Origin of the sequence: Streptomyces sp. NPDC050145 (assembly GCF_044460245.1) — a bacterium.
In the GTDB taxonomy this organism is placed as follows: domain Bacteria; phylum Actinomycetota; class Actinomycetes; order Streptomycetales; family Streptomycetaceae; genus Streptomyces.
The window spans coordinates 608,382-663,570 of sequence record NZ_JBITJS010000002.1; the positions used below are offsets into that span (position 1 = coordinate 608,382).

The window sequence follows — 55,189 nt, forward strand, 5'->3', positions numbered from 1 at the left end:
GACGGGCAGGCGGCCGCGAAGCCCAGCGCCAGCGCGCTCTCGCTCGGCGGCATCGTCAAGCACGTCGCCGAGGTCGAGCAGGGCTGGGTGGCCCTGGCGAGCCGGACCGCGCCCGACACCAAGCGCGACCCGGAGTCGTACGGCATCGGCTTCCAGATGGTCGAGGGCACCGACACCGTGCGGTCGCTGCTCGACTACTACGAGGACGTCGCCCGGCGCACCGAGAAGTTCTTCCAGGACGCGCCCAGCCTCGACGACACCTTCCCGCTGCCCGACGAGCCCTGGTTCCCCGACGGCCAGGAGGTCTCGCTGCGCTGGCTCGGCCTGCACCTGATCCGTGAGACGGCCCGGCACGCCGGCCACGCCGACATCATCCGCGAGTCCCTGGACGGCAAGACCGCGTTCGAACTGGTGGCGCTCGCGCAGCAGCAGGGCTGAGGGCACATCCCCGAGGGCCTCGCACGGGCGCGGGTCCTACGCTGAGCGCATGTCAGCGATCCGCCTCCTGGTCCTCGGGGCCGTACGGCAGCACGGCCGCGCGCACGGCTACCAGGTGCGCAGCGACCTGGAGTACTGGGGCGCCCACGAGTGGTCGAACGCGAAGCCGGGATCGATCTACCACGCGCTCAAGCAGATGGCGAAGCAGGGACTGCTCCGCGCGCACGAGGTGGCGCCGTCGACGGCCGGCGGTCCGCCCCGCACCGAGTACGAGGTCACCGAGCGCGGTACGCGCGAGTACCTGACCCTGCTGCGCGAGTCCCTCACCGCCTACGACCAGAAACCGGACGCCCTCTCGGCCGCGCTCGGCTTCATGGTCGACCTGCTGCGCGCGGAGGTCGTCGCCCTGCTCCGGGAGCGGGTACGCCGGATCGAGGAGTGGCGCGCGTCCGTCACGGAGCACTACACGCCCGAGGGCGGCCCGGAGCGGCTGGGCCACATCGGCGAGATCATGAACCACTGGGTGTTCACCGCCGACACCGGCGCCGAGTGGACCCGCGCGCTCGTCGCCCGGATCGAGGGCGGCGCGTACACCTTCGCGGGCGAGGGCGAGCCGTTCGTCGGGGTCCTCGCGGACGGGCGGGAGAACCCGTACACCGCTCGCTGACCGGGGTCGGTGAGCGTCAGTGGTGGAAGGACGTCGCCGCGTCCTTGTCGCGGACCTGCGGGTGCGACTGGCTGCGCAGGTCGGGCAGGATCCGGGTCAGATCGTCGACGAGCAGCTGCGCCAGGTCCGCGGAGAAGCCGTTGCGGCACACGACGCGGAGCACGGCGAGGTCCTCGCGGTGCGCGGGGAACGTGTAGGCGGGCACCAGCCAGCCGTGCTCGCGCAGCCGCCGCGACACGTCGAAGACGTCGTACGCCGTCACGTCCGGAGCCGTCGTCACCGCGAACACCGGCAGCTCGTCGCCCCGCGTGAGCAGGCGGAAGTCGCCGAGCGCCTCGAAACGCTCGGCGAGCCCGCGCGCCACGTCCCGCGAGGCCTGCTGCACCGCCCGGTAGCCCTCCCGGCCGAGCCGCAGGAACGAGTAGTACTGCGCGACGACCTGCGCGCCGGGCCGCGAGAAGTTCAGGGCGAAGGTCGGCATGTCGCCGCCCAGGTAGTTGACGCGGAAGACGAGGTCGTCCGGCAGCGCGTCCGCGTCCCGCCACAGGGCCCAGCCGACACCCGGGTAGACCAGGCCGTACTTGTGGCCCGAGGTGTTGATCGAGGCGACCCGGGGCAGCCGGAAGTCCCACACCAGGTCCGGGTCGAGGAACGGCGCCACCATGGCGCCGGACGCGCCGTCGACGTGCACCGGGATGTCGAGCCCGGTCCGCTCCTGGAGCTGGTCGAGCGCCGCGCACAGATCGGCGACCGGCTCGTACGAGCCGTCGAAGGTGGAGCCGAGGATGCCGACGACGCCGATCGTGTTCTCGTCGCAGAGCTCGGCGGCGGCCGCCGGATCGAGGTGGAAGCGGTCGCCCTCCATCGGGACCTGGCGCGCCTCGACCTCCCAGTAGTCGCAGAACTTCTCCCAGCAGACCTGCACGTTGATGCCCATCACCAGGTTCGGGCGGGCGTCGCGCGAGGGGTAGCGGTCCGCGTTCCGCTTCGCCCAGCGGCGCTTGAGCGCCATGCCGGCCAGCATGCACGCCTCGCTGGACCCGGTCGTCGAGCAGCCCACCGCGGTCGTCGGGTCGGGCGCGTGCCACAGATCCGCGAGCATCGCGACGCAGCGGCGCTCCAGCTCGGCGGTGCGCGGGTACTCGTCCTTGTCGATCATGTTCTTGTCCCGGCACTCGGCCAGGAGGACGTCCGCCTGCGGCTCCATCCACGTCGTCACGAAGGTGGCGAGGTTGAGACGCGCGTTCCCGTCGAGCATCAGCTCGTCGTGCACCAGCTGGTACGCGGTCGACGGCAGGAGCGGGCCGTCCGGCAGCCGGTGCTTGGGCGGTGCGTCGGTCATCCCGGCCGCGGGGTCGGCCACGCCGTAGAACGGGTTGACGGCCATCGGGCGCTCGTCGCGCCCCCCGGACCGGCCCGCGGGACCGTGGTGCAGCGGAGGCATCGGCGACTCCTTCGTGAGCGGCGTCCCCCGCGCCAGCCTAGGCAGACATCGCGGAACGGGCATATCGGGCGTCCATGCGGCGCGCTTGCACCTCACGCGGCGTGAGGACCCAAGCTGAGTCACGTACGGAGAACCGCTGCGGGAAAGGAGCGGCCATGACCTCCTCGGTCCACTCGGTCGGCCAGGTGGCCGGATTCGCCGGGGTCACGGTGCGCACGCTGCACCACTACGACGAGATCGGACTGCTCGTCCCGAGCGAGCGCAACCACGCGGGACACCGCCGCTACACCGCGTCCGACCTGGACCGGCTCCAGCAGATCCTCTTCTACCGGGAGCTCGGCTTCCCGCTGGACGAGGTGCAGGCCCTGATCGACGACCCGGCGACCGACCCGCGCGAGCACCTGCGGCGCCAGCACGAGGTGCTGACCGCCCGCATCGAGAAGCTGCAGAAGATGGCCGAGGCCGTCGAACACGCCATGGAGGCACAGAAGATGGGAATCCAGCTCACCCCGGAGGAGCGCTTCGAGGTCTTCGGGGACAAGGACCCCGAGCAGTACCAGGAGGAGGCGCAGGAGCGCTGGGGGAACACCGAGGCCTGGGCCGAGTCCCAGCGCCGCGCCGCCACCTACACCAAGGAGGACTGGCAGCGCATCCAGGCGGAGGTCGAGGACTGGGGCCGGCGCTACGCGGCCCTCGTCGCCTCCGGCGAGCAGCCGTCCGGCGCGGCGGCCCTGGAGCTCGCCGAGGAGCACCGGCGGCACATCAGCCAGAACTACTTCGAGGTCTCCTACGAGATGCACGCCTGCTTCGGCGACATGTACGTGGCCGACGAGCGCTTCAAGGCGTTCTACGACGCCATGGGCGAGGGCGTCGCCGAGCACCTGCGCGACGCGATCCACGCGAACGCGGAGCGGCACGCGGGGGAGTGAGCGCGCCCGGCCCGGCTCAGGGCGCGGTGGTCTCCTGGGCGATGACGGCGGCGGTCCCGTAGGCGCAGACCTCGGCCGCCCCGTCCATCGCCTCCGTCACGTCGAAGCGGAACATGAGCACGGCGTTGGCGCCTCGCGCGCGTGCCTGCTCCACGAGCCGCTCCATGGCCTGGTTCCGCGTCTCGACCAGCGTCTTGGTGAGGCCCTTCAGCTCGCCGCCGATCATGGACTTGAGCCCGGCGCCGATCTGGCTGCCCAGGTGCCGCGAGCGCACGGTGAGGCCGAAGACCTCGCCGATCACCTGCTGCACCCGGTACCCCGGGACGTCGTTCGTGGTGACGACGAGCACATCCGCCTGCGGATTCTGGCCGCCGCCGAAGTCTTCGATACCCATAACGACAGGTTTCCCACAGTTCGCACGGAGTGCATCCTGAGAGGGCCACTGGAACCTGGTGCCCGCGAGCGGCGTTGATAGCTTTGCATCGCCGATCTGCATGGCACCGCAATGCCTTTGCCCTCACCCCTTCAGGAGCCCGGACCCGTGATGACGCTTGCGCTCGGACCAAGCTGGCTGGACCCGGACCATTTGCTGAACACGTTCGGGATCTGGGGCCTGCTCCTGATCGTGTTCGCGGAGTCCGGTCTGCTGATCGGCTTCTTCCTGCCGGGTGACTCGCTGCTCTTCACCTGCGGTCTGCTGATCACCGCCGGCACCCTCGACTTCCCGCTGTGGGGTGCGGTCGGGCTCATCTGCGTCGCCGCGATCCTCGGTGACCAGGCCGGATACCTCTTCGGCAAGAAGGTCGGCCCGTCGCTCTTCAAGCGGCCGGACTCCAAGCTCTTCAAGCAGGAGAACGTGCAGAAGGCGCACGAGTTCTTCGAGAAGCACGGGCCGAAGTCGCTGGTCCTGGCCCGCTTCGTGCCCATCGTGCGGACGTTCACGCCGATCATCGCGGGCGTCTCCGGGATGCGGTACCGGTCCTTCATCACGTTCAACGTGATCGGCGGCGTCCTGTGGGGCGCCGGTGTGACCCTGCTCGGCTCCTGGCTGGGGAACATCGAGTTCGTCCACAAGAACATCGAGGCGATCCTGATCCTGATCGTCCTCGTCTCCGTGGTGCCGATCGCGATCGAGTTCCTGCGCGCGAGGCGCTCCGCGAAGCGGGAGCAGGGTGCGGCGCCGGACGCGTCCGGTACGCCGTCCCAGCGGGGGCGCCACGCCCGTCGCTAGCCGCTCGGAACGGGGGCGCCTTCTCGTCTGCCGGGTTCCTCTTCGTGGGCGGCTCTCCCGCCGTCGTGGCTGGTCGCGCAGTTCCCCGCGCCCCTGGAGATGCGCACTTCGTGCGCCATCTCCAGGGGCGCGGGCGTATCGGGAAATGCGACCCGAAGGGTCTGCATTTCAGGGGCGCGGGGAACTGCGCGAGAAGCCCCACCGGGCGGCACCCGGCGACGACCCCCTAGAAACCACGCGTGCGCTTGGCCGCTCGGCGGCCCTCCGCGCCGGGGGAGCGGATGAAGAGGCGGGAGATCTCGCCGCCCAGGTTCACTCCGATCGCGATGGCCATCGCCAGCGCCGCCGCCTGCGACAGATACACGAGCCCCGCGTTCACATCGTTGTGCGCGATGGCCAGCAGCCCGAAATACGTCGCCGAACCGGGCAGCAGCGGCCCGATCGCCGCTGTCACGTAGGGCAGCGCGGAAGCGAACCGGTACCGGGAGAAGAGCTGGCCGAACAGGCCGACGAGCCCGGCCGCCGCCGCCGTGGACGCCACCGGCGAGATCCCGCCCGCCACATGCATCGCCCCGTAGACGACCCAGGCCACCCCACCGTTCAGCGTCACCATGAGCACCGTCGACCGCTCCTGCTGCAGCAGCACCGCGAACGCCAGGGACAGTGCCATCGACGCGGCGATCTGCCAGTACGGCCGGTCGATGACCTTGAGCGCGGCCTCCGGGTTCAGCTCCGCGTGCAGCTGCACGCCCACGTAGAGCATGATCAGCACGCCGATGACGATGCCGACGAAGAAATACATGACTTCCAGGAGCCGGGCCGAGGCCGTGATGTAGAAGCCGGTCAGACCGTCCTGCACGCCCGCCACCAGCGCCCGCCCGGGCAGCAGCGCGAACAGTCCACCGGTGATGACCGCCGAGGCCCGCACGTCGACCTCCGCGAGCGTGAGCAGGATGCCGATGCCGGCCGGCGGCATCGCGGCGACCGTGAACTGGTAGAACTCCGGGAACCCGCGCCCCGCGCACAGCCACGCGAGCCGGTCGCCCAGCATCGCGCCGATCGCCGCGGCGAAGAACACGATCAGGTCGCCGCCGACGAGGATCGAGGCCGCCCCGGCGAGCAGTCCGCTCGCCGCCGTGAGCGCCCAGCCCGGATACGGGTGCCGGTTGCGGCGGATCTCCGCGAGGCGCCGATAGGCCTCCTCCAGGGACACCTCGACGTCCTCGTCGCTGATGTCGTCGACGAGGCGGAACACGGCCGCGAGCCGGTTGTAGTCGGTGCCCCGGCGCCGCACCGTGCGCGAGGCCGTCACGGGGTCGTCCACCAGCGAGGGCTGGAACGTGATCGACAGCAGGGTGAACGTCACCGTCGGCTCGCACCGGTCGAGCCCGTAGGACCGGCACACGGCGAACATCGCCGCCTCCACGTCCTCGGCACCCTCGCCCCCGGCGAGCAGCAGCTCCCCGATACGCAGCGTCAGGTCGAGCACGCGGGGAACCGCGGGCCCGGTCTCGTCCTCCTTGTGGACCTTCTCCGGCGCGGGCCGCTCGGCCACCGGCATGCGCAGCATCGTGCGCATCCGGTCCTGCCAGGGGGCTTCCTTGGTGAGCCGCACGACCGGGATGCCCTGCGCCGGGGTGAACGCCGGCGGCGACTGCCGCGAGCTGTACGTCCTCGGCGGCGTGAAGGCCGAGCCCTCCACCTCCGCGATCTCGACCGCGTGCACGCTCAGCCCCTGCGGGACCGAGAACTCCGAGGTGGTCGAGGAATCCTCCTCCGCCACCGGAGCCGGCGGTGCGACACCGCTCGGCTGCGTGAACGCGCTGCGCGCCTCGTCGGACTGCGGCTTGCGGTCCTCCGGCGCCTCCGACTCCCGCTCCGACACCTCTCGCCCTTCGTACGACTACGTACGCGTCTGCCTCCCGTACGCCTCAGTATGCGCACGGATACGGGAACGGGCCGCACGACCCCGGTCAGGGGAGGTGCGGCCCGTTCGACGCGAGGCGTCAGGCGCGGGGGTCAGTGACCGCCCTGGTCCTGGGCGCGCTTGTAGGAACGCTCGATCTCGGCCTCGGCCTCGGTGCGGCCGACCCAGTCGGCGCCCTCGACGGACTTGCCGGGCTCGAGGTCCTTGTAGACCTCGAAGAAGTGCTGGATCTCCAGGCGGTCGAACTCGGAGACGTGGTGGATGTCGCGCAGGTGCTCCATCCGCGGGTCCGTCGCCGGGACGCACAGCAGCTTGTCGTCGCCGCCGGCCTCGTCCGTCATACGGAACATGCCGATGGCGCGGCACTTGATGAGGCAGCCCGGGAACGTCGGCTCGTCCAGGATGACCAGGGCGTCCAGCGGGTCGCCGTCCTCGCCGAGGGTGTTCTCGACGTAGCCGTAGTCCGTCGGGTAGGCCGTCGACGTGAACAGACGACGGTCGAGGCGGATGCGACCGGTCTCGTGGTCGACCTCGTACTTGTTCCGCGATCCCTTAGGGATCTCGATCAGAACGTCGAACTCCACCGGTGGCTCCTCCATGATCAACACAAACGTCTGGTGATGCAGTGATTAAGTGTCCCTCACGCAGGTGTGTGATCGCGAAAGGGGCTGGTCCGAGGTGCCGGAACTGAAGGTTTCGCAGCTCTTGACGAGCGTGGCGAAGACCGCTGCGCTGACCAAGACCAAGCACGTGACGGTGGGTGCGACGGCGGTGGGTATCGCCCTCGCGGCCGTCGTGGCGGTCTCGGCCGGCCCTTGGGACGCTTCCGGTCAGCGTAAGGCCGAGGCGGACCGGGCGGCCTCTCCGGAGGCCCTTGGTGGCGCACATCACGGCCGCAGGGCCCCCGCCGCCCCCGCCGCACCCAGCGCCCCCGCCGTCCTCGCGGCCCCCGGAGCGTCCGTGCCGGGCCCCACGAAGGGCGCCCTCGCCGAGGTCCTCGACCCGCTCCTGAAGGACGCCGCGCTCGGTCCGCACCGCGCCGCCGCCGTCGTCGACGCCGTCACCGGCGAGCGGCTCTACGGCAAGGCCGCGGGCGACGCGCTCACCCCGGCCTCCACGACCAAGCTCGCCACCGCCGTCGCCGCGCTCACCGCCGCGGGCCCCGACCACCGCATCGCGACCCGGACGAAGCTGGAGAAGGACGGCAAGGAGCTCCTCCTGATCGGCGGCGGCGACCCCACCCTCACCGCCCGCAAGAAGAACCCCTACGGCGCCGCCAGCCTGCGCGACCTCGCCGACGACACCGCCGCCGCCCTCAAGAAGGACGGCATGACCGAGGTCACACTCACCTACGACACCTCCCTGTACTCCGGCCCCGACACCCACCCCATCGGCCCCAACGAGAACCTCGCCCGGGTCAGCCCCCTCATGGCCGACGAGGCCCGCCTCGACGACTCCGGCAGCGGGCCCGCGCCGCGCGACGGCGAGCCCGCGGCCGCCGCCGCCCGGAAGTTCGCGGACCTGCTCCACGACCGCGGCGTGCGCACCAAGGGCGACCCCGCCCCCTCCAAGGCCTCCGGACAGGCCGAGGACGTCGCGAAGGTCGAGTCCCCGCCGCTGTCCGCCCTGGTCGAGCGGATGCTGACGCACAGCGACAACGACATCGCCGAGGCCCTCGCCCGGCAGACCGCGATCGCCGCCGACGAGCCCCACGACTTCGACGGCGCCGGGACCGCCGTCAAGAAGCAGCTCGAGAAGCTCGACCTGCCGCTCGCCGGTGCCCGCTTCGCCGACGGCAGCGGCCTCGACCGCGCCGACAAGGTCTCCGCGAACCTGCTCACCGGCCTCCTCGCGAAGGCCGCCGACCCGCACCGCCCCGAGCTGCGCCCCGTGCTCACCGGCCTGCCCGTCGCCGGCTTCACCGGCACCCTCAGGAGCCGCTACGCCGACCCCGCCGACGCCTCCGGCATCGGCCTGGTCCGCGCCAAGACCGGCACCCTCACCGGCGTCAACACCCTCGCCGGGTCGGTCGTCGACGCCGACGGGCGCCTCCTCGTCTTCGCGTTCATGACCGAGGGCGCCCCCGCACCCCAGGCCGCCCAGGCGGGCCTGGACCGGCTCGCGTCCTCCGTCGCCAACTGCGGCTGCCGCTGACCCGCGGGGCCGAGCTCAGGGTTTCGTCAGGGTTCAACCCCCTCCGCGTACGCGAGGGGTCACGTACCGTTGACGCATGACGAGCATCGGCGGCGCTGCCTCATCAGGGATGGTCGACTGGAACCTCGCGGTGGCGACCGCGACCCGACTCGTACGGCCCGGCCCGGAGGTGAGCCGCGACGAGGCGCGCGCCATCGTCGCGGAGCTGCGCCGGCACGCCAAGTCCTCCGAGGAGCACGTGCGCGCCTACACGCGCATGGCCACGGACCGGGAGCACGACACCCCCGTCCTCGTCGTCGACCGCCCCGGCTGGGTGCGGGCCAACGTGGCGGGCTTCCGCGAGATCCTCAAGCCGCTGCTCGACAAGATGCAGGAGCGCCGCGGCCCGGGCGCCGGCCCGGCCGTTCTCGGCGCCGTCGGCGGCAAGGTCACCGGCGTCGAGCTCGGCATGCTGCTGTCGTTCCTGTCCTCGCGCGTCCTCGGCCAGTACGAGACCTTCGCGCCCGCCACCCGCGACCTGCCGGCCGCCCCCGACGGCGGCGGCCGCCTGCTGCTCGTCGCGCCGAACATCGTGCACGTCGAGCGTGAACTCGACGTGGACCCGCACGACTTCAGGCTCTGGGTGTGCCTGCACGAGGAGACGCACCGCACCCAGTTCACCGCCGTGCCCTGGCTGCGGGACCACCTGGAGGGCGAGATCCAGTCGTTCCTCGCCGAGACCGACGTCGACCCGTCGACGTTCCTGGAGCGGGTCCGGGAGGCCGTCCAGTCCATGTCCGGCGGGCGCCCCGACACCGAGGAGGACGACGGCGGCCGCTCGCTCGTCGAGATGGTCCAGTCGCCCGCCCAGCGCGAGATCCTCGCCCGCCTCACCGCCGTCATGTCCCTCCTGGAGGGGCACGCGGACTACGTGATGGACGGCGTCGGACCGGCCGTCGTGCCGAGCGTCGGAGAGATCCGCGAGAAGTTCAAGGAGCGCCGCCAGAAGGGCGCCTCCCGCCTCGACCTGGCCCTGCGCAAGCTCCTCGGCCTCGACGCCAAGCTGCGCCAGTACCGCGACGGCGAGCGCTTCGTACGGGCCGTCGTCGACCAGGTCGGCATGGACGGTTTCAACCGCGTGTGGACCTCGCCGAACACGCTCCCCACCAAGGCGGAGATCGCCAAACCGGCGGACTGGGTCGCGCGGGTGCACAGCAAGACGGACGGCGCGGCGGGCGGCGCGCACGGCGAGGACTGAGCCTGTCGAGGGGGCTCCGCGCGATCGGCCACGCCAGGAATGGCGCAGGATCACCCATCCGAGGGACCGTGGGTCGTGGGCAGGCGTGCAATGCTCGGTGAATGGCTCGCTTCTGTCACCATCGACACACTCTGCGTGACCGAAGTCACCGAGTCACCGTTGAGCGACTGAGCCGTGCCACATCGGTTCATAGTTGGCGCCCCACCCCCTCAGCAACGGAATGAAGGGAACCGGACATGGGTCCCCATCCTGCGGTCGCGGCGATACGCCTGGCGGTCCGCCGCGTCCTCCACGACATCCTCGACACGCACCCCCAACCACCCGCGGGTGACCGGCCGTTGGTCCTGGTCGCCTGCTCCGGCGGCGCCGATTCCATGGCGCTCGCCTCGGCCCTCGCCTTCGAAGCGCCCAAGCTCGGCGTCCGCGCCGGCGGCATCACCGTCGACCACCGCCTCCAGCCCGGCTCCGACGTCCGCGCCGAGGACGTCGTCCTGCGCCTGACCGCGCTCGGCCTGACCCCCGCCGAGTCCGTCGCCGTCGACGTGGGCCGCGCCGGCGGGCCCGAAGCCGCCGCCCGCGACGCCCGCTACGGCGCCCTCGACGCCGCGGCCGAGCGCCACGGCGCCGCCGCCGTCCTGCTCGGACACACCCGCGACGACCAGGCCGAGACCGTCCTGCTCGGCCTCGCCCGCGGCTCTGGCATCCGCTCCCTGTCCGGAATGGCCGCGGTCTCGGGGGCCGCCGGCCGTTACCGGCGCCCCTTCCTCGGGCTCGACCGGCAGACCGCCCGCAAGGCCTGCCTCGTGCAGCACCTGCCCGTCTGGGACGACCCGCACAACACGGATCCGGCCTACACCCGCTCCCGGCTGCGCCACGAGGGGCTGCCCGCCCTGGAGAAGGCGCTCGGCAAGGGCGTCGTCGAGGCCCTCGCCCGGACGGCCCAGTTGTCCCGGGACGACGCGGACGCGCTGGACACGTGGGCGCAGCAGGCCGCCGAATCCGTACGGGACGCGGCCGGGCTCCTCGAATGCGCCAAGCTCTACGCGCTGCCGCCCGCCGTACGCCGCCGCATCCTGCGCAGGGCGGCCATCGAGGCCGGCGCTCCCGCGGGTGCCCTCTTCGCCCGCCACATCGAAGAGGTCGACCGCCTGATCACCGGCTGGCGCGGCCAGGGGGAGATCAATCTCCCGGGCAAAGTCGTCGCCCAGCGTCAGGGTGGCAGACTGGTCATCCGGCAAGGCTGACTCGGCGGCTCACGTCGCGGCGGCCGGTGGGACGACCGAAAGTGATGCGGGTGGACGCGAAAGACATGGGCACCGACCTTCAGTCGGTGCTCATCACCAAGGAAGAGATCGACGCGAAGCTGGCCGAGCTGGCAGCGAAGGTCGACGCGGAGTACGCGGGCAAGGACCTGCTGATCGTCGGGGTCCTCAAGGGCGCCGTGATGGTCATGGCGGACCTGGCTCGCGCCCTGTCCACCCCCGTCACGATGGACTGGATGGCGGTGTCCTCGTACGGCGCGGGCACCCAGTCCTCCGGCGTCGTGCGGATCCTCAAGGACCTCGACACCGACATCAAGGGCAAGCACGTCCTGATCGTCGAGGACATCATCGACTCGGGTCTGACCCTGTCGTGGCTGCTGACCAACCTGGGCTCGCGCGAGCCCGCCTCCCTCGAGGTGTGCACGCTGCTGCGCAAGCCCGAGGCGGCCAAGGTCGACATCGACGTGAAGTGGGTCGGCTTCGACATCCCGAACGAGTTCGTGGTCGGCTACGGCCTCGACTACGCGGAGAAGTACCGGAACCTGCCGTTCGTCGGCACGCTGGCCCCGCACGTCTACGGCGGCTGAGCGCCCGTCAGCGCTCGTCGCGACGGCGGGAACCCTCAGGGGATTCCCGCCGTTGGAGCATGCGAGGGGCAGATTCTCGGTCGTCCCCTGCGGCGTCGGGTGACAATGCTGGGGTACCGTCCGAAGAACAGTTCTTCAAACAGCTTCAAACAGCCTTATCAAACTCACTATGGCAGGAGGGACGGGGCGGCATCGCTCCGTATGGATGGACGTGAAGCGATACTTCCGTGGGCCGGTCATGTGGATCGTGCTGGCCGTCCTTGCCGTGGTCGTGTTGATGCAGGTCGTCGGTTCGTCCGGCGGCTACAAGACGGTGGACACCGGCCAGGTCATTCAGGCCATCGACCAGGACAAGGTGAAGCAGGCCAAGCTCACCACCGGCGATGAGAACAACATCAAGATCGAGCTGAAGGACGGCCAGAAGCTCAAGGGCGAGGACGGCAGCAAGTTCCAGGCGAGCTACATCGGCGACCAGGGCGTCGACGTGGCCAAGGACCTGCAGGCCCGCTTCCAGGACAACAAGATCCCGGACGGGTACACCGTCTCCCCCGAGAAGCAGAACGCCTTCCTCGGCATTCTGATCACGCTGCTCCCCTTCATCCTGCTGCCCCTCATCTTCCTGTTCCTGATGAATCAGATGCAGGGTGGCGGCTCGAAGGTCATGAACTTCGGCAAGTCCAAGGCCAAGCTCATCACCAAGGACACACCGAAGACGACGTTCGCCGACGTCGCGGGTTCGGACGAGGCCGTCGAGGAGCTCCACGAGATCAAGGAGTTCCTGCAGGAGCCGGCCAAGTTCCAGGCCGTCGGCGCCAAGATCCCCAAGGGTGTGCTGCTGTACGGCCCGCCCGGTACCGGCAAGACGCTGCTCGCGCGCGCCGTCGCCGGTGAGGCGGGCGTCCCGTTCTACTCGATCTCCGGTTCCGACTTCGTCGAGATGTTCGTCGGTGTCGGTGCCTCCCGTGTCCGTGACCTCTTCGAGCAGGCCAAGGCGAACGCTCCGGCGATCGTCTTCGTCGACGAGATCGACGCCGTCGGCCGGCACCGCGGTGCGGGTCTGGGCGGCGGTCACGACGAGCGCGAGCAGACGCTCAACCAGCTGCTCGTCGAGATGGACGGCTTCGACGTGAAGGGTGGCGTCATCCTGATCGCCGCCACGAACCGGCCGGACATCCTCGACCCGGCGCTGCTGCGTCCCGGCCGCTTCGACCGCCAGATCGCGGTCGACCGTCCGGACATGCAGGGCCGTCTGGAGATCCTCAAGGTCCACCAGAAGGGCAAGCCGGTCGCTCCGGACGTCGACCTGTCGGCCGTCGCCCGCCGCACCCCCGGCTTCACGGGTGCCGATCTGTCGAACGTGCTGAACGAGGCGGCCCTGCTGACCGCCCGCTCGGACCTGAAGCTGATCGACAACCACATGCTGGACGAGGCGATCGACCGTGTGGTCGCGGGCCCGCAGAAGCGGACCCGGATCATGTCGGACAAGGAGAAGAAGATCACCGCGTACCACGAGGGCGGTCACGCCCTGGTCGCGGCGGCTTCTCCGAACTCCGACCCGGTCCACAAGATCACGATCCTGTCCCGCGGCCGGGCCCTCGGCTACACGATGGTGCTCCCGGACGAGGACAAGTACTCGACCACGCGCAACGAGATGCTCGACCAGCTCGCCTACATGCTGGGCGGGCGCGCGGCCGAGGAGCTCGTCTTCCACGACCCGACCACGGGCGCGGCGAACGACATCGAGAAGGCCACGACCACGGCCCGTGCCATGGTCACGCAGTACGGCATGACCGAGCGGCTCGGCGCGATCAAGTTCGGCGGCGACAACACGGAGCCGTTCCTCGGCCGGGAGATGGCGCACCAGCGCGACTACTCGGAAGAGGTCGCGGCGCTCGTCGACGAAGAGGTCAAGAAGCTCATCGAGACGGCGCACAACGAGGCCTGGGAGATCCTCGTCGAGAACCGCGACGTTCTCGACAACCTGGTTCTCGCGCTCCTCGAGAAGGAGACGCTGAACAAGGAGCAGATCGCCGAGGTCTTCGCTCCGATCGTGAAGCGCCCGGCCCGCCCCGCGTGGACCGGCTCCTCCCGCCGCACTCCCTCGACCCGCCCGCCGGTGCTCTCCCCCAAGGAGCTGTCACTGACGAACGGGGCGAACGGGGCGACCCCCGCCATCGAGTCCACCACCCCGGTGGACACGGTCAAGGAGGACCGCTCCGAGAGCTGACCGGGCCCCGGTGCCCGGGACAGCCCCGGAATGCAGGCCGCGTCCCCCACGCTTTACCGTGTGGGGGACGCGGCCTTTTTTCGTGGACACGGGCCGCGTCGGACATCCGCTTGAGGAAGAGGCACAGATGACCGACCCGGTGACGCTGCACGGTGAGGGCCCGATCGGCGAGTTCGACGAGAAGCGGGCCGAGAACGCCGTACGCGAACTGCTCATCGCGGTCGGCGAGGACCCGGACCGTGAGGGCCTGCGGGAGACGCCGGCGCGGGTCGCCCGGGCGTACAAGGAGATATTCGCGGGTCTGTGGCAGAAGCCCGAGGACGTGCTGACGACGACGTTCGACCTGGGGCACGACGAGATGGTCCTGGTGAAGGACATCGAGATCATCTCGAGCTGTGAGCACCACCTCGTGCCGTTCGTGGGCGTCGCGCACGTGGGGTACATCCCGTCGGCGGACGGCAAGATCACCGGCCTGTCCAAGCTGGCCCGGCTCGCCGACGTCTACGCCCGCCGTCCGCAGGTGCAGGAGCGGCTGACCACGCAGATCGCGGACTCCCTGATGGAGATCCTGGAGCCGCGCGGCGTCATCGTCGTCGTCGAGTGCGAGCACATGTGCATGACGATGCGGGGCGTGCGCAAGCCCGGCGCGAAGACGATCACCTCGGCGGTCCGCGGTCAGCTGCGCGACCCCGCCACGCGCAACGAGGCGATGAGCCTCATCATGGCGCGCTAGCACCGCGCTAGCACCGCGCCAGGGCCGCGTTCAGGCCGTGGTGGCCGTGCCCTTCGTGTCGTCGTCGTCCTCCGGGAGCCGGCAGACGTGCTGCAGGAACAGGGCCGCGGCCATCACGCCGATGCCCGCGACGACGGAGAATCCGGCGTAGACCGCCTGGTCCCGGCGGGGCGCCACGTCCAGGTGCTCCAGCAGGAACGCGAACGTGCCGCCGTACATCCCGGAGACGAGCGCGGCGACCAGTGCGCTGGCCTGTCCGAAGACGAGGGCGCGGGCGGCCATCATCGGGTCGACGCCCCGCGCGTCGGGGCGGCGGGCGCGCTGGGCCTTCAGCCGGGACCGGATGGAGAGCGCCGTCGCCAGCAGGACGAGGGCGATCAGGGCGAGGACGACGGGGGCGGCCGGGGGGACGCGGGGCAGTGTGCCCACCGCGTTCCACAGCCGGGCGCCCGCCCAGGACAGGACGCCCGCCACCGCGAAGAGTCCGGCGAGCGTCCTGATCCGCAGTTGCTTCATCCCCGTGGTCGCCCTTCAGATGTCTACGGTCGTCCACGACCGCCCGGCTGCGGTCGTGCCCGCTAGACCCTAACGATTACTCGGGCAGCCGGAGTTCCAGGTCGGCGCGCGGGGCGATGCCCTCGCGGGTGACCTCGGCGAGCAGGGCGGCGACGGGTCCGCGGCCGGGCAGCTGGGCCTCCGGCTCCACGTCGTGCCAGGGGGCGAGCACGAAGGCGCGCTCGTGGGCCCGCGGGTGAGGGAGCGTGAGCACCGGGTCGTCCGAGACGACGTCCGCGTAGGCAACGATGTCGACGTCGATGGTGCGCGGGCCCCAGCGCTCGTCCCGCACCCGGTGGAAGGCTTCCTCGACCGCGTGGGCGCGCTCGAGCAGGGAGGACGGCGGCAGGGTCGTCTTGAGGATCACCACCGCGTTGAAGTACGAGGGCTGGGAGCCGGGGTCGACGCCCCAGGGCGCCGTCTCGTACACGGGGGAGACGGCTTTGATCCGGACTCCCGGGGTGTCCTCCAGGGCGTCCACGGCGCCCTGGAGGGTCTCCAGGCGGTTGCCCAGGTTCGAGCCGAGGGAGAGCACCGCGCGCTTCGGGTTCGACAGCGTGCTGTCGGCCGCGTCGACCTGCTCGACCACGGAGGCCGGCACCGGCTGGACGGTCGGGTCGAACTGCGTCTTGTTCATACTCGGCTCCGGGTGATGGTGACGGTCACGTCGTCGAAGGGCACGGTGATCGGCGCGTCCGGCTTGTGGACGCACACCTCGACCTCCAGCACCCCCTCGTGCTTCAGGCACGTCTGGGCGATGCGCTCGGCGAGCGTCTCGATGAGGTCGACCGGCTCGCCCTCGACGACGGCCACGACCTCCTCCGCCACGATGCCGTAGTGCACGGTCTTCGCCAGGTCGTCGTCGGCCGCCGCCGCCCGGGTGTCGAGTCCGATCACCAGGTCCACGATGAAGGTCTGGCCCTCCTCGCGCTCCTTGGGGAAGACGCCATGGTGCCCTCGGGCCTTGAGGCCGCGCAGCGCGACACGATCCACGCGAATCACTCCTGCAGTCGTCGGTAGGAGCCGGTCCCATCGATGTGCGGTCGCTGCGCCGGCTCGTTCGAATCTACCTGCGCGCACGGACATCGCTCGCCCGCGGGGGCTATGGACATCCGGCGCTCCGGCTGGTAGCCGCCCCTACCCATGTGGGGGCGCGGCCAACCTTGGGCCGGGGATTCCGGTGCTTTTCGGGCCGGGTACCCACTCAGGCGGGTGAGTCGCCCTCGCCCCGGTCGCCGTCGATGCCCCCGTCCATGCCCCCGTCCATGCCGCCGTCGAGCCGGCGGTCGATCTCCGCGTCGAGGTCGGACTCGTCGTCCGAGTCGGCGAGGACCGGGGAGGCGTGGTGGGACCACAACTTCCAGCCGTCACGGGTGCGCCGGAACACGTTCGTCGCGACGACGCGCTGGCCGACGAGCGGGCCGAGCTCCTCGCCGCCCTTGGGCGCGGGACCGCCGCTGAGGATGTTCTCCGTGCAGGTCACCAGGGCCGTGTCGGCGACCACGCTGATGTGCAGGTCGGTCAGGAAGAACTGGATGTACTCCGTGTTCGCCATGATCAGCGCGTAGCTGCGCAGGACCTCGCCGCGTCCGGTGAGCACCGGCCAGCCCGGATGGACGCAGCTGATCGAGGTGTCCTCGGCGTCGTCGGGGTCGGCGTCCTCGGCGTAGGCGACGTCCTCGGGGGCCAGCCACAGCGAGGTCAGTTCCTCGAAGTCGCCGCGCTCCAGGGCCTCGTAGAACGCGCGGTTGGCGTCGTCGACGGCCTGGATGTCGGTGTGGGTCACAGGGCTCCCTCGACCGCGCGGGCGACCCGGACGGCGTCGGCGGTGGCCCGGACCTCGTGGACGCGGACGGCCCAGGCGCCGGTGTGGGCGGCGATCGCGGAGACGGCGGCGGTGGCGGCGTCGCGCTCGCGGGCGGGCGGCGGGGCGCCCTGCCCGTCGGAGAGGACGTGGCCGAGGAACCGCTTGCGGGAGGCGGCGACCAGGACGGGGTGGCCGAGCGCGTGCAGGCGGTCGAGGTGGGCGAGGAGGGTCAGGTCGTGGCCGGCGTCCTTGGAGAAGCCGAGGCCCGGGTCGACGACGATGCGGTCGGGCGCGACGCCCCCGGCTATGACGGCGTCCACGCGTGCGCGGAGCTCGTCGACGACCTCCGAGACGACGTCCTCGTAGTGCCCGTGCACGGCGTCGCCCGCGAGGAGGCCGCGCCAGTGCATGACGACGAAGGGGGCGCCCGCGGCGGCGACGACCGGGATCATCGCGGGGTCGGAGAGGCCGCCGCTCACGTCGTTGACCAGAGCCGCGCCCGCCGCCAGGGACTGCTCGGCGACCTTGGCGCGCATGGTGTCCACGGACACGGTGACGCCCTCGGCGGCCAGGCCCCGCACGACGGGGATGACGCGCTTGAGCTCCTCGTCCTCGTCCACGCGCGTGGCGCCGGGACGGGTGGACTCGCCGCCGACGTCGACGAGGTCGGCGCCCTGGGCGACCAGGTCGAGGCCGTGCTTGACCGCGCGGGTGGTGTCGAACCAGCGCCCGCCGTCCGAGAAGGAGTCGGGCGTCACATTGACGACTCCCATGACCGCGCAGCGGTCCCATACGGGGAGATTGGCTACGTGGCCCCGGCGGACCTGCGACGTGCTCATGCTTCCAGCGTAGGTCTGTCCGGCGGGTCAGGCTGCACTCGGGTGGCCCGCTCCGCTCTGTGCCGGTGAGCGGGGTCCGGTGCGTCGAGATGCAAGGCGGAGGAGGGCGACAACGCGGAGCGTTGGCAACCGACGGCAACGCCGCAGGTCGGCGTGCCAGGCCCCGCGCCCGCGGCAGGGCCCGCCGGACAGACCTTGGGGCTGTGCGGGGGCTGCCTCGCGTCGCAGGGCTGATTCTTCGGGGAGCGGGGGCCGGGGAGGAGGCGGCGGGGGAGGGTGATGAAGCCCTCGGCCTGCATCGCGGCCCAGCCGATGCGGGGGAGGTCGCGCGGGGAGCCGTAGATGACGAAGCGGGGTTCCCAGCGGGGGCGGAACTTGGCGTTGAACTTGTAGAGCGACTCGATCTGGAACCAGCGGGACAGGAACACGAGCAGGCCGCGCCAGGCCCGCAGGACGGGCCCCGCGCCGATCTTCTCGCCGCGCGCGAGCGCGGCGCGGAACATGGCGAAGTTGAGCGACACGCGCGCGATGCCGTGCTCCGGGGCGGCCTGGAGGGCGGTCACGATCAGCAGCTCGTTCATCCCCGGGTCGGCGGCGCGGTCGCGGCGCATCAGGTCGAGGGAGACGCCGTCGGGCCCCCAGGGCACGAAGTGCAGCACGGCCCGCAGGTCTCCGTGGGGGCCCTGCGGGCCGTCGGCCTCCGGGGCCTTGTGGGCCGTGGCGATCAGGCAGTCGCCGTCGGCCGCGTCACCGATGCGGCCGAGCGCCATGGAGAAGCCGCGCTCGGTGTCCGTGCCGCGCCAGGCGTCGGCGGCGCGGCGGATCCGGTCCAGCTCGGCGGGGGAGAGGTCACGGACGCGCCGGACGCGGGTCTCGTAACCGGCGCGCTCGATCCGCTTCACCATCTGGCGGACATTGCGCATCGGCCGCCCCGCGAGGGAGAAATCCGCGACGTCCACCACCGCCTCGTCGCCCAGCTCCAGCGCGTCGAGCCCCGTCTCGCGGGTCCACACCTCGCCGCCGGTCTCGGAGCAGCCCATGACGGCCGGGGTCCAGGAGTGGGCCCGCGCCTCGTCCATGAAGCGCTCGATGGCGCCGGGCCAGGCCTCCACGTCCCCGACGGGGTCACCGCCGGCGAGCATCACCCCGGACACGACGCGGTAGCAGACGGCCGCCTTGCCGCTCGGGGAGAACACGACGGCCTTGTCGCGGCGCAGCGCGAAGTGGCCGAGCGAGTCACGGGCGCCGTGCCGCTCCAGAAGGGCGCGCAGCCGGGCCTCGTCGTCCTCGGTGAGGCCGGCCGCAGGATGCTCGGGGCGCAGCGCGAAGTAGATCGTGGTGAGTGCGGTGAGCATGCCGAGCGCGCCGAGCGAGAACGCGACCGTGGACGAGGTGCGGCCCGCGTAGTCCAGGGGGCCGTCGACGCCGAACAGCCCGTACAGGACGTGGGACAGACGGTCCGCCAGACTCGGGTCGCCCGTCAGCCTGTCCGGGTGCGCGCTCACGATCGCGAGGCCGAGCAGCAGCGAACCGGCGCCCATCACCACCAGGTTCGCCAGCGCGCGCCAGCGGCTGCGCGGGTCGGGCAGCGCGTCGAACTCGGCGCGGTGCCGGGCGAGGAGCCACAGCAGGGCGAGCGGGATGACGACTCCGGCGAGCGAGTGCCGGTACGCGAACTGGGCGCAGGCGCCGATCGGCAGCAGCACCACGCTGGCCCGCCAGGCCCGCCGCTTGCGCCGCCGCAGCCCGTGCGCGAGCAGGAGCAGCAGGACGCCGCAGCTGAGGGCGAGGGCGGCCGCGTACGGGCCGAGGGTGCCCGGCAGGACCTGGGCGAGGGCGTGCATGCGGCTGTGCCGGAAGCGCGGGAAGACGCCGGCCGCGACGTCGAGCAGCCCGACCAGGAGACCGGCCCGGGCGATCCAGGCCGGCACCGACTCCGGGCGGGGGCCGCGCACCACGCCGCCCACCACGCGCCGCAATCGTCCCGGAACGGCGTCCCGGCTTTGCGCATCTATCCTGACGAACATCGCATTTCCGTAGTTCTGCGAGAAGCGTGAACGGACATCCATATCGGGCATCCGCGACGTGCGCCCTCTAGGACGGACGCACCGGGAAGCGGGTTCACTCCCACCCGGAAAAGAGCCGTAAAGGGTGAGGAAAGCAGGAGAAAAGCCGCTGCCCCGCACGCGGCATGTCCGGGCACGTCCCACCACGTCGACGCGGAGGCGGAGAACAACCCATGGGTCTCACGAGTCACAAGGTGCTCGCCCTCGCGGTGCTGCTCGCCGTGGCCCTCTTCCTCGGCACCGTGCTGCTCTGGCCCCGCCTGGCGCGGCGTTCCTGGCGGTCCGTCAGCGGCCGCGTGGCCCTGCTGCTCGCCACCCAGCTGATGCTGTTCTGCGCGGTGGGCCTCGGGGTGAACCGGTCGTTCGGCTTCTACGCGTCCTGGGACGACCTGCTGGGCCGCGAGCAGGGCGAGGGCGTCGTCACGGACCAGGCAGGAGCGGCCGGCGCCGCCCGGACCGTGCACGCCGTGTCCGCGGGCGGCCTCACCGCACCGCCCGGCGCCCGGCCCGACACCCTGGGCCGCATCGAGAAGATCGAGGTCGTGGGCCGCGACACCCGCATCGCGAGCTCCGCGTACGTGTATCTGCCGCCGGAGTACTTCCAACAGAGGTACGCGGCACGTCACTTCCCGGCAGCGGTCGTCCTCACGGGCTATCCGGGCACCGCGGAGGCGCTCTACAAGGGGCTGCGGTATCCGCAGACCGCCTATCGGCTCGCGGCCGCGCACCGGATGCGGCCGATGATCCTCGTCATGCTCCGGCCGACCGTGGCGCCGCCGCGCGACACGGAGTGCGTGGACGTGCCGGGCGGCCCGCGCACCGAGACCTTCTTCGCGCGGGACCTGCCGGAGGCCGTCGCCGCCCGCTACCGCACCGAGAAGCAGTGGGGGATTGTCGGCGACTCCACCGGCGGCTACTGCGCCCTGAAGCTGGCCATGCACCACCCCGACGTCTACAGGGCGGGCGCCGGGCTCTCCGCGTACTACAGGGCGGCGCTCGACCCGACGACGGGCGACCTCTTCCACGGCGACCAGGAGCTGCGGAACCGGGCGGACCTCCTGTGGTCCCTCGACCGGCTGCCGCCGCCCGACACGTCCCTCCTGGTGACGACCAGCAGGCAGGGCGAGTACAACTACCCGGACACGATGGCGTTCCTGGGCAAGGTGAAGCCGCCCGCGCGCGTGGCGTCGATCGTCCTCGACAGCGGCGGGCACAACTTCAACACCTGGCGGCGGGAGATCCCGGCGACGCTCCGGTGGATGAGCGCCCGCCTCAGCGAATGATCTCCAGGTCCACGTCGGTGCGTGCGACGTCCTGCGCGTCGGCCGCGGTGGAGCGGCGCAGTGCCTCGTGCAGCCGGGCCGGGGTGAGGACACCCAGGAAGCGGCCCTCGGAGCGCTCGTCGATCACGGCGATCCAGCCCGCGTCGTGCTGGAGCATCGTCGCGAACGCCTGCTTCAGGGAGGCGCCCACGGGCAGCCAGGCCTCCATGCGGCGGGCGTGGTCCCGTACGGTCTCGCCCTTCGCCGCCTCGCGCGCGTGGTCGGCGGAGATCCAGCCGTGCAGGTTTTCCTCGCCGTCCAGGACGACGGCCCAGCGGGCGTCGAGCTCGCGGGGCAGCGGGTCGTCGAGGTGGACGACGGGCGGCTGCTCCAGGTCGCTCTCCTCGATGGGCGTCACCGAGAGGCGCTTCAGGCCCCGGTCCGCGCCGACGAAGTCGGCCACGTAGGGGGTGGCGGGGGCGCCGAGGACCGCGGCCGGGGTGTCGAACTGCTCGACGCGGCCCTGCCCGTAGACGGCGATGCGGTCGCCGAGACGGACCGCCTCCTCGATGTCGTGCGTGACGAACAGGACGGTCTTGCCGAGCGTGCGCTGCAGGCGCAGGAACTCGGTCTGCAGACGGTCGCGCACCACCGGGTCGACGGCGCCGAAGGGCTCGTCCATCAGCAGCACCGGCGGGTCCGCCGCGAGCGCGCGGGCCACGCCGACCCGCTGGCGCTGGCCGCCGGAGAGCTGCTCGGGGTAGCGCTCGCCGAAGACCTTCGGGTCCAGGCCCACCAGGTCGAGCAGTTCGGCGGCGCGGGCGCGGGCCTCGGTGCGCCGCACGCCGAGCAGGTGCGGGACCGTCGCCGTGTTGTCGAGGACCGTCCTGTGCGGGAAAAGGCCCACCTGCTGGATGACGTATCCGATACGACGGCGCAGCTTCACCGGATCGATTTCGGATATGTCGTCGCCGTCGAGGAATATCCGGCCCGCGGACGGTTCGACGAGCCGGTTCACCATTTTCATCGTCGTGGTCTTGCCGCAGCCCGACGGGCCGACCAGCGTGACCAGTTCGCCCGCGTTCACCTCGAAGGACAGATCGTCGACGGCAGTTGTGCCGTCCGCGTACCGCTTGCTGACGTGCTCGAACCGGATCATGGGGCCCCATTCTGCCGCCAAGGGTCCGCAGTTGTGTGAAGGCGGTGTTGCGGGGAGGGGGTGGGCATCGGCCGTTGTCAGTGGCGGCCGTTAGGGTCGTCCGCAGTTCGAAAAGTGCCGGCGACGACCGTGCGGGGGTGCGGCCGACGGCATACGTCCGGGGAATCGGGGGAGGCGGGCGGGGTGAGCGAGCGGAACTGCCTGGTGCGCAATGACTGGGTGTGCGGCGAGTATCTGCGCACCCGCAGCCAGGAATTGGTCGACGCGACCGTGCAGCACGTGGGGATCACCCTCGCATCGGTGGTGATCGGGGTCCTGATCTCCTTGCCGCTCGCGCTGCTCGCGCGCCGCGGGCGGGCTTTCGCGGCGCCGGTGCTCGGCCTGACGACCGTGCTCTATTCCATTCCCTCGCTCGCGATGTTCTCCCTGCTGCTGCCCCTGTTCGGACTCTCACCGGCTCTCGTGATCACCGGGCTCGTCCTGTATTCGCTGACGATTCTCGTGCGGAACACATTGGCGGGACTCCAGTCCGTCCCCGAGGAGGCCACCGAGGCGGCCCGCGGGATGGGATACGGGCCGCTGCGCCTGCTGTGGGAGGTCGAACTGCCGCTGGCGCTGCCCGCGTTGCTGGCCGGGGTGCGGATCGCGACGGTGTCCACGGTGGCGCTCACCACGGTCGGCGCGATCGTCGACTACGGGGGCCTCGGCACGCTGATCCTCAACGGCCTCGACAGCGACTTCAAGGCACAGGTGCTGACCGCGTCCGTGCTGTGCGTGGCCCTCGCGGTCCTCGCCGACCTGCTGCTGCTCGGCCTCCAGCGGTGGCTGACGCCCTGGACGCGGGCCGCGGCGGGGCGGGGCCCGCGCCGGGCCCGCAGACGCGATGCGGCGGCGGCGCCGACGGTGGCCTCCGAGCCCGAGAAGGTGGCATGAACGCGATATCGGGTGCCTACGACTGGCTGTCCACCGGCGCCAACTGGCAGGGCGAGAAGGGCGTGTGGCACCGGCTCGCCGAGCACCTGTACTTCAGTGGCGTCGCGCTGGGCATCGCCTGCCTGATCGCGCTGCCGCTCGCCCTGTGGCTCGGGCACATCGGCCGGGGCGGCGCCCTCGCGGTCAATGTGTCGAACGTGGGGCGCGCGGTGCCCACGCTGGCCGTCCTGGTGCTGCTCACGCTGACCCCGCTGGGCCGGCACGGCGATGTGCCGACGCTGATCGCGCTGGTCCTCTTCGCGGTGCCGCCGCTGCTGACGAACGCGTACGTGGGCGTGCGCGAGGTGGACCGTTCGGTGGTGGAGGCCGCGCGGGGCATGGGCATGAGCGGCGGCCAGGTCTTCGCCCGGGTCGAGCTGCCGCTGGCGTACCCGCTGGTGATGACCGGGCTGCGCTCGGCGGCGGTGCAGGTGATCGCGACGGCGACGCTGGCCGCGATGGCCGGCGAGGGCGGGCTCGGACGGATCATCACCGCCGGGTTCAACCTCCAGGACACACCGCAGGTGGTCGCGGGGGCGGTCCTCGTGGCGGCGCTCGCGCTGGCCGTGGAGGGCCTGTTCGTGGCCGTGGGGCGGCTGTGCGACCCGATGCGGGGGCGGGCGTGAGCAGCCGTTCACGCGCTTCTTCCACGCGTTGATTCATCCGGTTTCGGCAAGGTCATCGGCAAGGTCATCGGCAAGGTCTTCGGCACAACGAGGAGAGTCATGAACAGCAGGACACGCAGGGCGGCGCTCGCGGCCGTGGCGGTGGGCGCGCTGACGGTGGGGCTGGCCGCGTGCGGCGGCGACAGCCTGGAGGGCAAGGACGACGCGGGCTCCGGCGGCTCGGGCGGCGGCAAGGGAAAGGTCGTCGTGGGCGCCGCGAGTTTCACCGAGGCGAAGGTTCTCGGTGAGCTGTACCGGCAGATACTCGACGACGCCGGATACGACGCCTCGGTGAAGACCGTCGAGAACCGGGAGATCTACGAACCGCAGCTCGCCAAGGGCGCGATCGACGTGGTGCCCGAATACGCGGCGACGCTCGCCGAATTCCTCAACCTGAAGAAGAACGGCGCGAAGGCGGAGCCGGTCGCCTCCAGCGATGTCGACGCCACGGTGAAGGCGCTGCGCGGGCTCGCCGGGCCGGAGGGACTGAAGGTCCTGGACGCGGGCGGGGCCGTCGACCAGAACGCGTTCGCGGTGAGCGAGAGCTTCGCGAAGAAGCACAAGCTGAAGACGCTTTCGGATCTCGGCGCTTCCGGCCAGAAGGTCAAGATCGCGGCGGGTGACGAATGCGAGCAGCGGCCGTTCTGCGCGCCGGGTCTGGAGAAGACGTACGGGATCGACGTCGCGGGCATCGACCCCAAGGGCGTCGGGACCACCCAGGCCAAGCAGGCGGTGAAGAACGGCACGGATCAACTGGTCCTGACGACCACGACCGACGCGACGCTGGAGAACTTCGGGCTCGTCCTTCTGGAGGACGACAAGAAGCTCCAGAACGCGGACAACATCATTCCGGTTGTGAACGCGAAGGACGCGGGTGACAAGGCGATCGCCGACGTGCTTGGGAAGCTGACGAAGACGCTCACGACCGACGATCTGGTGGAGCTGAACCGGAAGGTCGACGCGGAGCGCCAGAAGGAGGCCGATGTGGCGAAGGAATATCTGGAGTCGAAGGGCCTCATCGGTAAATGATCTTGAGGGTGGGGCGGATGCGCGGGGACGGATGCGCGCGGGCGGATGACGCCAAGTGATCGGTCATGCGCGTAAGTTCGGCCATTTTCCCGAGGGGTCTGCCCGGATTTTGCCGGGCGGGGCTTCGCGATTCGCCTACGCGCGGTAAGTTTCTGGCCATGCCACGTGGACGTCACCGCCATTCCCCACCCCTGCACCGCATGTTGCCCCCTTCGGTGATCGCCGGTGTGCCGCTCGTCTGCGCGGGCGGCGCCTGGCTGTCCGGCGATCCGCTGGTCCTGCGCGGGATCACCGCCGTCGCCGCGGCCGCCGCGGTGGTCGGCGCCGTCGTGATGCGCCGCTGGGACCGCTTCGCCGGCAAGCAGGTCGCCGAGCTGAACCGGGGCGCGGCGAGCGAGCGCTGGCGGCACGAGGAGGCGGTGGCCGAGCTGGAGGGCGACCTCGAGGAGTCGCGCGAGCTGCGCACCCGCCTGGAGGCCAAGCTCCGTTCCAAGCGCGCCGAACTGGCCGCGCTGCGCGGTGAGCACGCCGCGCTGCTGCGCCGGTACGCGAACGCGGAGACCGAGCGGGCCAGCGCCCTCGAGGGCCGGCGCCGGCTCGCGATAGAGAGCGCCGCCCCGGCCAGGGCGCTGCCGCCCGTGGGTGCGACGACGCCGGGCGGCGGCGTGACCCCCTCGCTCTACCTGAAGGCCAACGCGGCGCTCGACCGGATGGCCGCGGCGGGCGAGCCCGAGGTCGCGGAGGAGGCGGATTCCCGGGGGAAGTCCTCGGCGGCGTCCGGCCACTCCCTGGTTCCGGCCGTCGCGACCGTGATGCCCCCGGCCCCCGTGCGCAGGGCGCTGATCGGTGGCTTCGACTTCTTCGGCACGGCGCGCTCCGCGCAGGAGCAGGATCTCGCCGATGTCGTCGGCGAGGAGCTGGCCGCCGACGTCGCCGCGGAGCGGCGGACCGCCGAGGGGGCACGGCAGGAGCGCTCGGAGGCGTCGGCCGCGCCCGATGACGCGACCGGTGCGGAGCACGAGGCCGCGGCCGATGGCGATGTCGAGGCTGACGTCGATGCCGCGACCGGCCAGGAAGTCATCGACCTGACCGCGCACGACGAGACGGAGCAGATCGACGTCGGCGACCTCAGGACCGCCCTGCGCGCCTGATCCGCCGATCCCCTGTCGGGGGCCTGCGGTAGTCCGTCCCGTGCGGGTGGGTGGGGGCTGGTCGCGCAGTTCCCCGCGCCCCTGGAAGGCAGCGGCTTCGCCGCGCCTTCCCCAGATGAATGGCACCCCGCACCTTGATCGTGGAAATGCGACCCGGAGGGTCTGCATTTCAGGGGCGCGGGGAACTGCGCGACCAGCCCCCACCGGGGCCGCACCCGGCGACGACCCGCACCGCGCCCCGCGCCCCCGCGCTCAGCGCCGCGTCATCCAGCGATCCGGGCGCGCGTCGCGGCGGCCCGTGCGGGAGCGGTCGGCCTGGGCGCGGAGGAGCTCCGCGGCCTCCTGGGCGTCGCGGAGCGGGGCGGTCACCGTCTTGTTCGCGCCCGTGTCCAGGTGCAGGCTCGCGACCCGCCAGTACCGCTGCCAGGGGCCCTGAGTGAGGCGCACGCTCTGCACCTTGGCGTGCGGGACCAGGGCCAGGCGGCGCTGGAGCAGTCCGTGCCGGGACGCGAAGACCGTCTCCGTGACGGCGACCCCGTAGGAGCGCCACCACACCGGCACGCACCAGCGGGCGCGGCGCGGGGCCGGGGTGAAGTCGGCGGGCTTGGGCACGGCCGCGCCCGGCAGGATCCGCGCGACGACGTCCTCGGCGTGCTCGCGCGGGGCGACCGGGACCAGGACCGAGTTCGCCGAGCCCGCGACGTGCAGCTCGACCCGGACCCAGCCGCGCCGGCGCCACAGCAGCGGCTCGACGAAGCGCACGGTCTGCACCCGGCCCGGCGGGACCGTCTCGTGCACCCGGTCGAGCAGCCCGTGGTCGATGCGCAGCCCGTCCTGGGACTCGCCGACCGCCCAGTCGTACTCCTTGACGAAGCGCCCCGCGCTGTTGGTGAAGGCGCCGCCGGCCAGCGGCACGGCGACCGCGACGACCGTCCACAGGTTGTGGGTGGCGAACCACAGGAAGGACGGCACGACGACCGCGGCGAGCAGCATCGCCCAGGGCGCGCCCGTCAGGAGCAGCGCCGTGGCGAGCATCCGCGGGGGCGTGTGCAGGATCTGCCGGGAGGGCGCCTCGCCCACCTCGTGCGCCGACTCGGGGGCGAACCCGGCGGCCCGCGCGAGGAGTTCGGCCCGCAGAGCGCGCGCCTCCTTGTCGCCCAGGTAGGCGAGTTCGTCCTTCTTGTCGGCCCCGACGACGTCGAGTTTGAGTTTCGCGACGCCCGCGAACCGCGCGAGCAGCGGCTGCGTGATGTCGACGGCCTGGAGCCGGTCGAGCCGGATGTGGGCGGTGCGGCGGAACAACAGGCCCGTACGGATGCGCAGTTCGGTGTCCGTCACGGAGAAGTGCGTGAACCACCAGGTGAGGAAGCCGTACAGGGCGGCGGCCGGCACGAGCACGCCCAGGCCGACGATCAGCGTCGTAGCGGTCAGCTGGGCGAGCCGGCGCTGCGCCTCGTCCATGTCGTGCACGGCCCAGCCGAGCAGCACCGCGATCGGTGCCCACGCCCTGCGCAGGGGCGTGACGGGGTGCAGGCGCCGTTCTGCGGCGCCCGCGTCGGTCTCGGGGTCCCGGAGGTCGTCCGGGGCGTGCGGGGCCGTCACAGGCCCGCCGATCGGGCCTCGCCGAGCTCGGTGAGGCGGTCGCGCAGCCGCTCGGCCTCGGCCGGCACCAGGCCGGGGATCGTCGCGTCGGTCGCGGCGGCCGCGGTGTGCAGCTGGAGACTGGCCAGCCCGAACCGGCGCTCCAGCGGGCCCGAGGTCACCTCGACCAGCTGCATGCGCCCGTACGGCACGATCGTCTCCTCGCGCCACAGGACCCCGCGCGTGATCAGCAGGTCGTCGGCCCGCTCGGCGTACCGCCACGAGCGCCAGTTGCGCCCCAGCATCGGCCAGCCCCAGGCGAGCAGCGCCAGCGGCACCACGGCGAACGCGGCCCACGGCGGGCCCGCGAACACACCGAGCAGCACCCCGGCCGCCACGGCGGCCGGCACCAGCCACAGCACCAGGAGCAGCCGGCGCAGCTTCAGCAGGCCACGGGGCAGGCCCGTCCACACCGGACCGGGCCCGTCGGGTCCGTCAGGTCCGTCAGGCGCGTCCGAAGTGTCCACGGCGCCGGTGGTGCCCCTCGCCCCTGTATCCATGAGCCCACCCTACGTAGGAGAGACTGTCGGCATGACGCCCACGACTCAGGCCACGGTCGGCATCGGCGGTGCCGCGGAGAGCACCGACATGGTGCTCAACATCGGTCCGCAGCACCCCTCCACCCACGGTGTGCTGCGCCTGCGTCTCGTGCTCGACGGCGAGCGCATCCAGCACGCGGAGCCGGTGATCGGCTACATGCACCGCGGTGCGGAGAAGCTGTTCGAGGCGCGCGACTACCGGCAGATCGTGATGCTCGCCAACCGCCACGACTGGCTGTCCGCGTTCTCGAACGAGCTGGGCGTCGTGCTCGCCGTCGAGCGGATGCTCGGCATGGAGGTCCCCGAGCGCGCGGTCTGGCTGCGGACCCTGCTGGCCGAGCTGAACCGTGTGCTGAACCATCTGATGTTTCTGGGTTCGTACCCGCTCGAACTGGGCGGAATCACTCCGGTCTTCTACGCCTTCCGTGAGCGCGAGGAACTCCAGACCGTGATGGAGGAGGTCTCCGGCGGGCGCATGCACTACATGTTCAACCGCGTCGGGGGCCTCAAGGAGGACCTGCCCCAGGGATGGACCACGCGCGCGCGGGCGGCGGTCGCGGACGTGCGCTCCCGGATGGACGTCTACGACAACCTGGTGATCGGCAACGAGATCTTCCGCGGCCGCACGCGCGGCGTCGGCGTGCTGACCCGGGAGACGGCGCACGCCTACGGGGTGAGCGGCCCGATCGCCCGCGCCTCCGGCGTCGACTTCGACCTCAGGCGCGACGAGCCGTACCTCGCCTACGGGGAGCTCCAGGACACCCTGAAGGTCGTCACGCGGCAGGAGGGCGACTGCCTGGCCCGCTTCGAGTGCCTCCTGGAGCAGACGCACAACGCGCTGGACCTCGCCGACGCCGCCCTGGACCGGCTCGCCGAGCTGCCGCCGGGCCCCGTCAACCAGCGCCTCCCCAAGGTGCTCAAGGCGCCCGAGGGCCACACGTACGCGTGGACGGAGAACCCGCTCGGCATCAACGGCTACTACCTCGTCTCCAAGGGCGAGAAGACGCCGTACCGCCTGAAGCTGCGCTCCGCCTCCTACAACAACATCCAGGCGCTCACCGAGCTGCTGCCCGGCACGCTGGTCGCCGACATGGTGGCGATCCTCGGCTCACTGTTCTTCGTCGTCGGCGACATCGACAAGTAGCGCCCCGAGCGGGTCCTCGCCGGGCAGCCCCACCGGTTCGAGCAGCCAGCCGAAGTCGCCGAGCCCGCCCCGCGCGGTCAGCTCCGCCGCCTCACCGGCCCGCGCGAGCGCCCGTACGTAGGCGGCCGGGTCCTGCGAGGCCAGGGCGAGCGGGGGGCGGCCCGCGCGCACGCCGAGCGCGTGCAGGGCGGTCCGCTGCGGCACGATCCGGGCCCCCGGCGTCACGGCGCAGGCGTCGAGCGCCACGTGCGCGGTGATGTCGCAGGAGCCGTCCGGCACCGGCGCCGTCTCGCGGCCCTGCCGGAAACCCGTGAGCGTCCCGAAGGGCGGCCGTCCCTCGCGCGCGTGGGCGTAGTCCGCCGCGACCGCCGCACCGCGCTCCAGACAGCCCACGGCCGCCGCCCACGCCGTGTCACGCGGCAGCCCGACCTCGGCCCGCAGGCCCGGCTCGGCCGGCAGCGGCCACCAGGCGTCCAGCCAGCGCCGCGACGGCCCGTCCAGCGGCCCGTCCGCCAGGGTCTCGGCGCCGTCCGCGTCGACCAGGACCAGCCGGGGGACGCCGTTCTCGTCGGTCTCGACGACGTCGACCGGCACGTTGTCGAGCCACTCGTTCGCGAAGAGGAGGCCCGTGACGCCCTCCGGGGGCGCCGCGAGCCACTCGATCCGGTGATCGAGATCCGCGGGCCGCTCCGCCTTCTCGACCGCGCAGGCACGCACGCGTGCGGCCACACCGGGGGGCAGAACCTGGAGGACGCGCGTGACGAGCTCACCGCGGCCGGCCGCCATGTCGACGAAGGCCAGCTCCGGCGGCGAGCCCAGCGCGGCGTCCACCCGGCACAGCAGCGTGGCGACGGCGTCCGCGAACAACGCCGACGCGTGCACCGACGTACGGAAGTGCCCGGCGGGCCCCTCCGGCCCCCGGTAGAAGCCCTCCGGCCCGTACAGCGCCTCCTCGGCGGCCTCGCGCCACCCGCGCCTCTCGTCCTGTCGTACGTGATCCACCCGTGCAGGCTATGCGCAGGGGGCGCACGCGCCTCCACCTTGGGGAGTACGCGCGCCGGGCGCGGATCGGTCCTCCGGTTGACCCCCGCACACCCGGCGCTTGCCTACGCTGGGTGACGTGCAGCGCCTCTACGCCTTTCTCCGCAGACACCCGACGTGGGTCGACAGCTTCTGGGCCGTCGTCCTCCTCGGCCTGTCCGTGGTGAGCCTGAGTCCCGTCAACGGGGCGCCCGCGCACGACACCAACGTGGTCGCGGCCGTGGTGCTCTCCGTCGTCCTGTGCGTCGTCGTGGCGCTGCGGCGGCGGATGCCCGAGTTGATGCTCGTGCTCGCCGCGGTGTCGGGCCTGGCCCAGGTGGTCTTCGACGGCCGGGCCGTCGTGGCCGACTTCGCCCTGCTCGTGATCATCTACACGGTGGCGGCGAACGGCGCGAAGTGGGCGTCCCGCTTCGGCCTGATCGGCGGCCTGTGCGCGGCGCCGCTCGCCGAGCTGCGCTGGCCCACCGAGCACTCCAGCGGCCTCGGCCACCTGGCCATCACGATCTTCCAGATGGTGCCGTTCGCCCTCGCCTGGGTCCTCGGCGACTCGCTCAGCACCCGCCGCGCCTACCTCGCGCAGCTGGAGGAGCGGGCCAACCGCCTGGAGAAGGAGCGCGAGGCCCAGGCCAAGGTCGCGGTCGCGGCCGAACGGGCACGCATCGCCCGCGAGCTGCACGACGTCGTCGCGCACAACGTGTCGGTGATGGTCGTCCAGGCCGACGGCGCCGCCTACGTCATGGACGCCGCGCCCGACCAGGCCAAGAAGGCCCTGGAGACCATCTCCGGCACCGGCCGGCAGGCGCTCGCCGAGATGCGCCGGCTGCTCGGCGTGCTGCGCACGGGCGAGCCCGAGGAGGGCGGCGAGTACGTGCCGCAGCCGGACGTGCAGCAGATCGAGGACCTCGTCGAGCAGGTGCGCACGGCGGGCCTGCCCGTCGACTTCAAGGTCGAGGGCACCGCCCGCCCGCTGCCCAGCGGCGTCGAGCTCACCGCCTACCGCATCGTCCAGGAAGCGCTCACCAACACCCGCAAGCACGGCGGCTCCGACGTCGGCGCGAGCGTCCGCCTCGTCTACTTCGACGACGGGCTCGGCCTGCTTGTCGAGGACGATGGCAAGGGCGCCCCGCACGAGCTGTACGAGGACGGCGGCGCCGACGGCCGCGGCCACGGGCTCATCGGGATGCGCGAGCGCGTCGGTATGGTCGGCGGCACGCTGGACGCGGGCCCGCGCCCCGGCGGTGGCTTCCGCATCAGCGCCCTGCTGCCTCTCAAGCCCACGCATTGACACGTACCAGCGCCACCGGACCCGCACCGGCGCACGCACCGCTCCACCCCGCCCACCAGATGTGAGGACCCGCCCGATGTCGATCAAGGTGATGCTCGTCGACGACCAGGTGCTGCTGCGCACCGGTTTCCGGATGGTCCTGGCGGCCCAGCCGGACATGGAGGTCGTCGCCGAGGCGGGAGACGGCGTCGAGGCCCTCGAGGTGCTGCGCTCGACGTCCGTCGACGTGGTCCTCATGGACGTCCGCATGCCGAAGCTCGACGGCGTCGAGACGACCCGGCGTATCTGCTCGGAGCCGAACCCGCCGAAGGTGCTGATCCTGACCACCTTCGACCTGGACGAGTACGCGTTCTCCGGTCTGAAGGCGGGCGCCTCCGGCTTCATGCTCAAGGACGTGCCGCCCGGCGAGCTGCTCACCGCGATCCGGTCCGTGCACAGCGGCGACGCGGTCGTCGCCCCGTCCACCACCCGTCGGCTGCTCGACCGGTTCGCCCCGATGCTGCCCAGCACCACCAAGGAACCTCAGCACAAGCAGCTGGAGCGGCTCACCGAGCGCGAGCGCGAGGTCATGATCCTCGTCGCGCAGGGCCTGTCGAACGGCGAGATCGCGGCGCGGCTCGTGCTGTCCGAGGCCACCGTGAAGACCCACGTCGGCCGCATCCTGACCAAGCTCGACCTGCGCGACCGCGTCCAGGTCGTCGTCCTCGCCTACGAGACCGGACTGGTCCGCGCCGGCGGCGGACAGGGCTGACCGTCAGGGCCCAGGGGGTGTCTTGCCGATCTTCGTGGGCCCGCGACGCCCGGCACGCACTCTCGCCGCACCGGGCGAAGACCCAAGTAGCTCCGCTACGAGGGCCTGCGCCCGGCACGCCGAGAGCACGCACCGAACGCCGCAGGCTGATCCACGAAGATCGGCAGGACACCCCCTAAGCTCTGCGCATGCTGCTCTGGATCAACGGCCCTTTCGGTGGCGGGAAGACACAGACCGCGTACGAGGTGCGGCGACGGCTGCCCGGCAGCGTCGTCTGCGACCCGGAGCACATCGGCTTCGGGCTGCACCGCACGCTGCCGCCCGAACTCCGCGAGGACTTCCGGGACTTGACCGCGTGGCGGGCGGGCGTCCTGGAGACGCTCGACCTCGCGCTCACCCGGCACGACGGGCACGTCGTCGTCCCCATGACGCTCACCGACCCCGCGCACCACGAGGAGATCCTCGGCGGGCTGCGCGAACGGGGTCACGACGTACGGCACTTCACGCTCCTCGCCTCCCGCGAGACCGTCCTGCGGCGCCTGCGTGAGCGCGGACTCGGGCACGTCCTGCGGTTCGTCGTCGGCAAGGAGGGCGTCCTGAAGCGGGAGAGCTGGGCGGTGGGGCAGCTCGACCACTGTCTGGAACGGCTGCGCGAGCCGGAGTTCGCCGAGCATCTGTGGACCGACGACACGACGGTCGCCAAGACGGCCGACCGCATCGCCGTGCTGTCCGGACTGACGCTGACACCGAACCGGGACGGCGCCCTGAAGGGCCGCGCCCGCCGCGCCCTCGTCGGTGTCCGGCACATCCGCCTGGACTGAGCCTCAGCGCAGTACGCCCTCGATGAAGTCGGCGCCGAGCCGGGACACCAGGCCCAGGTCCAGCTGGTGCTGCACGTACCGGCCGTGCCGCCGCGTCGTGACCAGACCGGCCTTCTTCAGGACGGACAGGTGCCGGGAGATCTCCGGCGCCGTCATCCCGTACGCGTCGGCCAGCTCGCCCGTCGTGTACGAACCCCGCGCCAGGTGCCGGCACAGGCGCATCCGGACCGGGTGCGCGAGCGCCGACATGCGCAGGGTCAGCTCCGCCACGGAGGGCGGCGCGGCGGGTCCCGGCGCCGCGCTCGGGTACAGGATCGTCGGCTGCCAGCCGTGCCGGTGCACGACGAACAGATGCGGCCAGCCCAGGCTCGTCGGCACCAGGAGCAGGCCCCCGTCCCCGGTCGAGGACTGTCCCTCGGACAGCTTGTCGACGATCACGGCGCCGCCCGCCTCGTCCATCGAGACCGCCCCGGACACCGAACCGAGGGCCTCGCGCAGCCCCTTGTGCCGCAGCAGCTGCGTCTTGTGCCGGGCGTCTGCCGCCAGCGGGTGCCGCACCCGCGCCCACATGTCGGCGAAGAACGCCTCGTCGCAGTCCTGCAGCAGCTCGCGGAACCAGGCCCGGATCGCCGGGGGATCGTCCAGCAGGCGCTGGGTGAAGCGCACCTGGTGCGCGCCGCGGGCCGCCGCGAGGTCCAGCGCCCGCTCCCGCGCGGCCGGGTCCGCGAGGCGTCCGGGGCCGCGCGTCGCGTAGTCCGTCTGGCAGGTGAACTCCAGGGCGGCGTCCACGAACTCCTCGTCCGACAGCTTGTCGAGCAGGTCGAGCTCCTCGGCCAGCGTGGCCCCGGGCAGCGTGCGCCGGCCCGGCGCCCCGGAGTACGGCGCGAACACGTCCGAGTACGTCGACCGCCACAGGAAGTCCGCCTCGCACAGCCGGTCCGCGAGGCACGGGTCGAGACAGGCGGACACGCTCGTCGTCCACGCCTGCAGCCCCGGGTGGTGCGCGGGCTCCGACAGCGCGTGCAGCGCCATGCCCAGCTCGGCCAGGGGCGAGGGCACGACATGGATCCGCTCCACGGGCAGCCCCGTGACGTCGATGCTCACGCTCATGACCCCATGGTGCACGCCGCCTGTGACAGTCCGGCCGCCGATTGACGGGACCCGTCAATCGGCGTGACCGGCGTGCGGGGCGGGCGCAGTCTCTTGGTCATCGGCCCCGATGCCGGGCGAACAGGCCCGTTCCGGGGCGCAGCGCGACAATCGACATGAGTGAGGTGATTTCGGTGCCCCTCCACGAGCAGTACGCACTCGACGTCTACCGGGCCGCCCAGCACGGCGAGCCCGCGCCGCCGGCCCCGGGCACGCACGACTGGGCCGTGTTCCGCGAACTCCGGGACTACCGCCGCTTCCGCGCCGTCCTGGCCGGCCGCCCGTCCCACGGCCGCCTCCGCGCGGCCCTGAGATCCCGGCTCGGATTCTGACCGGGGGCCGAGGCCGGGGCCGGGGCCGTCTCCGGGGCCGGGGTCGGGGCCGGGATCAGGATCAAGGTCAGGGCAGGCGCCGGACGAACTCCGCGACCGCCGCGTGGATGTCCTCGGCGCTCCAGTCCAGACCCGCCGCGGCGACCGTGACCTCCGTGAACGCCGTGCCCGGCGCCCCGGCCCCCGGGAACCAGCGCCCGAACAGCGACGCCTTCGTCTCCTCCGCCTGCTCCACCGAGGCCTGCGTCAGCACCTCGGCGTCGTAGGGCAGCCACACCTGGAACTGGTGGGTGTGCGGCGCCTCGGGATACACCCGCGACCACGCCACCCCGGCCGCGTCGAGTCCCTCCCGGATCGCCCGCGCCACTACGCGCGCGTGCCGCACGTACTCCGGCAGCCGCGGCAGCTCCCGGTCCAGGCCCGCGAGCGCCGCGATCGCCTGCGGGAACTGCTGGAACACCTGGCCGCCGTACCGGTGCCGCCAGGCCCTGGCCTCCTCGATCAGCGTCTCCGGGCCCGCGAGCACGGCGCCGCTGATCCCGCCGAGCGTCTTGTAGAGCGACACGTAGACGGTGTCCGCGAGCCCCGCGATCTCGTCCAGCGGCCGCCCGAAGTGCTCCGTGCACTCCCACAGCCGGGCCCCGTCGAAGTGCACGACCGCGTCCCGCGCGCGTGCCGCCTCGCAGACCTCCTCCAGCTCCTCCCACGAGGGCAGCAGATAGCCGGCGTCCCGCAGCGGCAGCTCGATCATCAGCGTGCCGAACGGCTCGTCCATGGCCTCGATCTCCGGCGCGGTGAACGGGCGCGGAGCGGTCGTCGGCTGCACCGTGCGCAGCCCGGCCAGCGTGGTCAGCGACTCCCGTTCGTGCTGTTCGGGGTGCGCCAGTGGATGCAGCGCCACCGTGTGGTTGCCGGTACGTCCCGCCCAGCAGCGCAGCGCGACCTGCTGCGCCATCGTGCCGGTCGGGAAGAACGCGGCCGCCTCCTTGCCGAGCAGCCCGGCGACCCGCTCCTCCAGGTCGGCGACGATCCCGTTCCCGTACAGGTCGATGTCCGCTTCCGCCGTGTCGCCCATCGCCGCGGCGATCTGCGCCATCCGCTCGCCCACCGTGGCCTGGCCGTGCCGGTGCGCCAGGGTGCGCTCGGCGCCCCGCCACGCGGCCAGTCTCCGCGCGGCCCGCGCCTTCTCGTCGCTCTCGTAGCTTCCGCTCATGCCGGGATCATGTCGCACCGGTTCTCGTACGGGCGCACGATTTATGTACGGCCTCACGGTCCGTGGGCGACCGAGGCCCGTCCGGGCAGATAGCGTTAACATGACGAGAAATCGTCCGGTACCCCGAGCGGACTGGAACGGAAGGCCTCACCCCGTGATCCCTGCCTCTCCCGAACCCCGATCACCCCGACCCGAACCCACCGATCCCAAGGACCGCCCCGCCCGCCTCACCGTGGGCGTCGTGGGCGCCGGCCGGGTGGGTCCCGCGCTCGCCGCCTCGCTGCAACTGGCCGGGCACCGCCCCGTGGCCGCCTCCGGGGTCTCCGACGCGTCCGTGCGCCGCGCCGCCGCCCTGCTGCCCGACGTGCCCCTCGTGACGCCCGCCGAGGTCCTCGCACGGGCCGAGCTGGTGCTCCTCACCGTCCCGGACGACGCGCTGCCCGACCTCGTCCAGGGCTTCGCCGAGACCGGCGCCGTCCGCCCCGGCCAGCTGATCGTGCACACCTCGGGGCGCTACGGGACCAAGGTGCTCGACCCGCTGCTGCGGGCCGGCGGCCTGCCGCTCGCCCTGCACCCCGCGATGACCTTCACCGGCACCGCCGTCGACGTGCAGCGCCTGGCCGGCTGCTCCTTCGGCGTCACCGCCCCCGAGGAGCTCCGGCTCGCCGCCGAGGCCCTCGTCATCGAGATGGGCGGCGAGCCCGAGTGGATCGCCGAGGAGATGCGCCCGCTCTACCACGCGGCCCTCGCCCTCGGGGCGAACCACCTGGTCACCCTGGTCGCCGAGTCGATGGACCTGCTCCGCGACGCGGGCGTGAGCGCCCCCGACCGGATGCTCGGCCCGCTGCTCGGCGCCGCCCTCGACAACGCCCTGCGCTCCGGCGACGCCGCCCTCACCGGCCCCGTCGCGCGCGGCGACGCGGGCACCGTCGCCGCGCACGTCACCGAGCTGCGCAAGCACGCCCCGGGGACGGTCGCCGGCTATCTCGCGATGGCCCGCGCGACCGCCGACCGCGCCCTCGCGCACGGACTGCTGAAGCCGGAGCTCGCCGAGGACCTGCTGGGTGTCCTCGCGACCGGCGCGGAGGAGACCCGATGAGCACGACCCTGGTCCACGAAGGCGCGGACCTGCGCACCCGGACCCGTACCGGGCAGCGCGTCGTCGTGATGACGATGGGCGCCCTGCACGAGGGCCACGCCACCCTGATCCGCACGGCACGCGAGCGCGCGGGCGAGGACGGCGAGGTCGTCGTCACCGTCTTCGTGAACCCGCTGCAGTTCGGCGCCGGCGAGGACCTCGACCGCTACCCGCGCACCCTGGAAGCCGACCTGAAGATCGCCGAACAGGCGGGCGCGGACCTCGTGTTCGCCCCGTCCGCCGACGAGGTCTACCCGGGCGGCGAACCCCAGGTGCGGATCACCGCCGGCCCCATGGGCGAGCGCCTCGAAGGCGCCGTACGGCCCGGCCACTTCGACGGCATGCTCACCGTCGTCGCCAAGCTGCTCCACCTCACGCGCCCGGACGTCGCCCTGTTCGGCCAGAAGGACGCCCAGCAGCTCGCCCTGATCCGCCGCATGGCCCGCGATCTGAACTTCGACGTCGAGATCGGCGCCGTCCCCACGGTCCGCGAGCCCGACGGCCTGGCCCTCTCCTCCCGCAACCGCTACCTGTCGCCCGACGAGCGCCGCAGCGCACTCGCCCTGTCCCGCGCCCTGTTCGCGGGCCGCGACCGGCACGCCGCGCAGGAGGCGCTGCGCGCGCGGGCCGCCGAGAACCCCAGCACGCGCGCCCGCGCCCGCGCGCTCGACCGCATCGGCGAGTCCCGCGCGGCCGCCGACGCCCACGCCGTCGCCTCGCCGGGCGGCCCGGCCGCCATCCTCGCCGCGGCCCGGCACGTCCTCGACGAGGCCGCCAGGGCGCGGCCCCCGGTCGAGCTCGACTACATCGCCCTCGTCGACCCGTCCGACTTCACGGACGTCGCCGACGGCTTCGAGGGCGAGGCCGTCCTCGCGCTCGCCGCCCGCGTGGGCACCACCCGGCTGATCGACAACCTGCCTCTGACGTTCGGAGCCCGCCCATGAACGCCTTCTCAGGAACCGGCATACGGCTGCACGCACCCGCCCCGGGCTGGTCCGTCGAGGCCGACGTCGTGGTCGTCGGCTCCGGCGTGGCCGGCCTGACCGCCGCCCTGCGCTGCGAGGCGGCGGGCCTGCGCACCGTCGTCGTCACCAAGGCCCGCCTCGACGACGGCTCCACCCGCTGGGCCCAGGGCGGCGTCGCGGCGGCCCTCGGCGACGGCGACACCCCGGAGCAGCACCTCGACGACACCCTCGTCGCGGGCGTGGGCCTGTGCGACGAGCGGGCGGTACGCACCCTGGTCACCGAGGGCCCCGGCGCCGTACGCCGCCTCATCGCGACCGGCGCCCACTTCGACGAGACCGACGGCGAGCTCCAGCTGACCCGCGAGGGCGGCCACCACCGCCGCCGCATCGCCCACGCGGGCGGCGACGCGACGGGCGCCGAGATCTCCCGCGCCCTCGTCGACGCCGTCCGCACGCGCGGCATCCGCACGGTGGAGAACGCGCTGGTCCTGGACCTCCTCACCGACGCCGAGGGCCGCACGGCCGGTGTCACCCTGCACGTGATGGGCGAGGGCCAGCACGACGGCGTCGGCGCCGTCCTCGCCCCGGCCGTCGTCCTCGCGACCGGCGGCATGGGCCAGGTCTTCTCCGCGACGACCAACCCGCACGTGTCCACCGGCGACGGTGTCGCGCTCGCCCTGCGCGCGGGCGCCGAGGTCAGCGACCTGGAGTTCGTCCAGTTCCACCCGACCGTGCTCTTCCTGGGCAAGGGCGCCGAGGGCCAGCAGCCGCTCGTCTCCGAGGCCGTACGCGGCGAGGGCGCGCACCTCGTCGACGCGGACGGCGTGCGCTTCATGGTGGGCCAGCACGAGCTCGCCGAGCTGGCGCCCCGCGACATCGTCGCCAAGGGCATCACGCGCCGCATGCAGGAGCACGGCACCGACCACATGTACCTGGACGCCCGGCACTTCGGCGCGGACATGTGGGAGCAGCGCTTCCCCACGATCCTGGCCGCCTGCCGCGCCCACGGCATCGACCCGGTCACCGAGCCGATCCCGATCGCCCCGGCCGCGCACTACGCCTCCGGCGGCGTCCGCACCGACCTGCACGGCCGCACCACCATCCCCGGCCTGTACGCGTGCGGCGAGGTCGCCTGCACCGGCGTCCACGGGGCGAACCGGCTGGCGTCCAACTCCCTCCTGGAGGGCCTGGTCTACGCCGAGCGGATCGCGGACGACATCCAGGAGCGGGCCGCCGGGGAGGGCCTCCGCGCGCGCGTGCCGGTGCCCGTGCCGCAGCCCGCGACGCCGGAGCACCCGCTGATGCCGCCCGAGGCCCGGTTCACCATCCAGCGCGTGATGACGCAGGGCGCCGGAGTGCTGCGCTCCGCCGACTCGCTCGCCGAGGCCGCCGCCCAGCTCGGCCGGTTGCACGCGGAGGCGGCCAGCGCCCTCGCCGAGAACGGCAAGACGTCGGAGCCCGGCGTCGACACCTGGGAGGCCACCAACCTCCTGTGCGTGGCCCGCGTCCTGGTCGCCGCCGCCCGCCGCCGCGAGGAGACCCGCGGCTGCCACTGGCGCGAGGACCACGCGGACCGGGACGACATCAACTGGCGGCGCCACATCGTCGTACGCCTCAACCCGGACCGCACTCTGGCCACGCACACCACTCAGACCGCAGACTTCCCCGCAACGGCAAACCCTCAGGAGCAGTGACCGACGTGAGCGCCACCCCCGACCTCCCCCTGGCGAACGCCTGTGGCGACAGCTGCGGCTGCGCGCAGGAAGGCGCCGACGACGCGATGGAGTGCGGCCTCGACCCGTCGCTCGCCCAGCTCCTGGCCGACGCGGGCCTCGACCCCGTGGAGGTCGAGGACATCGCCCACATGGCGATCGCCGAGGACCTCGCCGGCGGCGTCGACGTCACCACCGTCGCCACCATCCCCGAAGAGGCCGTCGCCACCGCCGACTTCACCGCCCGCGAGGACGGGGTCGTGGCCGGCCTGCGGATCGCCGAGGCCGTCATCTCCGTGGTCGCCACCGACGAGTTCGAGGTCGAGCGGCACGCCGAGGACGGCGACCGGGTCACCGCCGGACAGAAGCTCCTGTCGGTCACCACCCGCACCCGAGACCTGCTCACCGCCGAGCGCAGCGCGCTCAACATCGCGTGCCGCCTGTCCGGCATCGCCACCGCCACGCGCGCGTGGGCGGACGCCCTGGAGGGCACGAAGGCGAAGGTCCGCGACACCCGCAAGACGACGCCCGGCCTGCGCTCCCTGGAGAAGTACGCGGTCCGCATGGGCGGCGGCGTCAACCACCGCATGTCCCTGTCGGACGCGGCCCTGGTCAAGGACAACCACGTGGTCGCCGCCGGCGGCGTCGCGCAGGCCTTCCAGGCCGTCCGCGAGGCCTTCCCCGGCCTGGCCATCGAGGTCGAGGTCGACACCCTGCACCAGCTGCGCGAGGTCCTGGACGCGGGCGCCGACCTGATCCTCCTGGACAACCTCACGCCCCTGGAGACCGAGGAGGCCGTCGCGCTCACCGCGGGCCGCGCCCTCCTGGAGTCCTCGGGCCGCCTCACGCTGGAGAACGCGGCGGCGTACGCGCGGACCGGCGTCGACTTCCTCGCCGTCGGCGCGCTCACCCACTCCTCGCCGACCTTCGACATCGGCCTCGACCTGCGCGAAGCGAAGTGATCACGCCGCCATGCTGCTGACCATCGACGTGGGCAACACCCACACCGTCCTCGGCCTGTTCGACGGCGAGGAGATCGTCGAGCACTGGCGCATCTCCACGGACGCCCGCCGCACCGCCGACGAACTCGCCGTCCTGCTGCAGGGCCTGATGGGCATGCACCCGCTGCTCGGCGACGAACTCGGCGACGGCATCGACGGCATCGCCATCTGCGCCACCGTCCCCTCGGTCCTGCACGAACTGCGCGAGGTCACCCGCCGCTACTACGGCGACGTGCCTGCCGTCCTGGTCGAACCGGGCGTCAAGACCGGTGTCCCGATCCTCATGGACAACCCCAAGGAGGTCGGCGCCGACCGCATCATCAACGCGGTCGCGGCCGTCGAGCTCTACGGCGGCCCCGCGATCGTCGTCGACTTCGGCACGGCGACGACGTTCGACGCGGTGTCCGCCCGCGGCGAGTACGTGGGCGGCGTCATCGCCCCCGGCATCGAGATCTCCGTCGAGGCCCTCGGCGTACGCGGCGCGCAGCTGCGCAAGATCGAACTGGCCCGGCCGCGCAGCGTCATCGGCAAGAACACCGTCGAGGCCATGCAGTCCGGCATCGTCTACGGCTTCGCGGGCCAGGTCGACGGCGTCGTGAACCGGATGGCGCGCGAGCTGGCCCAGGACCCGGACGACGTCACGGTCATCGCCACCGGCGGCCTCGCGCCCATGGTGCTCGGCGAGGCCTCGGCCATCGACGAGCACGAGCCGTGGCTGACCCTCATCGGCCTGCGCCTCGTCTACGAGCGCAACGTCTCGCGCACCTGAGCGCGGCGCCACGACTCAGCGGCTCAGCGGCACCACAACTCAACCGGGGGACCGAACGCGTGACCGTCATACGTAGCACCGCCACCCGTGCGGCCGCCCTGGCCCTGCTGTTCACGGCGGCCCTGTTCGGTGCCTCGGCTGCCCCGGCGCGGGCCGCCGAGGCGGCCGTCGAACTGCACGTGCCGGAGCACGCGTACCTCACGAAGCGCGGCGTCGGCCCGACCGGCGGCTACCGGATCTGGCTCGACCCGAGCCCCGGCGGCGGCCTCGCCGCCCGGACCGGCGTTCAGCTGAAGGTCGACGCCTCGGACCTGGCGGGCACCGCCCGGCTGCGCACCCGGCGCGAGTGCGGCGACCACACCTGGACGACGCAGCCGTTCACCTGCGACCTGGGCACCCTCACGCGCGGGAAGCGCAACTACCCCGACGCCCTCTACATCGAGGCCGCGCCGGGCGCCCGCGCGGGCGCCCACGGCACGATCCGCTACACGTTCAGCGCACCCGGCAGCGCCGACGCCACCTTCGAGACGGAGGTGTGGATCGGCGGCGCCGACCTGCGCGAGCGTGTGGAGAAGCCGCGCCGGGACCTCACCGCGGGCGGCGACTTCACGTTCACCCCGCGCGTGCGCAACGAGGGCCGCGTCCCGGCGCACGGCTTCGGCGTGGAGTTCAGCAGCCCGCGCCTGAACTTCCGTACGAAGTACAGCAATTGCTGGTACGCGGACACCCGCTTCGCCTACTGCTGGTTCGACCGGACACTGGACCCGGGCCGCTCCTACGCGTTCGCGTCCCCGATCACGGTCGGGGTGCCCGGGGAGACGGTCAACAGCTCGTTCCAGTACAACGCCTACCTGTCGGGCCTGACCGGCAACGGCGAGGACCTCGCGAACGCGTACACCACGGACGCCGTCCCGGGCCTGAAGCGCGGCAAGGGACCGGAACTGACGGTCCGCGCGGTCGCCGGCGGGGCGTCCGGCTACAACGGCGAGTACGACCTGGGCGAGACCAAGGTCAGCACGACGCAGACGGCCGACCTGAAGGCCGGCGCGGGCGAGCTCGCGGGCCGCACCGGCACCACCACCGACGTCACGTTCTCGCTGCGCAACACGGGCCCCGGCCGGGTCTACGGCGCGTACATGGAGATCACCCCGCCCGAGGGCACCTCCGTCGTCGAGCCGACCCCGCCGCCGGACCCGGACAACGAGCTCGAGTGGCAGTGGGAGTGCTCGCGCCAGAGCCGCGGCGCGTACGCGTGCTCGCCGGACCATCCGCTGGAGCCCGGTGAGAACTGGGAGACGACGCTGAAGTTCAAGCTCGACCAGCGGGTGCGCGACGCCGAGGGCCGCCTCGCCCTCAAGCAGGGCAGCACGCGCCCGGCGAAGGACCCGCACCCGGGCGACAACGCGGTGCCGATCGTCACGAAGATCACCGGCGGTCCCCTCGTGGAGCCCCGCGGGAAGCCCGCAGCCGAGACGGCGAAGGCCGCCTCCGACGGGGGCGGCCCCGGCGGGCCCGTGCTCGCGGCGGGCGCCGGCGCGCTGGTGGTCGCCGCCGGGCTCGGCGCCCTGTGGGTACGACGGATCAAGGCGCGGCGCCGCCCGTGACGGCCGTTCGCCGCGTCTCCTCCGCCCCCTCCGCCCCGTCCTGCCCGCCGCGCCAGCGAACGGGAATTCATTAACTTTGTCTGATTAGACCGTATTGTCGCGGCATGCCCACGCCCTACGGAAACCGCGGCGGTATGGCGTTCGGTGCTGAAGAGCTGCGTGTGCTCCGACGCGCCCTCGCCCTCGCCCTCCATCCCACCCCCGCCTCGGACGAGGACGTCCGGGACTGTCTCCGGCTCGCCGAGTCCGTCGACGAGGCCGCGCGCGAGAGCGCCCGCCTGCGGGCCTTCCTGCTCGCGGACCTCGACCGCTACCGGGCCGCCCTCCCCGGGACCGTCACGGGCTATCTGAGCCTCCTGACGGACGCCCTGGAGGTCGGCCACAAGCCCGGCGCCGACGACCTCGCCGCCCTGCGCGCCCTGCGCGGCAACCCGAAGGCCGCGGCCCTGCTCGACCGCTGCCGCGCCGTCGCCGAACAGGGCGTACGGGACCGGCTCGAGGCCCGGCAGCGCCCGCGCGTCCCCGCCTCCCGCGCCCGGCTGCTCGCCCTGCCCGGCGGGCTCTCCGGCGCGGGCCAGGAACCCGCCAAGCCGAAGCCGGCCACCCCGCAGCGCCCGGTGCCGACCCCGGGCGAGGTCTTCCCGCCCAAGCGGCGCCCGGCCCAGCCCCCGGCCCCGTCGCAGCACCTCGTCGCGGGCTAGCTACCCTGGGGGGCATGGACTACGTCTCCGCTCTCGTGCCCCCGGTAGTGATGGCCGTGTTCTTCATCGCGCTCATCACGGTCATCGTGAAGTCGCAGGGCGGCGACAAGAAGGCCAAGGAGGACTCCGCGGTCGACGCGATCCTCGGCCGCGTCGAGGTCACCCTCGGCGGCAAGGAGAGCAAGGGGTCGGGCGACTCCGACTGAGTACCGCCCGAAGGCTCCGCCCGAGAGTTCCACCGGCACACAGCACGGCCCGACAGGGGCGCCCCGACGGGCGCCCCTTTCTCGTGGCACCAGTTCCGCCGACACCCGTCATGTCCCAGGGCGCATTCCGGTCTTCTCCCACTATTGTGCTGTTCGTGCCGCGCCCCCTGGGAGAACTCGAAGACGCAGTGATGACACGGGTGTGGAAGTGGAACCGCCCGGTGACCGTGCGAGAAGTGCTGGAGGATCTCCAGCAGGAACGGTCGATCGCGTACACGACGGTCATGACCGTTCTGGACAATCTCCACCAGAAGGGCTGGGTGCGCCGCGAGGCGGAAGGCCGGGCCTATCGATATGAGGCCGTCTCCACCCGCGCCGCCTACTCGGCCGCCCTCATGAACGAGGCCTGGAGTCAGAGCGACAACCCGGCGGCGGCCCTCGTCGCCTTCTTCGGCATGATGTCGCCGGAGCAGCGGGAAGCGCTCCGGGACGCCATGCGCATCGTTCAGCCCGAAGTCCGCCCGGGACCCGGGGAAGCGGACGGCGAGCCCGGGCGATAGCGTCCGCTCATGGCACCAGAGCTCCCCGAAGTCGAGACCGGCGGCGAATCCGCCCCTAAAGCCATCACGGTACGCAGGGCCCGCACCGCCGATGTCCCGGCGGTGCGCCGACTGCTCGACGCCTACAGCCGCCAGGGGATCCTGCTCGACAAAGCCACCGTCACGCTTTACGAGGACATCCAGGAGTTCTGGGTCGCGGAACGTGACGACAACGCCGAGGTGGTCGGCTGCGGCGCGCTCCACATCATGTGGGAAGACCTCGCGGAAGTGCGCACCCTCGCGGTGAATCCTCAGGTCAAGGGCGCCGGTGTGGGGCACCAGGTACTGGAGAAGCTGCTGCAGACCGCGCGCTGGATCGGTGTTCGCCGCGTTTTCTGCCTCACCTTCGAAGTCGAGTTCTTCGCGAAGCACGGCTTCGTGGAGATCGGTGAGACTCCCGTAGATACCGTCGACACCGATGTCTACAGTGAGCTCCTGCGTTCCTATGACGAGGGCGTCGCGGAGTTCCTCGGTCTCGAACGAGTGAAACCGAACACCCTGGGCAACAGCCGGATGCTTCTGCATCTGTGATCATCGCTGTTCGGTATTCAGTGCAGCCGTACACGGCGCTTCACTATGTCTGAATGTCCGTTACGCGCATGTTCCCGGCTGTGCTGGGCAGCGTATCCCGGCCAGGGGTTTGTGTTTTTCGGGCAAAAGCGGTTTGCTTTCCGACGTACTGCAGTAGTGCTTATAACAAGGGGACGGCGATACAGCGGCCGCGGTCGCAGGGGGGCCGGCCCTTCAGATTTCGATGAAAGGAAATCCGGTGGCACAGAAGGTTCAGGTCCTTCTTGTCGATGACCTCGACGGCGGCGAGGCGGACGAGACCGTGACGTTCGCGCTCGACGGCAAGACCTACGAGATCGACCTCACCACCGCCAACGCGGACAAGCTCCGCGGTCTGCTCGACCCGTACCTCAAGGGCGGCCGCCGCACCGGGGGTCGTGCCGCGAGCGGTCGGGGCAAGGCCCGCGCCGCGTCGGGTGGCAACCAGGACACCGCGGCCATCCGCGCCTGGGCCAAGGAGAACGGCCACGAGGTCAACGACCGCGGCCGCGTTCCGCAGAAGGTCCGTGAGGCCTACGAGAAGGCCAACGGCTGAGCCGTCGGTCCCGACCGTGCACGACGCAGCCGGGCCCGGTGGCAGTGAGTCGCCGCCGTGTCCACGAGTCGTACGAGATCGGGGGCGCCCCCACCGCCCCCCACGACCGACCCGGCCGGACAGGCCGCCAACGTCGTCAGAGCCGGGAGCACCGGTTCCGCCTCGCGCCCGGGCTCGGGGGGCCGCACCCACACCGCGGCCTCCTGCGTGCCGGACCACCCCGGGGGCGTCGGCGCGGCCATGAAGCCGCCCGCCCCGACGGCCACGAGATCCAGGGGCAGCGCCCCCCACTCCAGCCAGTCGAGCAGCCCCGGCAGTTCGTCCGCGGCGCCCGCCGCGACCAGCAGCTGCATCGTCTCCCCGTGCACGGCCACCGGCGAGCGGGGATCGAGCCGGCGCAGCATCGCGAACCCGGCGTCGGCCGGCACCTCCAGGACGTCGAACCGCAGCCCCGTGCGCAGCCGTACGCCTTCGGGCCCGGATACGGCGGCCCAGCCCAGCTCGTCCTCGTACCAGCGCCGCACCAGGTCCTGGCGGACCCGCATCGGGCGGCGCGGGACCGGGACCGTGGTGCGCGGCGACGTGCTTCCCGACGTGCTGTGCGACGTGCTTCGCGGCGAGGGAACCATGCCAGGAGAAACCGTGCGGAGCCGTTTCGGGTTACGCATCGTGCCGATCCGGACGCGGAACGTGGCCGCCGAAGGGCGCGTGAGGCGTGGCGAGTGGCGCAAGGGTGTTCGCCCGTAGCGGAGGGAACCGGCGTGCGCCGCATGGAGTGTCAGTCCCTGCGGGTAAGACATCCCTAGTGGGAGGGGCGACACGCACCGGTCGGGCGGCTCGCGTTCGCCATCGGCGTAGTGATGGTGAGGGTATCTGCCTGGCCTGCGGGAACATCGTCTCGCACCATCGGGTTGGAGCAGATGTCGGCGTTCGGGGCAGGAGGCCATGAACGGGTGTCGGCAGTTGGAATGAGCGGTCCCCGCTTGCGGGACTAAGCTGCGGAAGGACAGGGAGGGGACAGCCCCCTTACTGCCTGACCGCTCTGAGGAGCGATTAACGATGTTCGAGAGGTTCACCGACCGCGCGCGGCGGGTTGTCGTCCTGGCTCAGGAAGAAGCCCGGATGCTCAACCACAACTACATCGGCACCGAGCACATTCTCCTGGGCCTGATCCACGAGGGTGAGGGTGTCGCCGCTAAGGCCCTGGAGAGCCTCGGGATTTCGCTCGAGGCGGTCCGCCAGCAGGTGGAGGAGATCATCGGTCAGGGCCAGCAGGCCCCGTCCGGGCACATTCCCTTCACCCCCCGTGCCAAGAAGGTCCTGGAGCTGTCGCTCCGCGAGGCCCTTCAGCTGGGCCACAACTACATCGGCACGGAGCACATCCTGCTCGGCCTGATCCGTGAGGGCGAGGGCGTCGCCGCCCAGGTCCTGGTCAAGCTGGGCGCAGACCTCAACCGGGTGCGGCAGCAGGTCATCCAGCTGCTCTCCGGCTACCAGGGCAAGGAGACCGCCACCGCGGGCGGCCCTGCCGAGGGCACCCCCTCGACGTCCCTGGTCCTCGACCAGTTCGGCCGCAACCTGACGCAGGCCGCTCGTGAGTCCAAGCTCGACCCGGTCATCGGGCGCGAGAAGGAGATCGAGCGCGTGATGCAGGTCCTGTCGCGCCGCACCAAGAACAACCCGGTCCTGATCGGTGAGCCCGGCGTCGGCAAGACCGCCGTCGTCGAGGGCCTCGCGCAGGCCATCGTCAAGGGCGAGGTGCCCGAGACCCTCAAGGACAAGCACCTCTACACCCTCGACCTGGGCGCGCTGGTCGCCGGCTCCCGCTACCGCGGTGACTTCGAGGAGCGCCTGAAGAAGGTCCTCAAGGAGATCCGCACCCGCGGCGACATCATCCTGTTCATCGACGAGCTCCACACGCTGGTCGGTGCGGGTGCCGCCGAGGGCGCCATCGACGCCGCCTCGATCCTCAAGCCGATGCTGGCCCGCGGTGAGCTCCAGACCATCGGTGCCACCACGCTCGACGAGTACCGCAAGCACCTGGAGAAGGACGCCGCGCTCGAGCGCCGCTTCCAGCCCATCCAGGTCGCCGAGCCGTCGCTGCCGCACACCATCGAGATCCTCAAGGGTCTGCGCGACCGGTACGAGGCCCACCACCGCGTCTCCATCACGGACGAGGCCCTCGTCCAGGCCGCGACGCTGGCCGACCGGTACATCTCGGACCGCTTCCTGCCGGACAAGGCGATCGACCTGATCGACGAGGCCGGCTCCCGGATGCGCATCCGCCGGATGACCGCGCCGCCGGACCTCCGCGAGTTCGACGAGAAGATCGCGGACGTGCGCCGCGACAAGGAGTCCGCGATCGACTCGCAGGACTTCGAGAAGGCCGCCTCGCTGCGCGACAAGGAGAAGCAGCTCCTCGCCGCCAAGGCCAAGCGCGAGAAGGAGTGGAAGGCCGGCGACATGGACGTCGTCGCGGAGGTCGACGGCGATCTGATCGCCGAGGTCCTCGCGACCGCCACCGGCATCCCGGTCTTCAAGCTGACCGAGGAGGAGTCCTCGCGTCTGCTGCGCATGGAGGACGAGCTCCACAAGCGCGTCATCGGCCAGAAGGACGCCGTCAAGGCGCTCTCGAAGGCGATCCGCCGTACCCGCGCCGGTCTGAAGGACCCGAAGCGTCCGGGTGGCTCGTTCATCTTCGCCGGCCCGTCCGGTGTCGGTAAGACCGAGCTGTCCAAGGCGCTCGCCGAGTTCCTCTTCGGCGACGAGGACGCGCTGATCTCCCTCGACATGTCGGAGTTCAGCGAGAAGCACACCGTCTCGCGTCTCTTCGGTTCGCCCCCCGGCTACGTGGGCTACGAGGAGGGCGGCCAGCTCACCGAGAAGGTGCGCCGCAAGCCGTTCTCCGTCGTCCTCTTCGACGAGGTCGAGAAGGCCCACCCGGACATCTTCAACTCGCTGCTCCAGATCCTGGAGGACGGTCGCCTGACCGACTCCCAGGGCCGCGTCGTGGACTTCAAGAACACGGTCATCATCATGACGACCAACCTTGGAACCCGTGACATCTCGAAGGGCTTCAACCTGGGCTTCGCGGCCCAGGGCGACACGAAGACCAACTACGAGCGCATGAAGAACAAGGTCTCGGACGAGCTCAAGCAGCACTTCCGCCCCGAGTTCCTCAACCGCGTCGACGACGTGGTCGTCTTCCCGCAGCTCACTCAGGAGGACATCCTCGCGATCGTCGACCTGATGATCGGCAAGGTGGACGAGCGCCTCAAGGACCGGGACATGGGCATCGAGCTCTCCCAGTCCGCCAAGGAGCTCCTCTCCAAGAAGGGCTACGACCCGGTGCTGGGCGCGCGTCCGCTGCGTCGCACGATCCAGCGCGAGGTCGAGGACACCCTCTCGGAGAAGATCCTCTTCGGCGAGCTGCGCCCCGGCCACATCGTGGTCGTCGACACGGAGGGCGAGGGCGAGAGCAAGACCTTCACCTTCCGCGGTGAGGAGAAGTCGGCGCTGCCCGACGTCCCGCCGATCGAGCAGGCGGCCGGCGGCGGTGCCGGACCGAACCTGAGCAAGGAGGCGTAAGCCTCCGGCCTCAGCAGGCCATGACGTGAGGGGCCGGTGCTCTTGATGAGCACCGGCCCCTCACGCTTTTCTGCGCCGTACGGGTTACGAGAGCTGGCCGTCGTAGTCCGGGAGCTTGTACGTGCGCTCCGCGTGCCCGCCGGTCAGGTCCGTGGTGTTGTTGCCGACGTTCGCGATGATCGTGTAGCCCTTCGCCTCGATCGCGGCGCGCTGGGCCGTCTTGTAGTCGGCGACGTCCTTGAAGAGGTCGACGAAGCCGCGGACGTACAGTCCGTCGACCTCGTAGCCGACGTGCTTGAGGTTGTAGTCCGTGACGCCCTTGATGATCCCGGGGCGGGCCGTCACGAAGAACATCGCGACGCCGTGCTCCCGGGCGTACTCGGCGAGGGCGAGGACCGGCTTGTTCGCGGGCGCCGGGTAGTGGAAGCCGTAGTCCGACTCCAGGGTGGTGTTGTCGATGTCGAACACCATGGCCTGCTTCTCGCCGGGGCGGGAGTGCGCGATGCGGTCCTTCAGGTAGGGCAGGGCCTGGTCGGCGACGGCCTGGCAGTCGCGCTGCCAGGTCGCGTAGTCGACGTCGCCGGTCGTGGTCGCCGTGGCGGCCGCCGTGTCTGTTGTCGTGGCCGTAGCGGCCTGGGCCGGCATCGCCAGGGTGAGCACGGCGGTCGCCGAGATGCCTATGACGGAGGCTCGGCGGGTCCAGGTGCGGTGCGGGGGCGTCATGTGCGGGGGGTTCCTCTCACGTCCGGTCACGCTGAAGTTGTCGCGTGCATGCTTGTCGGCGAGGGTGGCGCGAGAGGAACCGTAGGGTTACCGGTGGGTAGTGTCCAGGGTTTGCGCACCGACAGTAGGGACACCGTGCCTGTCGGGCAGGGGAGTTGAGGGCGCCGGAGAGGCGTGGATCTGTAGCCCCGGTCACAACCGGGGGTCTCTCGATCTTGCGCCCCGGTGACATGCCGCACAGGCGTTTTGTCCGGTACTAGGCGGAATAGTGGACCGGGCGGAGGGGTGGGTCGTCGTTACGCGCCTGATGGGTTCTGGTGATTTGTCCGTTTTGAGGTTTGGGTGAGGGTGGGGGCCCCGAGAGGCCGTGCCGCACGGCCGCGAAGTGGGCGTAAACCCGCGATCGAGGGATAAATCCGGCAGGGGATGAATCGGGCGTGAGGGGCGTCAAGGGGTATACCGGCCGGGGCTCCGGTACGAGCTTTCGTAGTAGATGAGGCTTTTGGGCGGAGCCGGGGAGTCGGGTTACCAAGGGATGGCCGACCCGGTGACACGAGGACGTGTGCCGGGTCCCTTCATGCCCGTCGGGCCCGTCCCGGGCCGGTGGGCGGCAGGACCCGAATGTCCCCGAAGCTCGAAGAGGTCTCCCGCATGTCGCAGCGCATCACGTCCCTCCGTCCCGGCACGTCGGTCTTCCGCAAGCGCGCCGCTGTCGTGGCCGCCGGTCTCGGAATGTCCGCCGTTCTGGGCAGCGGGGCCGCGCTCGCCGCCGGTGCCCCCCAGGCGGGCGGCGCCCCGGCGACCACCACCGCCACCGTCGTGAAGGCGCAGGCCGCCGCTCAGGCCAAGGCCGCCTCCACCACGAAGGCCAAGGCCGCCTCCGTGAAGCAGGCCGCCGCCAAGAAGGCCGCCTCCTGGATCGACCCGGTCAGCAAGTACACGCTCTCCGCCGGCTACGCCCAGGGCGGCAGCATGTGGTCCACCGGCAAGCACTCCGGCCAGGACTTCGCCGTGCCGATCGGCACCAACGTGAAGGCCGTGCACAGCGGCACCGTCGTCAAGACCGGCGGCAACGGCGCCGGTGACGGTCCGGCGTACGGCAACGCCATCGTGATCAAGCACTCCAACGGCACGTACTCCCAGTACGCGCACCTGTCCCGGATCGACGTCCGCGTCGGCCAGACCGTCTCCACGGGCCAGCACATCGCCCTGTCCGGCAACACCGGCAACTCCAGCGGCCCGCACCTGCACTTCGAGATCCGCACCACGCCGAACTACGGCTCGGCCGTGAACCCCGTCGCGTTCCTCAACAAGCAGGGCGTGCGCGTCTGATTCAGCCTCCGTGCTGGTGGGCCTGAACGATCAGGCCCGTGGCGACCTCGAGGACGGCCTTGCGCCGCTCCTCGGGGTCGCTCTCGTCGTCCTGGAGGACGAACATCCCGGCGTGCATCGAGAACAGCGCGCTGATGCAGCGGACCCGGTCGGTCAGCGAGGCGTCCTCGGGCGGCAGGTAGGCGATCAGCTCCTGCATCCGGGACTTGAAGTTCTCGCCGATGCTCAGCTCGCGCAGCGTCGCCTGGTTCTCGTGCATGAAGCGGAAGAGCGGGGCCGCCCCGACCAGCGCGAGGCTGTAACGGGTCAGGATCTCGCGCTTCGTCTCCAGGGTCGGCGGCTGCTCCTTCGCCCACGCGATCAGGTCGTCGATCGGCGTCATCAGGTCCGTGAACAGGCTGACGACGATGTCTTCCTTGGTCTTGAAGTGGTAGTAGAGCGCCGCCTTCGTGACGCCGAGCCGCTCGGAGATCTCCCGCAGGGACGTCTTCTCGTATCCCTGCTCCGCGATGAGCTCCAGGGTCACGTCCTGAATGCGCTGGCGGGTGTTCCCGCGGCGCGGCTTGCTGCTGCCCGTGACCATCGGCCGGCTGCCTCTCTCGTCCCCCTGGCGTCCTCTTGGGAGAAAACTTACTTGACGCCCGGCTAGTAGTCGCTCTACTTTCCCCATTGTAAGCAACTAGCCGGGCGACAAGTAAGTCCCGTCTCACCGCACGACGTTTCTCAGCACGACGTTTCTCAGTACGACGTCTCTCAGCTCGACCCGGGGGAGTGGGGATCATGGCCGAAGCAGCTATACGAGACCAGGAGCAGGTGAAGGAGCAGGCGAAGCAGCCGCGCAGTGTGCGCGTCGTGCTCATGGCGCTGATGATCGCCATGCTGCTCGCCATGCTCGACAACATGATCGTCGGCACCGCGATGCCGACGATCGTCGGCGATCTCGGCGGCCTCGAGCACCTCTCCTGGGTGGTCACCGCCTACACGCTCGCCACCGCCGCCTCCACCCCGATCTGGGGCAAGCTCGGCGACATGTACGGCAGGAAGGGCGCCTTCCTGACCTCCATCGTGATCTTCCTGATCGGCTCCGCGACCAGCGGCATGGCCCAGGACATGAGCCAGCTCATCGCCTTCCGCGCCGTCCAGGGCCTGGGTGCCGGCGGTCTGATGGTCGGCGTCATGGCGATCATCGGCGACCTGATCCCGCCCCGGGAACGCGGCAAGTACCAGGGCATGATGGCCGGCGTCATGGCGCTCGCCATGATCGGCGGACCGCTCGTCGGCGGCACCATCACCGACCACCTCGGCTGGCGCTGGGCCTTCTACATCAACCTGCCGATCGGCGCGGTCGCCCTCGTCATGATCACCGCGGTGCTGCACCTCCCGAAGAAGCGCTCCTCCGGAAAGATCGACTATCTGGGCGCGGCGCTCCTCACCGTCGGCATCACCGCGATCGTCCTCGTCACCACCTGGGGCGGCTCCGAGTACGCCTGGGGCTCCGCCGTGATCATGGAGCTCATCGGCATCGGCGTCGCCTCGCTCGTCGGCTTCGTCTTCTCGCAGACCAAGGCCGCCGAACCGATCATGCCGCTGCACATCTTCCGCAGCCGCAACTTCACGCTGATGTCCGTCATCGGCTTCATCACCGGCTTCGTGATGTTCGGCGCGGTGCTCTTCCTGCCGCTCTACCAGCAGTCTGTGCAGGGCGCGTCCGCGACCAACTCCGGGCTCCTGCTCCTGCCGATGCTGCTCTCGATGATGGTCGTCTCGCTGATCGCGGGCCGGGTCACGACGAACACCGGCAAGTACAAGGTCTTCCCGATCGTCGGCGGCGTGCTCATGATCGCCGGGCTCTTCCTCCTTGCCCAGATGGACACGGAGACCTCCCGGCTCACCTCCGGGCTCTACATGGCGGTGCTCGGCGCCGGCATGGGCTGCCTCATGCAGATCACGATGCTCGTCGCGCAGAACAGCGTCGAGCTGAAGGACATGGGCGTCGCGTCCTCCTCCACCACGCTGTTCCGCACGCTCGGCTCCTCGTTCGGTGTCGCTGTCATGGGCGCGATCTTCAACGACCGCGTCAAGCACGTCATGGCGGAGCGGGCGGGGGAGCTGGGCGGGAAGGCGCTCGGTGCGGGTACGCAGCTCAATGCCGAGGGGATCGCGAAGCTTCCGGCTCCGGTGCGCGATGCGTATCAGTTCGCTGTGTCGTCCGGTACGCATTCGGCGTTCCTGCTGGGGGCCGTGATCGCTGTGGGGGCGTTGGTCGCGGCGTTCTTCGTACGCGAGGTCGCGCTGCGGGGGGCTGCGCCGGCGCCGCGGGACTGAGCTCGGGGCGGCTTTCGGGTTCGTCGCCGGGTGCCGCCTCGGTGGGGCTTCTCGCGCAGTTCCCCGCGCCCCTGAAATGCAGACCCTTCGGGTCGCATTTCCCCGATGAAGGCTGCGCGCAGCGCATGCTTCAGGGGCGCGGGGAACTGCGCGACCGGCCCCCACCGGACCGGCACCCGGCCACGAGACCGGCGGACCCCCTACGGGAGCCGGACCATAGGGAAGCTGCCCGTGTTCGTCGGGGCATGTTCGGGGAGCCAGAGCACGGCCACGGCTCCATCGGCCGGCGTCCCGGGCGGAGCCCCCGGCGCGCGGACGTTGCGGAATGTCAGCCGGGCGCCCAGCACTCGGGCCTGACCGGCGGCGATGGTCAGGCCGAGCCCATGACCGTGCCCCGCGCGATGCGCGGCCCCCGTACGGAAGCGGCTCGGGCCCTCCTCCAGGAGGTCCTCGGGGAAGCCGGGCCCGTGGTCGCGGACCCGGACCACCCGCCCCTCCACACTGACCTCGATCGGCGGCCGCGCGTGCTTCGCCGCGTTGGCCAGCAGGTTGAACAGGATGCGCTCCAGCCGGCGCGGGTCCGTCGTCACCTCCGACTCGTGCACGACATCGACCCGTATGCCGTCGCCGCCCCGCGCCGCGACCCGCCGGCTGACGAACTCGCCGAGCGTGATGTCCTGCAGCTCGGCCCGCTCCGCCGCACTGTCGAGGCGGGCCACCTCGAGCACGTCCTCCACGAGCGTGCGCATCGCCTGAGCCCGGTCCTTGACCAGCTCGCTGGGGCGCCCGGCCGGCAGCAGCTCGGCCGCCGTCAGCAGACCCGTGACCGGCGTGCGCAGCTCGTGCGCGATGTCCGCGGTGACCCGGCGCTCGGCCTCCAGCCGCTGTCTGAGCGCGTCCGCCATCGCGTCCACGGCCTGCGCCAGATCATCGGTCTCGTCCCGGACGACCCCGCCGATCGCGTCCCGCACCCGCACGTCCGCCCGGCCCTGCGCCACGTCCCGGGCGGCGCCCGCCGCCTTGCGCAGCCGGCGCGACATCTGACCGCCGATCAGCACCCCGAGCGCACTGCCCCCGAACACGACACAGATCGCGCCGATGATCAGCGCCTGGTCCAGGTCCTTCATGACGTCGGTGCTGCGATCGGTGAAACGGGAGTGCACG

53 protein-coding genes and 1 pseudogene (2 of these 54 only partly in view) are annotated in these 55,189 nt (G+C 71.6%); 34 read left to right on the top strand and 20 right to left on the bottom strand.

The features are described from left to right. Together ACIBTU_RS06310 and ACIBTU_RS06315 are read left to right on the top strand one after the other, a co-directional pair. A protein-coding gene (locus ACIBTU_RS06310; protein WP_399124737.1) for a DinB family protein crosses the window boundary here: on the top strand, window positions 1-438 show its 3' portion. It extends 108 nt beyond the left edge of the window; the window shows 438 of its 546 coding nt (coding positions 109-546); the start codon falls outside the window, past its left edge; the stop codon is at window positions 436-438. 49 nt (window positions 439-487) lie between these two features. Further along, window positions 488-1,105 carry a PadR family transcriptional regulator gene (locus tag ACIBTU_RS06315; protein ID WP_399124738.1) on the top strand — a complete coding sequence of 206 codons (618 nt, stop codon included), beginning with the start codon at window positions 488-490 and terminating at the stop codon, window positions 1,103-1,105. A 16-nt stretch (window positions 1,106-1,121) separates the two neighbouring features. Here ACIBTU_RS06315 and ACIBTU_RS06320 read toward each other — a convergent pair whose 3' ends face one another. Then, complete coding sequence (locus ACIBTU_RS06320) at window positions 1,122-2,549, bottom strand: glutamate decarboxylase (RefSeq protein ID WP_399124739.1); 1,428 nt, start codon at window positions 2,547-2,549, stop codon at window positions 1,122-1,124. Window positions 2,550-2,704: 155 nt separating this feature from the next. Here ACIBTU_RS06320 and ACIBTU_RS06325 point away from each other — a divergent pair, with 155 nt between their 5' ends. Beyond that, window positions 2,705-3,478, top strand: coding sequence for a MerR family transcriptional regulator (locus ACIBTU_RS06325; RefSeq protein ID WP_399124740.1), 774 nt, complete (start codon window positions 2,705-2,707; stop codon window positions 3,476-3,478). A gap of 16 nt (window positions 3,479-3,494) precedes the next feature. On the opposite strand, the gene ACIBTU_RS06330 is transcribed toward ACIBTU_RS06325, so the two are convergent. Further along, the gene (locus ACIBTU_RS06330) at window positions 3,495-3,872 is read right to left on the bottom strand and encodes a YbjQ family protein (protein WP_399124741.1); all 378 of its coding nucleotides are present in this window, start codon (window positions 3,870-3,872) and stop codon (window positions 3,495-3,497) included. A gap of 147 nt (window positions 3,873-4,019) precedes the next feature. Here ACIBTU_RS06330 and ACIBTU_RS06335 point away from each other — a divergent pair. After that, window positions 4,020-4,670 (top strand): annotated as a pseudogene (locus ACIBTU_RS06335) (DedA family protein); the annotation flags it as partial. 265 nt (window positions 4,671-4,935) lie between these two features. On the opposite strand, the gene ACIBTU_RS06340 reads toward ACIBTU_RS06335, so the two are convergent. Beyond that, entirely contained in the window at window positions 4,936-6,594 is a 1,659-nt protein-coding gene (locus ACIBTU_RS06340; protein ID WP_399124742.1) for a threonine/serine exporter ThrE family protein, read from the bottom strand. A 134-nt stretch (window positions 6,595-6,728) separates the two neighbouring features. Further along, a complete protein-coding gene (locus ACIBTU_RS06345) occupies window positions 6,729-7,220 on the bottom strand; it encodes an inorganic diphosphatase (protein WP_188338262.1) in 492 nt (163 codons plus the stop codon). Window positions 7,221-7,350: 130 nt separating this feature from the next. Here ACIBTU_RS06345 and dacB point away from each other — a divergent pair, with 130 nt between their 5' ends. From dacB to folE, 6 genes are all read left to right on the top strand, one after another. Continuing rightward, window positions 7,351-8,790: a D-alanyl-D-alanine carboxypeptidase/D-alanyl-D-alanine-endopeptidase gene (dacB, locus tag ACIBTU_RS06350; RefSeq protein WP_399124743.1), complete on the top strand. Its 1,440-nt coding sequence runs from the start codon at window positions 7,351-7,353 to the stop codon at window positions 8,788-8,790. 76 nt (window positions 8,791-8,866) lie between these two features. Continuing rightward, window positions 8,867-10,027 (top strand): zinc-dependent metalloprotease, encoded by a 1,161-nt coding sequence (locus ACIBTU_RS06355; protein ID WP_399124744.1) that lies wholly within the window; start codon window positions 8,867-8,869, stop codon window positions 10,025-10,027. A 236-nt stretch (window positions 10,028-10,263) separates the two neighbouring features. Next, on the top strand, window positions 10,264-11,271 hold the full coding sequence (tilS, locus tag ACIBTU_RS06360) for a tRNA lysidine(34) synthetase TilS (protein WP_399124745.1): 1,008 nt from the start codon (window positions 10,264-10,266) through the stop codon (window positions 11,269-11,271). 65 nt (window positions 11,272-11,336) lie between these two features. Continuing rightward, window positions 11,337-11,876 (top strand): hypoxanthine phosphoribosyltransferase, encoded by a 540-nt coding sequence (gene hpt, locus ACIBTU_RS06365; protein WP_399124747.1) that lies wholly within the window; start codon window positions 11,337-11,339, stop codon window positions 11,874-11,876. A gap of 205 nt (window positions 11,877-12,081) precedes the next feature. Then, on the top strand, window positions 12,082-14,103 hold the full coding sequence (ftsH, locus tag ACIBTU_RS06370) for an ATP-dependent zinc metalloprotease FtsH (protein ID WP_399124748.1): 2,022 nt from the start codon (window positions 12,082-12,084) through the stop codon (window positions 14,101-14,103). A gap of 127 nt (window positions 14,104-14,230) precedes the next feature. After that, window positions 14,231-14,836, top strand: a complete 606-nt coding sequence (gene folE, locus ACIBTU_RS06375; protein WP_399124749.1) for a GTP cyclohydrolase I FolE — start codon at window positions 14,231-14,233, stop codon at window positions 14,834-14,836. Window positions 14,837-14,866: 30 nt separating this feature from the next. Here folE and ACIBTU_RS06380 read toward each other — a convergent pair whose 3' ends face one another. From ACIBTU_RS06380 to ACIBTU_RS06405, 6 genes are all read right to left on the bottom strand, one after another. Continuing rightward, window positions 14,867-15,352, bottom strand: a complete 486-nt coding sequence (locus tag ACIBTU_RS06380; protein ID WP_399124750.1) for a DUF3180 domain-containing protein — start codon at window positions 15,350-15,352, stop codon at window positions 14,867-14,869. A gap of 76 nt (window positions 15,353-15,428) precedes the next feature. Beyond that, window positions 15,429-16,028, bottom strand: a complete 600-nt coding sequence (folK, locus tag ACIBTU_RS06385; protein ID WP_399124751.1) for a 2-amino-4-hydroxy-6-hydroxymethyldihydropteridine diphosphokinase — start codon at window positions 16,026-16,028, stop codon at window positions 15,429-15,431. Further along, window positions 16,025-16,384 carry a dihydroneopterin aldolase gene (gene folB, locus ACIBTU_RS06390; RefSeq protein WP_399124752.1) on the bottom strand — a complete coding sequence of 120 codons (360 nt, stop codon included), beginning with the start codon at window positions 16,382-16,384 and terminating at the stop codon, window positions 16,025-16,027. Before folB ends, folK begins: the two co-directional genes overlap by 4 nt. A gap of 211 nt (window positions 16,385-16,595) precedes the next feature. Beyond that, on the bottom strand, window positions 16,596-17,177 hold the full coding sequence (locus ACIBTU_RS06395; RefSeq protein ID WP_399124753.1) for a nuclear transport factor 2 family protein: 582 nt from the start codon (window positions 17,175-17,177) through the stop codon (window positions 16,596-16,598). Beyond that, the gene (folP, locus tag ACIBTU_RS06400; RefSeq protein ID WP_399124754.1) at window positions 17,174-18,037 is read right to left on the bottom strand and encodes a dihydropteroate synthase; all 864 of its coding nucleotides are present in this window, start codon (window positions 18,035-18,037) and stop codon (window positions 17,174-17,176) included. The genes ACIBTU_RS06395 and folP overlap by 4 nt, the downstream gene beginning before the upstream one ends. Continuing rightward, the gene (locus ACIBTU_RS06405) at window positions 18,034-20,064 is read right to left on the bottom strand and encodes a phosphatidylglycerol lysyltransferase domain-containing protein (protein WP_399124755.1); all 2,031 of its coding nucleotides are present in this window, start codon (window positions 20,062-20,064) and stop codon (window positions 18,034-18,036) included. The genes folP and ACIBTU_RS06405 overlap by 4 nt, the downstream gene beginning before the upstream one ends. Window positions 20,065-20,276: 212 nt before the next feature. Between ACIBTU_RS06405 and ACIBTU_RS06410 the strand changes: the two genes are divergently transcribed. Further along, window positions 20,277-21,386, top strand: a complete 1,110-nt coding sequence (locus tag ACIBTU_RS06410) for an alpha/beta hydrolase (protein WP_399124756.1) — start codon at window positions 20,277-20,279, stop codon at window positions 21,384-21,386. On the opposite strand, the gene ACIBTU_RS06415 is transcribed toward ACIBTU_RS06410, so the two are convergent. Further along, a complete protein-coding gene (locus tag ACIBTU_RS06415; protein WP_399124757.1) occupies window positions 21,376-22,524 on the bottom strand; it encodes an ABC transporter ATP-binding protein in 1,149 nt (382 codons plus the stop codon). The two genes, ACIBTU_RS06410 and ACIBTU_RS06415, sit on opposite strands and share 11 nt — an antisense overlap. A 183-nt stretch (window positions 22,525-22,707) precedes the next feature. On the opposite strand from ACIBTU_RS06415, the gene ACIBTU_RS06420 reads away from it, so the two are divergent. The 4 genes from ACIBTU_RS06420 to ACIBTU_RS06435 all read left to right on the top strand — a co-directional run bounded on the left by ACIBTU_RS06420 (window position 22,708) and on the right by ACIBTU_RS06435 (window position 26,341). Beyond that, on the top strand, window positions 22,708-23,457 hold the full coding sequence (locus ACIBTU_RS06420; protein WP_399124758.1) for an ABC transporter permease: 750 nt from the start codon (window positions 22,708-22,710) through the stop codon (window positions 23,455-23,457). Beyond that, window positions 23,454-24,122, top strand: coding sequence for an ABC transporter permease (locus tag ACIBTU_RS06425; protein WP_399124759.1), 669 nt, complete (start codon window positions 23,454-23,456; stop codon window positions 24,120-24,122). The genes ACIBTU_RS06420 and ACIBTU_RS06425 overlap by 4 nt, the downstream gene beginning before the upstream one ends. A 99-nt stretch (window positions 24,123-24,221) precedes the next feature. Further along, entirely contained in the window at window positions 24,222-25,190 is a 969-nt protein-coding gene (locus tag ACIBTU_RS06430; RefSeq protein ID WP_399124760.1) for an ABC transporter substrate-binding protein, read from the top strand. Window positions 25,191-25,348: 158 nt separating this feature from the next. Continuing rightward, window positions 25,349-26,341 (top strand): hypothetical protein, encoded by a 993-nt coding sequence (locus tag ACIBTU_RS06435; protein WP_399124761.1) that lies wholly within the window; start codon window positions 25,349-25,351, stop codon window positions 26,339-26,341. Between the two features lie 252 nt (window positions 26,342-26,593). Here ACIBTU_RS06435 and ACIBTU_RS06440 read toward each other — a convergent pair whose 3' ends face one another. Next, complete coding sequence (locus tag ACIBTU_RS06440; RefSeq protein WP_399124762.1) at window positions 26,594-27,943, bottom strand: PH domain-containing protein; 1,350 nt, start codon at window positions 27,941-27,943, stop codon at window positions 26,594-26,596. Beyond that, a complete protein-coding gene (locus ACIBTU_RS06445) occupies window positions 27,940-28,482 on the bottom strand; it encodes a PH domain-containing protein (protein WP_399124763.1) in 543 nt (180 codons plus the stop codon). Before ACIBTU_RS06445 ends, ACIBTU_RS06440 begins: the two co-directional genes overlap by 4 nt. 31 nt (window positions 28,483-28,513) lie before the next feature. Between ACIBTU_RS06445 and ACIBTU_RS06450 the strand changes: the two genes are divergently transcribed. Beyond that, on the top strand, window positions 28,514-29,665 hold the full coding sequence (locus ACIBTU_RS06450; protein ID WP_399124764.1) for an NADH-quinone oxidoreductase subunit D: 1,152 nt from the start codon (window positions 28,514-28,516) through the stop codon (window positions 29,663-29,665). On the opposite strand, the gene ACIBTU_RS06455 is transcribed toward ACIBTU_RS06450, so the two are convergent. After that, complete coding sequence (locus ACIBTU_RS06455) at window positions 29,630-30,667, bottom strand: SAM-dependent methyltransferase (protein ID WP_399124765.1); 1,038 nt, start codon at window positions 30,665-30,667, stop codon at window positions 29,630-29,632. The genes ACIBTU_RS06450 and ACIBTU_RS06455 overlap by 36 nt on opposite strands. Before the next feature lie 118 nt (window positions 30,668-30,785). Here ACIBTU_RS06455 and ACIBTU_RS06460 point away from each other — a divergent pair, with 118 nt between their 5' ends. From ACIBTU_RS06460 to ACIBTU_RS06470, 3 genes are all read left to right on the top strand, one after another. After that, window positions 30,786-31,991 carry a sensor histidine kinase gene (locus ACIBTU_RS06460; RefSeq protein ID WP_399124766.1) on the top strand — a complete coding sequence of 402 codons (1,206 nt, stop codon included), beginning with the start codon at window positions 30,786-30,788 and terminating at the stop codon, window positions 31,989-31,991. 76 nt (window positions 31,992-32,067) lie between these two features. Next, window positions 32,068-32,742 (top strand): response regulator, encoded by a 675-nt coding sequence (locus ACIBTU_RS06465; RefSeq protein ID WP_399124767.1) that lies wholly within the window; start codon window positions 32,068-32,070, stop codon window positions 32,740-32,742. A gap of 188 nt (window positions 32,743-32,930) precedes the next feature. Further along, the gene (locus ACIBTU_RS06470) at window positions 32,931-33,563 is read left to right on the top strand and encodes an AAA family ATPase (protein ID WP_399124768.1); all 633 of its coding nucleotides are present in this window, start codon (window positions 32,931-32,933) and stop codon (window positions 33,561-33,563) included. Between the two features lie 3 nt (window positions 33,564-33,566). Here ACIBTU_RS06470 and ACIBTU_RS06475 read toward each other — a convergent pair whose 3' ends face one another. Then, window positions 33,567-34,673, bottom strand: a complete 1,107-nt coding sequence (locus tag ACIBTU_RS06475; protein ID WP_399124770.1) for a DUF5937 family protein — start codon at window positions 34,671-34,673, stop codon at window positions 33,567-33,569. Between the two features lie 155 nt (window positions 34,674-34,828). On the opposite strand from ACIBTU_RS06475, the gene ACIBTU_RS06480 reads away from it, so the two are divergent. After that, the gene (locus tag ACIBTU_RS06480) at window positions 34,829-35,044 is read left to right on the top strand and encodes a hypothetical protein (RefSeq protein ID WP_399124771.1); all 216 of its coding nucleotides are present in this window, start codon (window positions 34,829-34,831) and stop codon (window positions 35,042-35,044) included. Window positions 35,045-35,111: 67 nt separating this feature from the next. Here ACIBTU_RS06480 and ACIBTU_RS06485 read toward each other — a convergent pair whose 3' ends face one another. After that, the gene (locus ACIBTU_RS06485) at window positions 35,112-36,257 is read right to left on the bottom strand and encodes a threonine aldolase family protein (protein WP_399124772.1); all 1,146 of its coding nucleotides are present in this window, start codon (window positions 36,255-36,257) and stop codon (window positions 35,112-35,114) included. A 232-nt stretch (window positions 36,258-36,489) separates the two neighbouring features. Here ACIBTU_RS06485 and ACIBTU_RS06490 point away from each other — a divergent pair, with 232 nt between their 5' ends. From ACIBTU_RS06490 to ACIBTU_RS06540, 11 genes are all read left to right on the top strand, one after another. Next, window positions 36,490-37,356 carry a Rossmann-like and DUF2520 domain-containing protein gene (locus ACIBTU_RS06490; RefSeq protein ID WP_399124823.1) on the top strand — a complete coding sequence of 289 codons (867 nt, stop codon included), beginning with the start codon at window positions 36,490-36,492 and terminating at the stop codon, window positions 37,354-37,356. Then, window positions 37,353-38,339 (top strand): pantoate--beta-alanine ligase, encoded by a 987-nt coding sequence (panC, locus tag ACIBTU_RS06495; protein WP_399124773.1) that lies wholly within the window; start codon window positions 37,353-37,355, stop codon window positions 38,337-38,339. The genes ACIBTU_RS06490 and panC overlap by 4 nt, the downstream gene beginning before the upstream one ends. Further along, window positions 38,336-40,054, top strand: a complete 1,719-nt coding sequence (locus tag ACIBTU_RS06500; protein WP_399124775.1) for an L-aspartate oxidase — start codon at window positions 38,336-38,338, stop codon at window positions 40,052-40,054. The genes panC and ACIBTU_RS06500 overlap by 4 nt, the downstream gene beginning before the upstream one ends. Next, window positions 40,051-41,034, top strand: a complete 984-nt coding sequence (gene nadC / locus ACIBTU_RS06505) for a carboxylating nicotinate-nucleotide diphosphorylase (protein WP_399124776.1) — start codon at window positions 40,051-40,053, stop codon at window positions 41,032-41,034. The genes ACIBTU_RS06500 and nadC overlap by 4 nt, the downstream gene beginning before the upstream one ends. Window positions 41,035-41,044: 10 nt before the next feature. Continuing rightward, window positions 41,045-41,842, top strand: a complete 798-nt coding sequence (locus tag ACIBTU_RS06510) for a type III pantothenate kinase (protein WP_399124777.1) — start codon at window positions 41,045-41,047, stop codon at window positions 41,840-41,842. Between the two features lie 59 nt (window positions 41,843-41,901). Further along, window positions 41,902-43,446, top strand: coding sequence for a hypothetical protein (locus ACIBTU_RS06515; RefSeq protein WP_399124778.1), 1,545 nt, complete (start codon window positions 41,902-41,904; stop codon window positions 43,444-43,446). 104 nt (window positions 43,447-43,550) lie between these two features. Further along, window positions 43,551-44,147 (top strand): hypothetical protein, encoded by a 597-nt coding sequence (locus ACIBTU_RS06520; protein ID WP_399124779.1) that lies wholly within the window; start codon window positions 43,551-43,553, stop codon window positions 44,145-44,147. 14 nt (window positions 44,148-44,161) lie between these two features. Beyond that, entirely contained in the window at window positions 44,162-44,353 is a 192-nt protein-coding gene (locus tag ACIBTU_RS06525) for a hypothetical protein (protein ID WP_399124780.1), read from the top strand. Between the two features lie 155 nt (window positions 44,354-44,508). Further along, window positions 44,509-44,913 (top strand): BlaI/MecI/CopY family transcriptional regulator, encoded by a 405-nt coding sequence (locus tag ACIBTU_RS06530; RefSeq protein ID WP_188341489.1) that lies wholly within the window; start codon window positions 44,509-44,511, stop codon window positions 44,911-44,913. Window positions 44,914-44,922: 9 nt separating this feature from the next. Beyond that, window positions 44,923-45,483 (top strand): amino-acid N-acetyltransferase, encoded by a 561-nt coding sequence (locus ACIBTU_RS06535; protein WP_188338294.1) that lies wholly within the window; start codon window positions 44,923-44,925, stop codon window positions 45,481-45,483. Window positions 45,484-45,721: 238 nt separating this feature from the next. After that, entirely contained in the window at window positions 45,722-46,057 is a 336-nt protein-coding gene (locus ACIBTU_RS06540) for an Lsr2 family protein (RefSeq protein ID WP_188338295.1), read from the top strand. Here ACIBTU_RS06540 and ACIBTU_RS06545 read toward each other — a convergent pair. After that, a complete protein-coding gene (locus ACIBTU_RS06545; protein ID WP_399124782.1) occupies window positions 46,036-46,686 on the bottom strand; it encodes an SCO3374 family protein in 651 nt (216 codons plus the stop codon). The genes ACIBTU_RS06540 and ACIBTU_RS06545 overlap by 22 nt on opposite strands. A 430-nt stretch (window positions 46,687-47,116) precedes the next feature. Between ACIBTU_RS06545 and ACIBTU_RS06550 the strand changes: the two genes are divergently transcribed. Next, the gene (locus ACIBTU_RS06550) at window positions 47,117-49,645 is read left to right on the top strand and encodes an ATP-dependent Clp protease ATP-binding subunit (protein WP_399124783.1); all 2,529 of its coding nucleotides are present in this window, start codon (window positions 47,117-47,119) and stop codon (window positions 49,643-49,645) included. A gap of 84 nt (window positions 49,646-49,729) precedes the next feature. Here the strand turns inward: ACIBTU_RS06550 and ACIBTU_RS06555 are convergent, their stop codons facing one another. Next, entirely contained in the window at window positions 49,730-50,368 is a 639-nt protein-coding gene (locus ACIBTU_RS06555; RefSeq protein ID WP_399124784.1) for an HAD family acid phosphatase, read from the bottom strand. A 651-nt stretch (window positions 50,369-51,019) separates the two neighbouring features. On the opposite strand from ACIBTU_RS06555, the gene ACIBTU_RS06560 reads away from it, so the two are divergent. After that, window positions 51,020-51,700 carry a M23 family metallopeptidase gene (locus ACIBTU_RS06560; protein ID WP_399124824.1) on the top strand — a complete coding sequence of 227 codons (681 nt, stop codon included), beginning with the start codon at window positions 51,020-51,022 and terminating at the stop codon, window positions 51,698-51,700. Between the two features lies 1 nt (window position 51,701). Here the strand turns inward: ACIBTU_RS06560 and ACIBTU_RS06565 are convergent, their stop codons facing one another. Next, entirely contained in the window at window positions 51,702-52,283 is a 582-nt protein-coding gene (locus ACIBTU_RS06565; protein ID WP_399124785.1) for a TetR/AcrR family transcriptional regulator, read from the bottom strand. 197 nt (window positions 52,284-52,480) lie between these two features. On the opposite strand from ACIBTU_RS06565, the gene ACIBTU_RS06570 reads away from it, so the two are divergent. Beyond that, complete coding sequence (locus tag ACIBTU_RS06570) at window positions 52,481-54,025, top strand: MDR family MFS transporter (RefSeq protein ID WP_399124786.1); 1,545 nt, start codon at window positions 52,481-52,483, stop codon at window positions 54,023-54,025. Window positions 54,026-54,225: 200 nt separating this feature from the next. Here ACIBTU_RS06570 and cseC read toward each other — a convergent pair whose 3' ends face one another. Further along, window positions 54,226-55,189 carry the 3' portion of a two-component system sensor histidine kinase CseC gene (gene cseC, locus ACIBTU_RS06575; RefSeq protein ID WP_399124787.1) on the bottom strand. The gene runs 401 nt beyond the window's last position, so the window shows 964 of its 1,365 coding nt (coding positions 402-1,365); the start codon falls outside the window, past its right edge — the gene reads right to left on this strand; its stop codon occupies window positions 54,226-54,228.

What these genes read in the sequence shown, in the direction of transcription:
- ACIBTU_RS06475 (WP_399124770.1), bottom strand. Translation starts at nt 34,673, where the DNA reads ATGAGCGTGAGCATCGACGTCACGGGGCTGCCCGTGGAGCGGATCCAT.
- ACIBTU_RS06535 (WP_188338294.1), top strand. Translation starts at nt 44,923, where the DNA reads ATGGCACCAGAGCTCCCCGAAGTCGAGACCGGCGGCGAATCCGCCCCT.
- ACIBTU_RS06355 (WP_399124744.1), top strand. Translation starts at nt 8,867, where the DNA reads ATGACGAGCATCGGCGGCGCTGCCTCATCAGGGATGGTCGACTGGAAC.
- hpt (WP_399124747.1), top strand. Translation starts at nt 11,337, where the DNA reads ATGGGCACCGACCTTCAGTCGGTGCTCATCACCAAGGAAGAGATCGAC.
- ACIBTU_RS06555 (WP_399124784.1), bottom strand. Translation starts at nt 50,368, where the DNA reads ATGACGCCCCCGCACCGCACCTGGACCCGCCGAGCCTCCGTCATAGGC.
- ACIBTU_RS06315 (WP_399124738.1), top strand. Translation starts at nt 488, where the DNA reads ATGTCAGCGATCCGCCTCCTGGTCCTCGGGGCCGTACGGCAGCACGGC.
- ACIBTU_RS06325 (WP_399124740.1), top strand. Translation starts at nt 2,705, where the DNA reads ATGACCTCCTCGGTCCACTCGGTCGGCCAGGTGGCCGGATTCGCCGGG.
- ACIBTU_RS06565 (WP_399124785.1), bottom strand. Translation starts at nt 52,283, where the DNA reads ATGGTCACGGGCAGCAGCAAGCCGCGCCGCGGGAACACCCGCCAGCGC.
- ACIBTU_RS06550 (WP_399124783.1), top strand. Translation starts at nt 47,117, where the DNA reads ATGTTCGAGAGGTTCACCGACCGCGCGCGGCGGGTTGTCGTCCTGGCT.
- ACIBTU_RS06380 (WP_399124750.1), bottom strand. Translation starts at nt 15,352, where the DNA reads ATGAAGCAACTGCGGATCAGGACGCTCGCCGGACTCTTCGCGGTGGCG.
- tilS (WP_399124745.1), top strand. Translation starts at nt 10,264, where the DNA reads ATGGGTCCCCATCCTGCGGTCGCGGCGATACGCCTGGCGGTCCGCCGC.
- ACIBTU_RS06500 (WP_399124775.1), top strand. Translation starts at nt 38,336, where the DNA reads ATGAACGCCTTCTCAGGAACCGGCATACGGCTGCACGCACCCGCCCCG.
- ACIBTU_RS06425 (WP_399124759.1), top strand. Translation starts at nt 23,454, where the DNA reads ATGAACGCGATATCGGGTGCCTACGACTGGCTGTCCACCGGCGCCAAC.
- ACIBTU_RS06320 (WP_399124739.1), bottom strand. Translation starts at nt 2,549, where the DNA reads ATGCCTCCGCTGCACCACGGTCCCGCGGGCCGGTCCGGGGGGCGCGAC.
- ACIBTU_RS06560 (WP_399124824.1), top strand. Translation starts at nt 51,020, where the DNA reads ATGTCGCAGCGCATCACGTCCCTCCGTCCCGGCACGTCGGTCTTCCGC.
- ACIBTU_RS06445 (WP_399124763.1), bottom strand. Translation starts at nt 28,482, where the DNA reads ATGGATACAGGGGCGAGGGGCACCACCGGCGCCGTGGACACTTCGGAC.
- panC (WP_399124773.1), top strand. Translation starts at nt 37,353, where the DNA reads ATGAGCACGACCCTGGTCCACGAAGGCGCGGACCTGCGCACCCGGACC.
- ACIBTU_RS06480 (WP_399124771.1), top strand. Translation starts at nt 34,829, where the DNA reads ATGAGTGAGGTGATTTCGGTGCCCCTCCACGAGCAGTACGCACTCGAC.
- ACIBTU_RS06450 (WP_399124764.1), top strand. Translation starts at nt 28,514, where the DNA reads ATGACGCCCACGACTCAGGCCACGGTCGGCATCGGCGGTGCCGCGGAG.
- ACIBTU_RS06570 (WP_399124786.1), top strand. Translation starts at nt 52,481, where the DNA reads ATGGCCGAAGCAGCTATACGAGACCAGGAGCAGGTGAAGGAGCAGGCG.
- ACIBTU_RS06545 (WP_399124782.1), bottom strand. Translation starts at nt 46,686, where the DNA reads ATGGTTCCCTCGCCGCGAAGCACGTCGCACAGCACGTCGGGAAGCACG.
- ACIBTU_RS06405 (WP_399124755.1), bottom strand. Translation starts at nt 20,064, where the DNA reads ATGTTCGTCAGGATAGATGCGCAAAGCCGGGACGCCGTTCCGGGACGA.
- folE (WP_399124749.1), top strand. Translation starts at nt 14,231, where the DNA reads ATGACCGACCCGGTGACGCTGCACGGTGAGGGCCCGATCGGCGAGTTC.
- ACIBTU_RS06525 (WP_399124780.1), top strand. Translation starts at nt 44,162, where the DNA reads ATGGACTACGTCTCCGCTCTCGTGCCCCCGGTAGTGATGGCCGTGTTC.
- ACIBTU_RS06465 (WP_399124767.1), top strand. Translation starts at nt 32,068, where the DNA reads ATGTCGATCAAGGTGATGCTCGTCGACGACCAGGTGCTGCTGCGCACC.
- ftsH (WP_399124748.1), top strand. Translation starts at nt 12,082, where the DNA reads ATGGACGTGAAGCGATACTTCCGTGGGCCGGTCATGTGGATCGTGCTG.
- ACIBTU_RS06415 (WP_399124757.1), bottom strand. Translation starts at nt 22,524, where the DNA reads ATGATCCGGTTCGAGCACGTCAGCAAGCGGTACGCGGACGGCACAACT.
- ACIBTU_RS06470 (WP_399124768.1), top strand. Translation starts at nt 32,931, where the DNA reads ATGCTGCTCTGGATCAACGGCCCTTTCGGTGGCGGGAAGACACAGACC.
- ACIBTU_RS06510 (WP_399124777.1), top strand. Translation starts at nt 41,045, where the DNA reads ATGCTGCTGACCATCGACGTGGGCAACACCCACACCGTCCTCGGCCTG.
- ACIBTU_RS06430 (WP_399124760.1), top strand. Translation starts at nt 24,222, where the DNA reads ATGAACAGCAGGACACGCAGGGCGGCGCTCGCGGCCGTGGCGGTGGGC.
- folP (WP_399124754.1), bottom strand. Translation starts at nt 18,037, where the DNA reads ATGAGCACGTCGCAGGTCCGCCGGGGCCACGTAGCCAATCTCCCCGTA.
- ACIBTU_RS06485 (WP_399124772.1), bottom strand. Translation starts at nt 36,257, where the DNA reads ATGAGCGGAAGCTACGAGAGCGACGAGAAGGCGCGGGCCGCGCGGAGA.
- ACIBTU_RS06520 (WP_399124779.1), top strand. Translation starts at nt 43,551, where the DNA reads ATGCCCACGCCCTACGGAAACCGCGGCGGTATGGCGTTCGGTGCTGAA.
- ACIBTU_RS06410 (WP_399124756.1), top strand. Translation starts at nt 20,277, where the DNA reads ATGGGTCTCACGAGTCACAAGGTGCTCGCCCTCGCGGTGCTGCTCGCC.
- ACIBTU_RS06435 (WP_399124761.1), top strand. Translation starts at nt 25,349, where the DNA reads ATGCCACGTGGACGTCACCGCCATTCCCCACCCCTGCACCGCATGTTG.
- ACIBTU_RS06330 (WP_399124741.1), bottom strand. Translation starts at nt 3,872, where the DNA reads ATGGGTATCGAAGACTTCGGCGGCGGCCAGAATCCGCAGGCGGATGTG.
- folK (WP_399124751.1), bottom strand. Translation starts at nt 16,028, where the DNA reads ATGAACAAGACGCAGTTCGACCCGACCGTCCAGCCGGTGCCGGCCTCC.